Genomic DNA, 46,836 nt, shown 5'->3' with positions numbered 1-46,836 from the left:
CGGAGAAAGAGGGATTCGAACCCCCGGTCCTGTTACAGACAACGGTTTTCAAGACCGCCGCATTCGACCACTCTGCCATTTCTCCTTTGCTGTCGGTTATTCCCGATAGCGGATGCAAATATAGAAGCTTTTTTTGATTTGATAAAATTTTAGCAACGATTTTTTAATCGTTTTTTGAAGGTGATGGTGTAAGTGTTTGAAAATGAGTTTGTGTTGTGGTGTTTTTTTTTAGCCTAGTAAAGCGTTTGAGTGTTCTAAGAGACTACGAGAAGTGAAAAGACGGTAAATTAAGGAAGGTTGAAGGTTAATTTGGACTGATTTTTATCGATAAATGTTAAGGATTCATTGTGTTTTTCTCGTAAATAATTCTACTTTCGTTGTTCTAATATTATAGACATGTTTAATTCATTCGGAAACATTTTAAAACTTACCACTTTTGGTGAATCACATGGAACGGCTATCGGAGGAATCATCGATGGTTTTCCAGCAGGTATAAAAGTAGATTTTGAGGCTATCCAAAATGAATTGGACAGACGGAAGCCCGGACAATCAAAAATTGTCACCCAGCGTAAAGAACCCGATACGGTTGAGTTTATGTCTGGGATTTTTGAAGGCGTTACTACGGGGACCTCTATTGGTTTTATTATTAAAAATACCAATCAGAAGAGCAAAGACTACAATCATAATACCGATGTGTATCGCCCGTCACATGCCGATTATACTTATGATAAAAAGTACGGTATTCGCGATCACAGAGGAGGTGGTCGAACTTCAGCAAGAGAAACTGCCAATTGGGTGGTTGCAGGAGCCTTGGCGAAACAATTGATCAGTCATATTGAGATCAATGCGTTTACCTCGTCCGTAGGAGAGGTTTTTATGGTAAAACCCTATCAGGATCTCGATTTTACTAAAACAGAAACAAATATAGTACGTTGTCCCGATGAGGCTACAGCTGAGCAAATGATTGAGAAAATTCATGAAATTCGCAAAGCAGGAGATACTATTGGCGGAACCATTACTTGCGTTGCTCAAAATGTACCGATAGGGCTCGGTGAACCCATTTTTAATAAATTACACGCGCAGTTAGGACAAGCCATGCTTTCGATCAATGCCGTGAAAGGATTTGAGTTCGGTAGTGGTTTTTGCGGTGCAAAGATGCGTGGATCGGAGCATAATGATGCATTCTTAGCAGATGGAACGACCCAGTCTAATTTATCCGGAGGAATTCAAGGAGGAATTTCTAATGGTATGGATATTTATTTTAGAGTGGCTTTTAAGCCGGTAGCGACTATCATGCAACACCAAGAAACGATCAATGCAGCAGGAGAAGCGACAAGCATTCAGGGGAGAGGACGACACGACCCTTGTGTGGTACCGAGAGCAGTACCAATAGTCGAGGCGATGACCGCTCTCGTACTTGCCGATTTTTATCTATTAAATAAAATGAGAAGAACACAATAATCTAAGAGCCTTTTTAGGCTCTTTTTTTTGACTTTTTAATAGGCTACACTGAGGTTGGTCGATGATTTGAAGGCTTTGAGCTATAATTTTTTATTTTTTGTAGAGTTAATGCGTACTTCTGTATGCTGTACGAGTTACACCTTGTGACGTCGCACGGCATTAACCCTTTAATTCTATAACTATTATGAAAAGTAAACGATCTTCGTTTAAAGGCCTGTTACTAGTACTAATAATAGGTTGGTATCAACCTACTACGCAGGCTCAGTATCGGCATTCCTCACAAAATGCAAAAGCAATAAAGCCTGATTTAGCTTCGCATAGTTTGGTCTCGGAAGCCTTGTGGAATGCCCTGTTTCCGTATCGATTTGGAGCAAAAGATACTGGTGGTGGTACTTGGGTACTAAACCCCAAGGACGACTTTTATACCTATGCTTCCTTTGTAACGGCAATACAGCGAATGCAGCAACTAAAAGCTGAATTTAAACGGCGTTGTGGAACCAATGCTTATCACATTACTAGAATAGATAAAGTGACAGGTGAACGCACGGTTTTGAGAAATGATCCTGATTTTGACGCTCCGAGAAATCAAACTAAGGAAGTTATTACGACCATTATTGATTACGGTAATTTTTTGGAAAGGGGTAGCATAGCAATACGAACCAGAGAGTTGATGGCTTTTCTAGCGAATATAGCACACGAAACTACTGGAGGATGGGATACTGCGCCAGGTGGTCGTTTTTCTTGGGGATTGCACTTTAGAGAGGAACCTACTACTGCTTCTTACGCTTATCCCGATGCTAATTATCCACCCACGCCCGGAAAATCGTATAAAGGACGTGGTCCTATTCAGCTGTCGTATAATTACAACTACGGAATGGCGAGTGCGTTTTTATTCGGTGATAAGCAAGTGTTGCTCGACAATCCCGATCTCCTTCTTCAAGATGCTGCGTTGGCTTTTCAAACAGCAATTTGGTTTTGGATGACTCCTCAATATCCTAAACCCTCAGCCCATGAGGTGATGACCAATTTGTGGAAACCTAATACATTGGATTTAAAAAAGCAGCGTATTCCTGGTTTTGGAATGACGGTAAATATTATCAATGGAGGTGTTGAGTGCGGACAAGGAATAGAAAAATCGCAGGTGTTAGATCGAATAGGGTACTACCGACGATTTTCTGAAGTCTTTGGTGTAGGGACCGATATGGATGGCGTACACGATTTGTCGGATTGTGGTTGTAAGGATACCGAAAAATACGGAGGAGATTCGGCTGATTTGACTGCAGAGCCTTGTGCACAAAAGCCAGTAGTGTCCTTTACTAACTTCGGCGATGTTGAGGTGATTGAACAAAGAGAGTTAACTGCAATAGGAGTACAACTAGCGATAGATGTTAAAGGAACCAAACTTAGATCACTTCAAGTAGTTGTAGGAAGTCAAATTTTTAAAGAACCGCATTTTTCTTGGATACCTGATTCTTATGGTATTCATGAATTGAAAGCGAAGGCAAGTTTTGTAGACGGTCAAGAAGTAACGACCACTGCAAAGGTTTTGGTATGGAATGGTAAACAAATGAATTGTTCGGAGCTCCCTCAGTGGAAACCTGTGATTTATGAAAAATCTGGGAATTTCGTTCGCTATAAAGACCTGGTTTATAAAAATAAATGGTATGTGGCAGCGGTAGATAGGCCCGGTGAATCAACGGCTTGGGAATATATATACAACTGTGTGGGTGATGCCGGAACTTCTTGTGGAGCCACAAGTTGGGCAAAGGTTAAAGTATATACCCGCGGACAACGTGTACATTATAAGGCTAAATTATACGAAGCGCTGTGGTGGACACAAGGTAATATTCCGGGGAACGCTGAGGTGTGGAAAGTCGTTGGCGAGTGCCCTGAAACAGCGAAAGGAAAATTGCCTAAGCCTGTGGTACTACTCATGTATAATGAACAAACGAGTTCTTTGAATATTTGGCCCAAGGAAGCTAACGTTAAGCAAGTACAAGTATTTTCTAGTGTTGGGAACCTCGTGTATGCGCAAAGCAGTAAAGAACCTTCGGAAGCTTTGGAGAACAGACGAGAAGTTTCACTGCCTGCTGGGATTTACTATTACAAAATTCAGGGCTCTGTTTATACCTATCAAGGGATGTTTGTTAAACGGTGAAAAAGGGTAGCGATCGCTACCTTTTTTTTGTAATTATGGAATCGTATTTTTGAAAGTATGAATCAACAGCAAGTGTATATACAATTCTTGGAAGCCTTAGAAGAGCATTGGGAAGAGGAGCTAACTTATAAGCGAAATGAATACCTCAGTGTAGCCGGCGATGTCGCTACTGAAATATATTGGATTCGCAGTGGTAGCCTACGTGTATTTGTATGTGAAGAGGAAGAGCACACTATTCGTTTTGGCTATCAGAATTCGATCATAACAGCTTTGGATAGTTTTATTACTGGAGCGCCCAGTATGTTCTATATTCAAGCGTTAAAGAAAACGGAGCTCAGAGTCATGAGTAAATTGCGTTATGAAACATTGCTCGAAGAATCACCGCTAATAAAAGAGGCCTGGACAGCGTTATTAAAGAGTTTTGTAGTACAACAAATGGAGAGAGAACTCGATTTAATTACGTATGCTCCCCAAAAAAGAGTAGAGCGTTTACTACAGAGAAGTCCGCAGGTATTTCAGGAGATTCCATTGAAATACATCGCTTCTTATGCGCGAATGACTCCAGAAACCTTATCTAGAATTTTAAAAAATCTTGATTAGAATCAAGTTTTACACAGGAGGTGTTTCGGAACTTTGTAAAAAAACGAATATGATCTATCAGAAAGTAGCCTTATTAGCAGAACTCAACGGCTTGGTAGCGGCACATCAAGAGGAAATCACCAAGTGGAAAATGATACCGGAAGCAGTATTGCAATCTAAGGAGCACCCTGATCAATGGAGTGCTGTTGAATGTATTGAACACCTTAACATGTACGCGCGTTTTTACAATGCTGAAATAAAACGTCGACTGGACAAGGCTTCAAAGGAAATGTGTGACGAATTTAAGTCCGGATACTGGGGAAATCGATTTGCCCAAGACATGTTACCCAAGGCCGATATGAAAACGATGAAAACGATGAAAACGTTTAAGAGTAAAACCCCGGTGCTAGCTGATTTAGCGGTTGCTGAAGTACTTGAAGAATTTACTGCCTTACAAGCGGAGCTAATGGAGTTACTCAGCGAGTCGGCGGCCTATAATTTGACAAAAATAAAGACAGCGATTACGCTGCCTTTACTCAAATTTCGTTTAGGAGATACTTTCCGATTTGTTATATACCACAATGAACGTCATGTGGTTCAGGCTCGTAAAGCTATTGAAATGGCCGAGCACTTACTTTAAATCGTAGAAGATTCCAGCAGACCACGATGGATTTGCGGCGATGATTCGTCCAGAAAAGGCAGAATCAAAGGCTGCAGAAACCCCTATAGTATCGGTGATAAAATAAGCGGCTTCAAATCCGTAACTACTGTAGGCTACGTTATTGGCAAAAATACTACCGTTACCCGTAGCGGCATTTAGAGTTCCGTTTTTCAAAGGTCTTAGTAGGTTTAGTCGGGTACTCAACCAAAGTTTTTTAGGCAATACGTTAACGCCAAATTCAAATCCTGTTCTAAATTCATCAGAGAATCCTTTACTTCTTTGGTTGAATCCGATATACGATTTTAGATAGGCAGGAAGGTTGTATACCTGCGTGCTGTAGCCTACTGAAGTAACTAGGTATTGATTAAATTCACCATCCCCAGTTTGATAGCTACCGTCACTACCACCTTGTGAATTCCCCGTAGGAAGTCCGAGTAGTAATTTGGCATCCCAAGCCCAATTACCTTTTTTGAAAAACGCCCAGCGGATTCCCAAATCTACATCGCCAAATGACGAGAGCGCTTCACCGGCTTGTAGCGTGTTACCATTGGTTCCTGACACCTGGTTGTTTTGAGCAACTCGTGCAAAAAATGGAATGTAGGCAATTACATCTACTTTAGAGCTAATTCCGTATTCTGCATAGAGATTGGTGTTGAATTGAGTACGGGTAACATTGGGGTCCAAGGCTCCTGTATTGGTAAAGTGTTGGTCTGATTGTAAGTACCAAGCCGAAAGTTTAAAATAGCCTTTTCCTTTGCCTTTGGCCCATTGGGCTTGTCCTTGAACACCGCAGAGTAGTACTGCGAACACGATTAAATATTTTTTTATCATAATGTCTTGATTATTGAATTTCACCTTCACCTACTTTTACACTAAAAGGTTTACACCAGTATAATAAGTGGCTATAGTCATTGATACCCGTGTTTTCAATGAGGTAACGATGTGCTCCGTTAAAAACGGCTACTTTTTTTATTTCTTTTGCGTTGGCAATAGTGTTTGGATTGTTTGTCAGGTATAAATACAATCCGGGTAGGGCTGTGGAGGCCTTGTAGTCTGCGGCTACAATGAGTTCTAAATCGTTGGTCCCTGGAATTTCTTTGATAACGAAACTCCCTTTGAGTTCGTAACTACTGGTCGTTTTGATCGTTCCTGATTTCTGACGTATTTGAGGGGCTTTCACCGTTAGTGAAGTCGTATCCGTAAGGGTTTGACCGGAAGCATTCGTATAGCTTACAGTGAGTGTTGTTTGCCCAGCTTTTACAGCCATTACTTTACCCGTGTTATCGATGGTTGCTATCGCAGCATCAGAGGATTGCCAACGTACGGCTACGTTTTGATTTTGCCCGTTAGCATTGCTGTAGGTAGTCGTGTACTGATGTGTTTTCCCTGCCGTGAGCTCCGCAATAGGATTGTTGATACTCAAGCTTTCTCCAACAGGAATTACGCGAAAGTTGTCGGTAGTACTAATGGTTTCTCCATTACTGGTTATGCTAGCTGTAATGGTAACTGCTCCTTCGCTTTTCGCGCTAACCAAACCATCGGTATTTACCGTAGCTATAGCGGAGTTGGAGCTCGACCAGCGTATGGGTAAATTTTGTGTTTGTCCTAGTGTATTGGTGAACTGACTGCGATATTGATGTGTTCTGTTCACAATTAAATTTTCGATAGGGTTGTTGAGCTGTAAGACTGCTTTTAGGGCGATGACTGTTATGTTTTGGGTGTTACTTACCGTAACTCCATCGGCATTGGTGCTAGCTGTAATACTCGCATTTCCTAGGTTAAGCGCAGTAATTAGACCGCTGTTGGTAACGCGTAACACATTCGCGTCAGAACTGGTCCATTCAATTTTTGGGGTGCGAACTTCACCGACATTGTTGGTGTATTTGGTAGTGAATTGGTGAGATTTAGTAATAGCGAGTTCACTAATCGTATTATTAAAACTAAGCTTTTCCGCAACGCGATCGTCAATAATATCATTGGATACACAGCTTGTGAATACGAGTGTGACAATAAAAAATAGGAACAATGGTTTCATATAAAATCTTCTTTTCTGAAATTTTAGTCGAAGACTTCACGGAACATTACAAACAAAAAAAACTCGAAGTATCAACTTCGAGTTTTTATAGGTGATTTGAGTTTTGCTGTAAAAGCTTAGGCAAGCATAGTTACAGGGTTCTCAATAAATGTTTTTAACGTTTGTAAGAACTGAGCTCCTACAGCACCATCAACGGTTCTGTGGTCACAAGCAAGCGTTAACTTCATGGTGTTTCCAACAACGATTTGTCCGTTTTTAACCACTGGTTTCTCAACGATGGCTCCTACAGATAAAATCGCAGAGTTTGGTTGGTTAATGATTGAAGTAAAACTTTCAATACCGAACATTCCTAAGTTAGAAACCGTAAATGTACTTCCTTGCATTTCGTCTGGCTTAATTTTCTTTGATCTGGCTTTACCAGCTAAGTCTCTTACAGCGCCTCCGATTTGAGTTAAGCTCAATGCATCGGTGTGTTTTACTACAGGAACCACTAATCCTTCATCAACAGCAACGGCAACTCCAACGTGAATGTGTTGGTGGTATTTCGTTACATTATCCGACCAAGAAGTATTTACTTGTGGGTGCTTTTTAAGGGCCATAGCACAAGCTTTTACAACCATATCGTTAAATGATATCTTAGTATCTGGTACTGCATTTATCGTTTTACGAGATGCAATAGCATTGTCCATATCTACTTCGATGTTTAAGTAGAAATGAGGAGCGCTAAATTTAGAGTTTCCTAATGACTTAGCAATGGCTTTACGCATCTGAGAGTTTTTCACTTCTTCAGTACGTTCTTCACCAGCGATAGCGAAGTTTGTAACAGCTGCTGGCGCGGCAGTAGTTGTGTTACTAGCTGCAGGTGCTGCTGTTTTCGCAACAGGGGTGAAGTTCTCAACGTCTTTTTTGATAATACGTCCGTTTTCACCTGATCCTTTGATATCAGCTAAGTTAAATCCTTTGTCTTTAGCAATTTTCTTTGCTAGAGGAGAGGCTAAAATACGACCGTTTACAGTGTTTGCAACCGGAGTTTCTGTAGCCTTGGTTTCTGCAACTGTAGTTGTAGCTACAGGGGCAGGAGACGCTTCTTTCTTTTCTGCAGGAGCTTCCGCTACCGTTCCGGCAGCATTGGCTGCTAGCAATGGTGCTACCTCTGTTCCTGCAGGTCCAATGATGGCTAATAAGCTATCAACAGGAGCGCTGTCACCTTCTTGTGTACCAATATGTAAAAGAGTTCCTTCATGGAATGATTCGAATTCCATAGTAGCCTTGTCTGTTTCGATTTCGGCTAAAATATCTCCCTCTTCAACTTGGTCACCTACTTGTTTTAACCAAGAAGCAACAGTTCCTTCCGTCATAGTATCGCTTAAGCGTGGCATGTTTACCAAGTAAACACCTTCAGGAATAGTAGTACTTGTTGCAGCTGGTGCAGGTGTTGCTGCTGCTTCAACAGCAGTAGTTTCTTCTGTAGCGGTACTCGCAGTGGTGTCGTCATTTAGTAAAGATGAAAAATCTTCACCTTCTTCACCGATGATAGCTAAAAGGCTGTCAACAGGTGCTCCTTCACCTTCTTGTACGCCAATATGTAATAAAGTACCTTCATGGAATGATTCGAATTCCATAGTGGCCTTATCTGTCTCAATTTCAGCAAGGATATCTCCTTCTTCTACCTTATCTCCAACACTTTTTAACCATTGTGCTACCACACCTTCTTCCATGGTATCACTCAAGCGAGGCATATTAATTCTTGTAGGCATATGTTCTTTATTTTGCTGGATTATTATTTAATAAAAGGATAATCTTCTTGTTCGTACACGACATCGTGTAAAAGACTTACGTCTGGATACGGAGACTCTTCAGCGAATTTTTCGCACTCACGAACCATTTCCTTTACTTCTTTGTTGATCGCATCGATTTGATCTTCAGTAGCGTATTCTTTTTCTAAGATGATATCGCGTACTTGAGTGATTGGGTCAATTTTACGGTACTCTTCAACTTCGTCCTTAGTACGGTAGTGCTGAGCATCAGACATCGAGTGACCTCTGTATCGGTAGGTCTTCATTTCTAAGAATGTAGGACCTTCTCCACGACGTGCGCGTTGGATAGCCTCGTCTACAGCTTCCGCAACTTTAATTGGATTCATTCCATCAACAGGACCACAAGGCATTTCATACCCCAATCCTAATTTCCAGATGTCGGTGTGGTTTGCAGTTCTTTCTACTGAAGTACCCATGGCATAACCGTTGTTTTCTACGATGAAAACTACGGGCAATTTCCAGTTCATAGCCATGTTGAAAGTTTCGTGTAACGATCCTTGTCTTGCGGCACCATCACCAAAATAACAAAGTGTAACAGCATCGTTTCCTTTATACTTATCACCGAAAGCAAGTCCAGCTCCTAATGGAATTTGTCCACCAACAATACCGTGTCCTCCGTAAAAGCGGTGCTCCTTAGAGAAAATGTGCATTGATCCTCCCATTCCTTGAGAAGTACCAGTAGCTTTTCCGTAAAGTTCTGCCATAACTCGTTTAGGATCTTCTCCCATACCAATAGGCTGAACGTGGTTACGGTAGGCCGTGATCATTTTATCCTTGGTTAAATCCATTGCATGTAATGATCCTGCCAATACAGCTTCCTGACCATTATATAAGTGTAAAAAACCTCTTACTTTCTGTTGAATATAAACTGCAGCCAGCTTATCTTCAAACTTTCTCCAAAATAACATGTCCTTATACCATTGGATATAGGTCTCTTTGGTGATTTCTTTCATTATATATTAGTTGTTTATTATAGTTTGTGCGAATTTAACTACTTTAAAACGCAGCTACAAAAGTAGTTGTTTTTTGTAATTTAAAAAAAGGTTCGTGTTAAAAGTTATTGCCTAGAAGTATTAGGCCACCTATCGACTTCTAATTTACTTTTCTTTTGCGATGATTATCGAGGCTTTAGCTCCCGTAGCTAGGTTCCATTCGTTTTCTGAAATCAACATGCCACTGTCGTTAAATATTTTGAAAGCAGCAGTATTTGGACCTGAAGTTCCTTGGTTTAATGCGACAATTTCAATGGTGTTTACACCTTCATCTAAGGGAATTTCAAACGATTGGTAGCTCTGGGTCAAGGTAAGGCTGTACACTACAGGTACATTGTTGATAAAGATGCGTACTTTATCGCCGTCGGGATATTGAAAATCACGACAGATAATTTTAACACTTTTTGATTTGGTAGCAAAACTACCGAGATCTTGATCGATGACGGGATATACGTATTGACCATTGATTTTTTGGAAAGAACGGAGGTATTGTTCTTCTGCCATTTTTGCCTTGGTCAAAATTCCCTTGTTTTTATAAGCTTCGGCCGATTGCTTTTTTTTGAGCTTTTTCTGCTCTTCTTTATGAGCATTTTTAAATCCACTATCAGAGTCAAAATCCAAAGAAGTGGGTTTAGTGGTCGTCTTAGCAGAAACTTTGAAATCACCAAGCGCGGTACTACCTTTTTCATTTCCACCGAAAGAACCGTCTAACTGAGCATGTCCGTTCACGGAAAAAAATAACAATCCGCTGCATAGCAATTGGGCAAATAATTTGTTCATACGCATAGTCATAGTTGCAAATATACTGTTGATTTCCTGGGCTTAGTCTAAATAAAGCGTTAAAAATTACTATTTTATTGGAAAATCAAAATAGGTAGTACGGAAAGGTTCATTACGCAGTGTAAAGTGCCACCATTCATTTTTATAAGGTCGAAACCCGTATTTGAGCATTACTTTTCGGAGTAAATAGCGATTGGCCAGCTGCTTTTTGGTGAGTTTTGTGTAGTTGGTATGAGAAATTTTACCAAAAAAATCATAAGGACTTCCCATATCTACGTCGGTATTGGTTTTTAAATTCACCAAAGTTAAATCGACTGAACTACCGCGTGAATGTCCTGATTTCGAAGCAATATAGCCCAGTTTAAACAGGAGTCGTTTATTTACCTTAGGGTAAAATTGGCGTTTGGTTAGGGTGTCGTTAATAACGCGAGCCCAACGTACAAAATGATTGACTGCAGTTTGAGGTCGGTACGCATCGTATATTTTTAGAGAATAGCCTTTTGTAAGCAATTCTGCTTGGACTTTTTTAAGCGCTTTAGCCGTTGCAGTTGATGTGATTAGGGTATCTGCTAAGTATCCATCCACCCGTTTCCCCACAAAATTATTGCTCGTGAAATAACGGAGCTCTTTTTGAATGCTCGGAGCAATATCATGTACGTAAGAGAATCCTTTTGGAAGCTGTGCGAAGCTCGATGGAGCTAACAGAATGGTCAGGATGATAAATAAGTAATGTTTCATAGTGTCTTGCTTAGTCTAATTGTATAACGTATGATTTTTGTACCGCTTGCGCTCTAGTTTTGGCATTGGCGAATTTAAGATTGAGCTTCGTAATGCGAAAATGATCAAAGGAAGCTAAAACCTTGTAAGGTAGGGCTGTGCTTGTTAGTTGTGAAAGTTGCTCTTGGCTTACAAAAAAGTGCTGTCCTGAATACCTGCTTATTTCACTATAAGGAACCCGTGTATGTGGTGTGTTGAGGTAGAACTCAAAACCAAAATCTGCGTGCTGTTCTTTGACGGTGTGTATGTGTTGTAGGTTTTCGTTAGACCACTCCGCAGCTTTAACTCCTGCTTGATATGCCAGTAAAGTCGGATAAAACTGTGTCATCATAAACAAGTATACCAATAAGTATACCACTGTGGTTCTGTAAAATACTTTGGTAATGGTTTGCTGTTTAAAATGTTTGTTGATCAGTACTACGAGTGCTATACAAAGGATGCTTCCCAGCACAAAAATCCAATTGAATTCTGGAGCTAGTAAATAGTACACTAGAGGGATGGCCACTAAAATAAGACCACTTAATCCATTCAGTATATAGGTTGTTGTACGCGTGAGGGCTATTGATTTTTCTTGCAGCTTACCAATGAAGTCGGCAGTAATAATAGCCATAAAAGGAAAAATGATGTTGGTATAATGTGCGAGTTGGAATTTACTCAATGAAAACATCAAAATAGCGGTAAATGCCGCAAAGAAAGAATAGTATTCTCTATTGAATCCAGGATTTTTAAAAAAGGCCTTTATTTTTAAAACACTCGCGAGGTAGAATAGCAGTGCCCAAGGGAGAAATGCCCAGAGTAGGGTATGAAGGAAGAAAAACACACTTCCGTTGTGATTTACGATGGGACCGGTATTGAAAAAACGACCAAATTGACTGTCCCAAAAGAAAAAACGAACTCCAGATACTCCTTGTTTTCCAAAAACTATCTTTTCAGGATGGAGGTCAAACTGCTGGTATAGCGTATAAATTTCGGGAAGGGTAAACAAGGCAATTAAGACCAACGCCAGGAGCCATTTAAAGGAGAACAACGATTTCCAATTTTTTTGTAATAGTAGCTGCCCTCCGAGCGCAGCAACTATCGGTACTAGAGTGAATACGCCTTTAGTCATCATAGCACAGGCTGCAAAGATACTTCCGATAAGGAGGTGTTTGGTGTCGAAACGATCAACAACAAAGCTGAAATGATATACAGCAGAAATGATAAACCCCGTTAAAAAAGGTTCCGCGCGCACGTCAAAATTAGACAATACACTGTGTAAGGCAGTTGCGAGAATAATGGCGGCATATATTCCCGTTTGACGACTGTAGTATTTTTTAGCAAACAAATAAGTATAATACACTCCTGTAGCAAATACCAGTACTCCAGGGAGTTTATAGGCAAAGCTATTAACTCCGAAAATCTTAAATGAGAGTGCTGTTAGCCAAAAGGGGAGATGAGGTTTGTCGAGCCAATCTTCGCCTAATGAATACAAATTGATGAAGTCGTTGTTGAGGTACATCGTTTTGGAAATAGAAGCGTACAAAGCACCATCAGGAGCCATGACGTCCAGCATCATTCCTATTAAACTGATAACAATGAGTACGGAAAAGACGGCAGCAGTGAGCTGTTTGGTTTGCATATAATTTTTCGTTTACAGGGAACTAAAGTAAAACTTATTCATTGAGAAGCATAATCCTAAACGTAAAATTAATCTAAGTAATTGAGCTGATGTAGCAAAAAGAAAGCCAAAGCTTTTCAGCTTTGGCTTCAACTAATAAAACCAAGTATTAGTATCATCAGGTGTTAGCTAACCCATGAACTAATGTTGTAATGGAATGTGATTGAAACTCAACACGCGTTTCAATTTCCATGTAGTATTTTCAAGCAGCCACAGGTGTGTGAATTGCGCACGACTAGTGGCTGTATTATGCTTTTGTGTAGCGATGGAAAACTCGTGATGTCCTTGTTGAATTGCACCGTACAGAACTTCTTGCTTGTAGAGTGGGTATACTTGCAATGTGTTGGGAACCAGCGAACGCAGCGGTTTAGCTGCTGGACTACTGCAAATAGCCTTCTTTATCGACGCTAAAAATGTCGATTTATCAGAAAATCCCGATTGATCGTGATAGAATTCAAAATCCTCACTAATGATCTCCGACAACGTATCCAATTCACACCTATTAAAGCAACGCTCGAATAGTAGGCTGTCTTTTTGAGCTAAGGTTTTGTAGAGTGTTGACTGCTTTGAAACTTGGCTAAAGCCAAATAGTGAGCAAAGAAACAACCACAAGAGCATTAGGATTTTCATGAAGAAATTACCCTTAAAAAAGAAATCAAAAATAGCGTTCATAATCGGTGTTTATTGGGTTACCAAATACTAAAGTTCACGGTGGTGTTGTCCTTGTCGTAATGACGTACAAAACCGTGCTTACCGTTGGCAATAACAAGCTTTTGTTGCTTGGTACGACCGTGGAATCCGTCATTGCAATCCACATGTAAAGCGTACTTTATAATTTTTCCTTTGGCATCAAATTCTGAACCGTCAAAATCGATGTCGATGTTTCTGCGTTTTTTAAACCAGCGAACCAATTTCTGTAATTCGCTTTTGGTGGTTTCAGAAGTGATGATCAATTCGGCTTTTCCGTCATTAATAGTACTGTCGAACAAAAAGCTGATATCTTCTTTACTGTCCTGATCCCAGTCAGTATTTTCGGGAGCTGTTTCCGTTGAATCGATATCAGATTTTTTAGGTGTTTCACAATCGAGGCAGTCTAATCCTTCTGCCGTCATAATGAGTTCGTGGTTAACCAAATCTTCATCGTATAAATCATCCGTGTTTTTGATGTAGTACAAAAAGTTTTTTGCAGATTCTTCAAAATACACTTTGGTTCCTTCCGGAAGGTATAAGGTTAGTTTTACCTCCTCGTCTTTTAATAGGTTTTTGATTTCACTTAAAAAGAAGGCATCAAAAACTATTTGGTTGTTGGCAGTTTTAAATTTGTACTCTAATTGCTCCGCATTGGTATTTGCTGTACTGCGTTTACGACCTTCAGAGGTCTTTTTGACTTCCAGGTATGCCGTAGCAGTTTCGCTGCGCTTAACACTTATTTTTACGTGATTTGAATACTTTTTATTCACGTCGTCCACGGCGATAATATTAGCATTGTTACTGCTGCTTAAGTACGCTTTATACTGTAAGTTGTCATCGTTTACGACGCGTATTTTTAACGGTTCTTTCGGGTTAATTTGCAGCGTTTGCTTTTCTATTTTTGTTCCGTCATAGGCACGTGAGGTTCCGTACTCAATAGCTGTGAATCCGAGTCCTAATAAAGAAACCAACCAAAGTGCTAGCAAGATGATGACTGTAGTTCCATTTAACTTTTTTAGGTTTGGAGAAAGGATGCGTAGGCCCAATACCAAAAGTACTAAAAACGGTACACCAAAAAACAAAAACAAGAAGGTAGTCAACAGCCAACTCGGCAGTACAGAATCGTAAAATATGGGGAGTATCTCTGTAAGGTCATTGTCGATGTTTAGTATTTCGAAACTTCCTATAGAGAAAATTCCGAGGAGTAAACTCACCAAGGTAATTCCGGATACAAACACTAGGAGGGCACCCAAAAATTTACCGAATATTTTAAATACGGCGAGTAAAATTTTACCCATTGTATCTATGAAGTCTTGGAATCCTGTTTTGCTTTCGGACCGATATTTGTCATAATCAGCCTTACTGATTTTTTCAGAAATATGGCTGGCTCCATCCTTTATTTTGGTGGAAATGTTATTAAACTCATCTCTAATTTTTTTTTCTATATTATCGATGTTTACCGCTTCACCTTCCATTTGTAATTTCTCTGCGGTAGTTTGAGCCTCTGGTAGTAAAATCCAAAGGATGATATAGATTAGCGGTGAGAACCCACTAGCTAACAATAATAAAAATGCCAAACGAATCCATATGGTGTCAATGCCTAAATAATGACCTAAACCGGAACAAACTCCTCCTAAAAATTTGTCGTCTCCATCGCGAAATAATTTCTTACTCGACGATTTTGACTTGCGTTTATACGCAGTGTTTTCTGAATACCCATCTTCAGCTTCAGCATAATCTTCAGGTTGCCCCATGATGGTGATAATTTCATCGATATCTCCTTCATTCACTACTTGACGGGCATCGGTGATACGCTCTGAGAGTAACTCACTAATACGTGCCTCAATATCGGCGATAATTTCATCTTTTCCTTGTGGGTCGTCGCTTAATGACCTTCCTATGGCGTCGAGGTATCTCGATAATTTTTGGTAGGCGGCTTCATCAATATGGAAAAAGAATCCACCTAAGTTTATGTTGATCGTTTTATTCATTTTCAGTTGATTTTGTACTTGTTACTTGGTTTACTGCACTGACCAGGTTGTCCCAGGTCTTGTCTAATTCTTTTAAAAATAGCCCGCCATTTTCTGTTAAGACGTAGTATTTTCTTGGTGGTCCGGAGGTTGATTCTTCCCATCTATAGGATAATAACCCCGCGTTTTTCAACCGAGTTAGTAATGGATATATGGTTCCTTCAACCACAATCATCTCGGCTCCCTTGAGTGTGGTGAGAATCTCGGAAGTATAAGCATCTCGTTGTTTTAAAATCGAGAGTATGCAGTATTCGAGAACTCCTTTTCGCATTTGAGCTTTTGTGTTTTCTATCTTCATCTACTGTGGTTTACATGATTATTTAATAAATTTTATTGTGAACGGATATCGATAGGGTTCTCCGTTGTTGGCTTTCATTGCTGCTATGATAATCAAGGCGATTTTCATTACCGTGACGATACCTACGAAGGAGATGAGTCCAAACGAACCCAATAGGCCTCCTAAGCTCCAGTGATCTCCGAAATCAACATTTATTCCGTTAAAAACATCAAAAATGTTTCCGAAGAATATGGAGCAGAAGGAAGCACTTACTATAAATAAGTACAGGCCAAAACTAATATTAAAGTTTACCGCTTCTTTTCCGTGCTGATCCAAAAATGTGCTTTTTTCTTTGAGGGTTTGCCATAAAATAGCGGGTACTACAATACTTCCAAAAGGAAAGAAATAGCCCGCGAATGCTGATATATGTATCAGAAATGCATTGGTGTTTTCCTTGTTGTTTTGCATGATTTTTGGTTTATATAATACTTTACATTGCAAATATATATCTTTTAAAAGGTATTATGCAATACATAGTACTGAATTTTAACATTTTTTAACAAATAGGTTTCCTTGTGGCTATCTTGGTAAAAAGTTGTACATTGCTTGGAAACACAAAATTTTATGAAGTATACACCTAGGAAAATCAATGCTTTTCTATTGTTTAAGTTACCCGCTGCTTTTTTTACAGGGGTACGAGTTGCGAGTTTAGAAACTGATAAGGCTACCGTAAGCGTTCGTCATCGTTGGGTCAATCAAAACCCCTTCAAATCGATGTTTTGGGCAGTGCAGGGGATGGCGGCTGAGCTTGCAACTGGAGTATTGGTGATGCGTGAAATTGCCGAAAGTGAGCGAAAGGTGTCGATGCTAGTAACCAATATGGATGCTGAATTTACTAAAAAGGCTACCGGAAAAATTTTGTTTCACTGCGAAGATGGTGCGTTGATCAGGAAGGCCTTGACTAAGGCTATTGAAACTGGTGAAGGGCAGGTTGTAGTGGTGCGAGCCCGCGGAGTAAATAGCGAAGGAATTGTGGTCTCTAGTTTTAGCTTTGAATGGAGTTTGAAGGTAAAGGCGTAACAATTTTTACGAATGACTGTCTAATAAAGTAAAACTATAATTTATGAACGCACACGAAATAGATTATCGCATTTTTGGAGAAGAAATGCAATACGTAGAAATAGAATTGGATCCGCAAGAGGGAGTGGTAGCAGAGAGCGGAAGTTTTATGATGATGGATTCAGGAATCCAGATGAATACCATTTTTGGAGATGGGTCAAATCAGGAAAAAGGATTTTTAGGAAAATTGTTTTCTGCTGGGAAGCGTATTTTGACAGGAGAGAGTTTGTTTATGACTGTGTTTACCAATATCGAATACGGTAAAAAGCAGGTATCGTTTGCCTCACCGTACCCGGGAAAAATTATCCCCATTGATTTAACGGAGTTTGGCGGTAAGTTTATTTGTCAGAAAGACGCTTTTTTATGTGCAGCAAAAGGAGTGAGTATTGGGATTGAGTTTTCTAAAAAGCTCGGTAGAGGTCTGTTTGGAGGTGAAGGGTTTATCATGCAGAAAATGGAAGGTGATGGACTAGGATTTATTCACGCAGGAGGAACGATGGCTAAAAAAGTACTACAGCCCGACGAAGTACTCAAGGTCGATACGGGATGTATCGTTGGGTTTACTCAGGATGTCGATTACGATATCGAGTTTGTCGGAGGTATTAAAAATACGATTTTTGGTGGTGAAGGTCTATTTTTTGCTACCCTACGAGGTCCTGGTACGGTATATATACAATCGTTACCTTTTAGTAGATTAGCAGGAAGAGTGTTGGCTATGGCACCTCAGAATGGAGGAGAGAGAGGAGAAGGTAGTGTGCTTGGTGGATTAGGAAATCTACTCGATGGAGATAATAGTTTTTAGCTTATAGCTTGCTAACAAGCTACAGCTACGAAATAAAAAAACCACCAGTATTGGTGGTTTTTTTTGTAATATACGGTTTGTGTTTGTTTATTGGATACCCAACTCTTCAAACATGTTCATTAGCTTTTCTCCATCAGATGGTCTTGGAGCATTAGGGCTAACGATATTTCCTTCTGGATCTACCATGATAAAACGCGGCAATCCTTTAATCGCAAATTTCTTAATAAAGTCAGAGGCGAATGATTTATCGGCAAATAACTGAACTCCTCCCATTTCTTTTTGGGCGATGGTTTCTTGCCATTTTTTATGATCTCTCATGTTATCAACACTGATGCTTACGAACTCGATGTTCTTATCGTGGTATTGTAATTCTAATCGCTTTAACAAAGGAGTTTCACGTTTACAATATCCACACCAGGTAGCCCATACATCAATGTATAAGTATTTACCGTGGCCTAACAAATCACTTAACGAAGTTTTACCACCGTTGTAATTTTCGTAGTTTTCAAAAGTAGGACAAGGATTCCCTTTTGCTGTTAATTTTAACGAGTTAAACAAGTCAGTGATACGTTGTTTATGTGCTTTGTTGTTAGAGTAGGCCATAAACTTCTTATAATAATCCGCTAAATTATCGGTATAAGTAATTCCGTCTTCTGCCTTTTGGAACAACAAGTCGTTTTTCGCGATAGAATCTGTGATTTCTGTTTGAATTGTTTCTAAGAAAACAGTAGGTAAGTCGCTATCATCGGTTGCTTTTGCATTGGCTCTTTTCGTAATCTCTTCTTTTAAGATTGTACGGTAGTGTTCCGAATTCTTATAATCGTTTCCGTTGTCGAAATTGAGTTGCTCCATCACTTTAGGGAAGTTTTCTGATGGTGTATACTCGCTATCGCCACTTAAAGAAGGATAATACTCAGGGTAGTAGTATAAATCACGTAAATATTCGTACTCGATATTTTTTAATTCTTTTTTCAAAAACTCTTCTGGTAATCCACTGGTTGTTGCCAAGTTGGTTAACGCACTTTTATACGCTTCAAGTTTTTCTAAAAAAGCAGTCTCTTCTAATGATAACAATTCTCTTAAGTTAATAATCTGCTCAGAGAAAATTTTTGTTTTCGCTAAAAAGTATTTTGGGATAGCTGCATTGATTCCTTCAAACAATACTGCTTCAGGATTCTTGTAATCCAACAATACTTTTAAATCATCCGTTTGGGTAAGGTATAGGTTGAATTTTCTTTTATTAATGGCAAGCGTGTAGTATCCTGGTTCTGTAATTCTCAAGGTATCTACAAAGTTCTTTTGCTTTCGGTCAAACTTTATTTTCTTTTCAAAGTTAAATCCTGTAAGCTTTACGTCTCTTTTCTTAAAATTGTCTATAGCTCCCGACAATACCATGTAATCCTTAACAGGCTCTTTCTTATCGTCGCATGAAAGCATAATACCTCCTATGAGGGCTAAAAGTACTAATTTTTTCATTCTTGTATATTTAGGTAAATGTAGTGTTTAAAAGCCCGAAAGTACTCTATTTAGTTTTTTTTTCAAAGAAATAAACCAATTATTTGAATTTATTTTCGTATTTAAGTGGTTAGAAATAAATTAATTATTTGTAAGTAATCGGGTGGTATGTTGTACATTAACTCATGCATCTATTCTTATTAGTAGAAACTAATGGAAATAAAAAAAACTGAGATTGATCTCAGTTTTAGCGTTTTCTTTCTTTTTCAATAACAATTATCCCCTCAAATAAGTTTCACATAGTAGTAGATTGTTCCTCATAGTTTAAACGTTAATTGTTAAAGCTATGTTAATACAATAATTATACCAAAAACACGTTGGTGTTACTGTTTTTTAACTTTTTTTTGATTTTTTTTGTCGTATTTGTAATTGTAGGAGAAAATTATTGTGTTTATCTCCTTTGTTTGTAGGGAGTTGTGTGCGCTGTAAATTAAAAAACCTCTGCACAATGTACAGAGGAGCCGTCGACTTATATTACAAGGGGAAATAATTAAGTAACTGCTCTAAAAGTACAAAAAAAAGAGGGGAATTAAAAATGAAACGATATTTAAGTGTCTGTTTGTTAGTGTTTTGAAAAGAAAAAGGGAGCCGCTTCGGCTCCCTAGACTATTCACTTAAAAACCCTTCTTACAAATTTTAAAGCTTAATAGTGCTGCAAAAATCATTAAAAAGATTGGATTGACCAATACCGAATTTCACTAGTTGGAGCCTAGAGACTATTGCTGATACCCCCTCCTTAGTAACCATGAGGAGGGCGAAAGCGCTTTAGTTACTGATGTTTTTTGCTACTTGGTTGCAAAGGAAAATTGGGGGGATTAGTGTTGAATTAATGCCTCGAGTTAACAGCTTATAACAGAACCCAAAAAGGTTCTCCTAGGAGAACCTTTTTGGGTTTGATTTAATCAGTTACAATCAAATCTACTACTACTAAACTATACTACATTCTTTTAGACAACAAAAAAATGAAGAAGTCACAAAAAAAATAAAAAAAGCTCCCGAAGGAGCTGATAAACAAAGTATAGGGGTTAGAAAAAATGAAGGTTGGTTAGTTTTCAAATTGATATAGTCGGTAATTTTCTTAAAAATTCCTACCCTTAAATGAGTAGGAATTTTCCCCTTGAAATATTAAGCTGTCCGAAATATGCATTTCAAACACATTGCAATCTACCTTAATTGAAAGAGCTGTACAATAAGGGGAAACCCTAGAGTTGCACTCATGGTTTTTACCTATAGCGCTACCTGTTAACCATGATTCTAATCAGCTGTTATATGCAGTAAAGCAAGCAGAATTACTGATGAATGCTTATTAAACGAATTTGAACTTTTCAGGACTCCTCACCATTTTTTCATAAAAATAGCGATCAATAGTAAGAGGTTCTTTAAGGTTAGGAAATTGAATGACATATTGATTGCCATAACTTTTGATGAATTTGACGAGTGTGATACGTGCTACCATAATTTTTTGATTTTATTTCTTTAAGATAGCTAGAATAGGTTGTTTTCGGAACAAAAAATAGTTGGTGTGAACCTTTAAATCGACAAAGTCAACGAATCTGTGGGTTTTTGAAAAAAGAATTGCTCCAAAATTGGAGCAATTGGGTAACAAAAAAATTAAGTGGGGTGAATTTGCATTCGTTTATATAACAAGAGTTTTCTTGTTTACCCTACTTTTAGGAACGCGAAAACTGCTCTTGTAAAAGAGCAGTTCCCTTGATATAGCCTTCCCGATTAAATCGTACAGCTGCCTAAGCACCTGTAACCTACTACGTTTGAAAATTAGCTGATGGGTGTGGTTAAGTTGTTAAACTAGTTTGAATAAATGTTTAGCTTTTAGGAAGGTAAGATTACGAAGCTGTAAAGTAAGGGAAATTTGTTGTTGAAAATAGCGAGTGAAAAGTAACAGTAATACTGCATAGCTGCAGAAGTTATTCCGAAACGCGCTGGTAAGCAGCTTTGAGATCCATTATTTTTTTTGTCGGATTTGTTGCTCTAATGTATAAGGTTCCATTCAAAATCATGGAATGAGCTTCGTATAATTCAATATTATTCGAGTCTAAGGTTCTAAGGTAGTCTTTCTCTTCGGTGAAAAACAAGGTGTCGTATTTGTCTTTTACTAAAATTAGATTCTTAAGGTTATCGATATTGTTGAGTAAAACTGTTTTCATGATACTTTTTTTTCGCTGTGGTAAAAATACGTTGAGAAAGAAGAGTACTTGGCTTAATATCGATAAGTGGTCGGTACTTATAGGTAAATGGTATAAAAATTTCTTTTATTGGAATGGGGATGTTTTGGGTTTACGAAGAGCAAATGTCAGCTAATAGGAAGAAAGTAGGAAGGGGGGCAAAAAAAAAGCGAACCAAAGTTCGCTAGTAGTTACTCACAACACTCTCCCCAGAAGGCATATTGTACTGCGGTGTAGCATTGAAAAGTGATAAAACATCCCGAATTGTCACTTCCTCCAATTGATTGTAATTGCTCTTTTGATAATGGTTGTCCTAAACCTTTTAGTTTATTAGTCATAATGTGTGATTTTAAGTGAGCTAAAACTAGCGAAAGGATTTTAAGAAATTTAAAAGTAATTGGTATTTATAGTAAGGTAAAACCATACTTTTTTATAGAAAATAGCTCATGACAATCCATACTACGATTCCAAATAGTACGAAGAACAGTAGTTTTATTAGATATCCTGCTACAATGTTCTTTTTTTCATGTTTAGGCAGTAGGTATTGTTGAAAGTCGTGTTTTTTACCGTGGATTAACATAAAAAAGATGGCGCCGAGCCATTCGTGAAACCCTATATTTCCAGTGGAGTCATAGGCACGTATACGTTTTGAAGTTTTTGTGGTTTTCATGGTCTTTTTTATATGGGACGTTAAAGAGGTGTTTTTGTTACAAAAAGTTGAAGAATACCAACGTTTTATAGACTTGCAGTTGCAAGCTGTGAATGTAAATTAGAAAGAGAGGGTAAGATGTTGTTTAGATCCTACCTAATAAAAGTGTAGATCACCAGTGTATGTTGGAGTTAGACGAATTGTATTAGCGTAGTTGTGAAGTATAGTTGACTGTTATTGCAAAAAAAAAGGCAATCCCAATTGGACTGCCTATAGGTTGGTTTAGTTACCTCTTTCAGGTACACAAACACAAAATTCGTTTAATTCGAATCCGCGTTGACAAATTCGAATAAATACACCACAAGGGTGCTCCCCTCCGTTGATAGTTTGTTGATCAGCTTTGTTCAAGGTAGTCCCTAAGTTTGAAATGTTCTCTATCATGATATAAATTTTAAGTCGCCTAAAGTTAGTGACTTATGCTTTTTTGAATTCGATAAAAACAATAAAAAAAGTAAGGAAAAACCTTAAAATTGAATCGCTTAATACGTGTTTTTTTGTAGAAAAACTTCTCGGGTGGCATCAAAAATGAGAATGAATCCGTCATCAAAAGAAATTTTTTCAATTTTTTCAGGTTGTGAGCCGTAGGTTAATCCATAGGTATTGGTTGCTTTTTTACGCCACTTACCATTTTTTATCTCTTTTTGAATACAGCCATTCGGGGTTTTTTCGTGAAGGGTAAAACGTATCCGACCGTCTTTTGTGAAAACAAGTTCATCTTTTTTAAGGCAGTCATCATATTGTACTCCATTTTTAGATTCTCGGTACCAGGTACCTAGCAGGGGTTCGTAGGGTTCATCAGGTCCGCAACAATTAACGGTGATACAACTGAAGTACAAGAAGCATAAGGAAAGTAGGCCTAGTGTAGTTTTGTTCATAGTATTTTTTAATTTTTCGATAGACAGTTGCAAAATAAATAAAATCACCGCAGCATGAAAATTTCTAAAGCGAACCTGTCAAAATATGATCTAAGTGAAATGTAATTTGCTGTGTTATTATTGAAATAGTAGGGAACCGAACCCAGCTGCTAATTTTGTTTTGAATAATCCTGGTTACTACTCATCATTTTGTTGAGTACCCATACATGAGGGAGCGTTATACTGGCGAGGGCAGCGAAGAGAATAACGAGCAGCAGGGTGCTGTCTTTTAAATAGAAAAATAGCAAGGTTAGTCCTACTAATGCAGCCAGCCAATACCAAAGGCTCGCTCTAAAAAAGCGAAAAAGGTTTGGAGTACTGGTAGATCCGTAGAGGTACGTAACCTGTTTAAGTAAGGAAGGAATACTGTGCCAGAAAACAAAGTATACAGTAAAGGACCATACCAAACTGGAGGTTTTAAAAAGGATTGAGAATACCAAGAGGAAAAATACCTGCTTCGCTCCTTCGTACATTGTCATTTTCTTTCGATACATAAAAAAGCAAAAGTATAGCAGTATCACCATACTTGAAATGAAAAGACCAAGGTAATAATACAAAGGGTTGATCGTCGTTTTGGTGATTTCGTAAATAATGGTATTTGTTTCTTCTAGGTTACAAGAAAAGAGTAAAAAAAAGATGAGTAAGCCATAATTCAAAAAAAGACCGTGTTTAGAAAAAAAAATCAAGTTGGTTCTTTTGGGGGAGAAGTGCTCTTCTCCGAAGTGATAGGCACTGATTAGGATAAAAATAACCAATGCTGGGACAGGAAAAAAGAAAAAGAAAAGAAGAGCTGCGAGTACCAATAAAAGGTAGTTACGGAGTTTAGAGTAAAAGGGTATGGGAGTGTTTGAGTTACGTTTATTAACCGCATCAATCAATGATAAATCATTTGCTCCATGGATGACTCCGAAGGTTAGAATTAAAAAATAAGCAATAAAATTTTCTAGAAGACTATCGATGAAAAATGAAAACCATAAGGTGAAAAGGGTAATTACGATGTTAAAACCTGGTTTTTCAAGTATGAGTGGTTTAGATTGTTTCATTTTTAATTTAAATAACTGATATAAAGGTAGTTATTTTTGTTTAATATTTTGTAAATTTACTTAAACAAAAAATATATTTATCATGGAATTTTTAACAACAACAACTAAAATCCCCCCAATTCCTACTGATGATTATGTAGGATTCACCTTTTTCGTAGGATGTATGGCTATGATGGCCGCTTCTGTATTTTTCTTTTTAATTATGAGCAGTTACGATAGAAAATGGAAAACGTCTATTTTGGTATCTGGATTAATTACTTTTATTGCGGCGGTTCACTACTGGTATATGAGAGATTATTGGTATAGCCATGGGAGTTCACCTACTTTTTTTAGATATGTAGATTGGATTTTAACGGTGCCTTTAATGTGTGTAGAGTTTTATCTTATTCTCAAAGTGGCAGGAGCCAAAAAATCACTCATGTGGAAATTGATCATACTATCGGTAATCATGCTAATTACAGGATATTTCGGAGAGGCCGTGTTTAGAGAACAGGCGTGGCTATGGGGCTTAATTTCAGGAGTGGCTTATTTCGCAATCGTATACGAAATCTGGTTTGGAGAAGCCAAAAAACTCGCGTTGAGAGCAGGAGGCGCTGTTTTGTCAGCTCATAAAATGCTTTGCTGGTTTGTTTTGGTAGGTTGGGCTATTTATCCGCTAGGGTATATGGCCGGAACACCGGGGTGGTACGAAGGCATTTTTGGAGGTCTACCAATGGATGTCATTTATAATATAGGAGATGCCATTAATAAGATCGGCTTCGGATTGGTCGTCTTTAATTTGGCTGTTTCCGCTTCGGAATAAAGAAGGTATAGGTATAACATATCCTTCGTGTAAAGATCTCGCTTCGGCGAGATTTTTGTTTAGGTTTTGTTTGTTTGTTTGTGATAGACGTTTTTGTGGTGATAAAGATTTTGATAAGTAGTTGGGGAAAAGGGAGTCGTATTATGGACCGTCATTTCTCACTCAGGCCTAATCGTTATCTTTGATGTCAAAAATACATTGGGGGATGGGAAATAGAGCGAATTATATTGTCAAACAAAACTCAGAGTTTAATCTGTATTATACCCATTGGAGGTCGGTGAATATCTGTGCAGATCTCCTATTAGGAGCTCCAGCTTTTTTAAAGTACACTTCTACGTGTAAAGAAGTAGAGGAGCTTCTTAGTTGGACCTATCTTGAGGGCTGCGTTTTTGTAGATTTAGATACCAAACAGTTGCTTTTTTGGGAAGGTGAACATTTACAGTGTACGACGGTACGCAGGAAGTTTCTGCAAAAGTTACAAGGAAAATGGCGCGGTTGGGGTATTCAATACTGTGACCATGAGATGGAAATATTGGGTGCTTTGACGGGATTGACCTATGGGTTCGAACAGCCAATAATTTATGAGTCAGCTGATGAAGTGTCAATGACAGATGTGACGGGTGAAAATTCATATTTTGACACTTTAGTCATACTAAAATCAAAAGGAGAGGTATTCGTGAAATACGTCGATGGGGTTTCTGACGTAGATATATTGTTACAAGGGCCTAGCGTAGTGCCTCAATTAAACGTGTTTTTAGAGCGAAGGTTGCCTGTTGAAGGAGCTGCAGAATTTGTTAACTTACTAGTGATTGATTGCGATAGAAAAAAGATTTGGATAAATCAGTACCTTCCGGGTATAGAGCAGGTTGCTCAGATGCAATGGTCGGGATGGGGTATTGAGAGCGGTAATTTTGGATATTTGCGATTGTTGGAGGAATTGGGGATCTCTGTAGCCACGCTGCAAATGACTGAAAAAGAAGTACAAGAAGCGCTAAACAGTAGTGGTACTAGTTCGGAAGCCTATAATCCTCATGGATTATTGGAGTCTTTGTCGGGTATTGGAGAGGAGATTATGGTAAATTCTAATTTTTTTGACACCAATAGGCCTGAGCTAACTTGGTGGCAGCGCGTACTGCGTTTTTGGAGTTAATCAAATAGAAATATTTGGGTTGCCCGCTGATAAAGAAGTCATTTAAGATAGGGTACTCCTGTACATCGTTGTTTTCTTTTTTACCAGATTCCTTATCTTTGAAGATAAAATTTGTAAGATGGAAGAAAAAATAATAATTCCTTTGAGTAAAACCAAAATGATTTTATCGTTAGTAGGAGCCTGTGCATTTGTTGTGGCAGGAGTATGGTTGTTTTTAAACACCGCCCAATTTAGTGAATTCCCCTATGCTTTTTTTAGAGAGCCATTGGTAATAAGGGCTGTCGGATTGATCTCTATAGTGTTTTTTGGGGCCATTGCCGTGATGGTTATTCGCAAGTTGTCAGATGATAAAGCAGGACTGATTTTGGATGCCGCAGGAATTGTTGATAATTCGAATGCGACGAGTATTGGATTTATAGCTTGGGAAGATGTGACAGCGATTAGAAGACACCAGGTAATGTCAACTAAGTTTTTGCTGATTGATGTGGTTGATTCAGAGAAGTATATCAATAAAGCAAAAGATGGATTTATGACTAAAATGCTTAGATTGAATACGAAACAGTACGGAACTCCTATTTCAATTTCCTCAAATTCATTGCAGTGTAGTTTTGATGAATTAGAAGCGAAAGTACACAGTGCATTTGATAAAGGAACTAGCTAGCTGGGGTGTAAAAACTTGCTTAAAAGTTAAAAAATAACACATTTTAATAGGGAAAGCCATGGACAATGTTGATGAAATTCTCGAATACCTTAAAGAGCACCGTTCAGAGAAGTATAAAAAATTTGTGACCAAACTAGGGATTCCTGAAGCGAATAGTTTAGGAGTCTCGATGAAGGTTCTTCGAGAGCTTGCGAAACAAGTAGAAGGCACACAAGACTTGGTGGAAGCACTGTGGAATACAGGGTGCCATGAAGCACAGTTACTGGCAGTTTTACTGGTAGACCCGTATAAGGTAGCACCAAAATGGGCTATTTCGCGAATTGATGATGTCCATTCCTGGGATCTTTGTGATCACCTGTGTAAAAATGTACTTTTTTGTCTACCGGAATTCGAAGATTTGATACTGACTTGGCAACGAGCCGAACAGTTATATCGCAAAAGAGCGGCTTTTGTATTGATTGTATGTGCTGTGATTCACGATAAAAAACTTGAAGAAAACGTGTTAGATACCTATCTCGAATTGATAAGAAAACACCAGTCTGATTCACGTATTCACGTAAAGAAGGCAGTTTCTTGGGCTTTGCGAACTATAGGGAAAAGCAGCATACGTTCTTTTCAAAAAGCGAAGTTGATAGCGACGAGTTTAATGGAAGATTCTAATGTACACAGACAGTGGGTAGGTAGGGATGCTTTCAACGAATTTAATAAGCTCATTCCGTATACGTCAAAAAATAGAATGGTTCCCAAAAATGGAAAAATAGGAAAGTTGCTCGCTGAAGGAAAGTTGCAGTAATACTATACGGTGTTTTACGAACGATTTAAGTTTTATAATTGATGAAAATAACGATAAGACAAGAAACAAGAGAAGACCACAAAGAGGTCTTTTCCTTGATTGAAAAAGCTTTTGAAAAAGAGCCATACAGCGATCACAGAGAACAGTTTTTGGTTGAACGCCTTCGTAAATCCAACGCTTTTATTCCTCAATTGTCACTTGTGGCAGAAGCCAAGGGAGTAGTGGTAGGGTATATTTTGGTGACTGCGTTAAAAATAAAGGGAGAAAGGGAAGAGTTCGATTCTCTGGCACTTGCCCCTGTTGCAGTGCTACCAGAATTACACGGGAAGGGAATTGGAGCACAACTCATTGAAGAAGCCCATCGGAAGGCTATAGAATTGGGGTATACATCCGTGATTTTACTCGGGCATGCAGCCTATTATCCGAGGTTTGGATACCGCCAGGCACATACTTTTGGAATTACCTTGCCTTTTGAAGTGCCCAAAGAGAATTGTATGGCTATTGAACTCGTTGCTGATGCACTTAAAGGTGTACAAGGAGTAGTTGCCTACCCTCAAGAATTTTATGAATAAAAAATGAGGAAGTTTTCCCTATGGAAAGCCTTCCTCATTCATGTTACTCTCTGATTATAATCCAAAAATAAACGAAACGCTGACCTTGAAATTTGTAAGTTAGGTGAGTGTGGCTTTTGTATCGATAATTTGACTTTTACCATAGTTGTTTGGAATTTTTTGTAAGCGTATTCCATTGCTGTTGGTAAATTTTTTCAAGTGAAAATTTATAATATATTTGCAGCTGTCTATGAAAAAGAGCCCTGCACAAAAAATGCTTTCAGGCTCATAAAGATTTTAGTACTCCCTAGGTTTAATTGGTAAGCCTTTGATGGGTATGTGTTAAAGGCTACTGGTTTATTGAAACCTAGCCTCTGAATATTTAATTGAATTTGGATTTGAAATTACTATACATTTAAACTATAAATTATTATGAAAACTAAATTAAAAATTGCGGCCCTTGCCTTTGTTGGTGGTGTCTTCAGTATGAATGGGCAAATCGATGCGAACAAAAACTTTAGCATTGAGTACAACAAAAAATTGTACAGTAAGTCAACTGATGCCTTTAAATTTGAGATGATCCCTTTTACTACAGCAGGAAACACAGAGTTTAGGAATTTTTACCCATCAGGTACCTATCAATTTTACGTTTCTAACGGAGCTAATGGTAGTGCAAATACATTGGGATTATTTATCAATCAGTTCGGAAATGTTGGAATTGGTGATCAGTACCCCGGAGGAAAATTTTCTATTCGAGATGCTAACCAAGTACTAAATTTTTTGACTAACAAAAAATTAGTTGGAACTTGGCCAGCTACAAGTGAAGCCAGAACAATGACCATTCAGTCTTCCGGTAGTTCAGCTGGAAACTTGGCATTTGCAACAGGGAATACTGAAGTTATGCGATTAACAGAAGAAGCGAATATAGGTATTGGAACTACAACTCCGGCAGCGAAGTTAGATGTTAATGGAAGTGTGGTGATTAAAGATGGTCACAATATATCATGGGGAAATAAGTATGGAGCTGGTATTCCTACCATCGCATCGAATATTGCTTCCGGTATGCACTTTTACCCTGCAGGAGCTACTTCGGGTGCTACCTTTCGCATATTTAAAGACGGAGGAGCTAAGTTTACCAACAATCTAGAGGTAGTAGGAGATTTAAAAATTCCACACGATAAAACCTTGGGTGCAGGAAGTGGAACTGCGGTAAAAATGTGGGGAATTAGAGGACAGGCAGGAAGTAATCAACGCCTTGAATTATACGATAGAGTGTCAATAGGATATCCTGATGGATGGAATAGTTTTCCAGAACCTCCTCAGCATGGATTGTATGTACATGGAGCAGTAAATATTGGGAGTAAATCAACAGGAAAACACAAATTGGCTGTTGAAGGGTCTATCGGAGCTCGCGAAATTAAAGTACAGGCGTTTCCTGGTTGGGCAGATTTCGTTTTTGAGAAGGAATATCAATTGCCGAGTTTAACAGAAGTTGCCGATCATATTAAAAGAAAAGGGCATTTAAAGGATATACCAAGCGCCAAAGAAGTCGCTGAGAATGGCTTTTATTTAGGAGCTATGGATGCGAAGTTGTTGCAAAAGATTGAAGAGTTGACGCTCTATACCATCCAACAAGAAAAGGAAATTCAGACCTTAAAGAAGCAGCAGGAAAAGATTGATGCTCAGGAACAAAAAATCCAGAAATTAGAAGCCTTGGTTCAAAAACTGTTAGCGACTAAAAAATAAAAAGAATCAGAATTACATATCTAAAAAAACACCTTTTCAAGAGGTGTTTTTTTTATGGGAAATTTATAGTACTTTCAGTACTAGTAAGTACTAGACTCGAAGGAGATTCCTTATACTATTGGGCGTGCGGTAATGCTAGCTTGTAGCCTTATTTGTCTAAGCATATAAATAAAGTTTATTACTAGGAGTATCACCTGGTAAAAAAAAATGAAATGAAAATACCAGACCTCTTTAGTTTAGTTGTAACTAGTTGTGTTAAGAGCATCTTACTTGGCATATTGATATCTCTTTTTTCTAGTTGTACGCATCCGCTGGAAAAGAAACGTACTTTGTCTATGCGTTCCAATAAGCATAGGAGTGTTTTGCCATTGAAAAGTACTAGTATAAACGATAGCCTTATGCCGCATTTGCTAGCATACTATGCCAAAAAGAAATGGATTGTTAAAAGCAACAAGCATATTCAACTTACCTTGCCGTTTGATGTTCATGGGCTTGATTGTGGAGCACCTGATTGTTATACTACTGAATTGTTGTGTTCACTACCAGTGCTTGCTGCTAAAATCACACCCAAAAGTTTTCTTGTTCAGGTAGCAGAATATGGTTGTGTGGAACAAAAAACACTTGGACCTGTGCAATTTGACCTCTGTGAGCAAAGTCAAAATTTCCTAAATTTTTACGCAAAACAATTAGGGAGTAATTTGTATTTTACTAAAAATGGGGCAGTGTATTACTACGTGCATCATAAGAAAACTCCTATTAGGTATCGACAATTCGACAGCTTACTGCAAAGTCGATATTTTGAAGAGGCGACAGCGATTCCTTATAAAATAGCTTTGTTAAAAGAACGCTATTGAACCTGAGAATAGATGTGAATTAAGTAATTGGTATTGGTAAGTTACGTTCCCGTTACAAATCTTTTTGACTTGTAACGGGTATGAATTAACAAGACACGCGTATGCATCCGGCTGCTTCGAAGTCTCGAATAGTTGGAGTACCTTCCGTTGTTAACGGACTTCCGCAGTCCATACAACGAATGCGACCTCTGAGGTAGATTTTGTAAATATATCCACCTCCTTTAATGTTTTGCTGTTCTTTTCGGTTTAGCGTCGTACCTAATTGTGTGATAGTTTGTATCATAGTGGCGATTTTTATTCCTATAGTATAGGGGTTAATGAAATTGAAATACTTATGAATGCTGTGGGTAATTTATTACTTGTCAGTATTCATTGTTTTTGAGGGTTGCATCATTAGAATGATAAAAGTTCCGTTACAACCTAGTGAGGCCTAAAAGTTGTAACGGAGAAGTTTTAACAAGCCACTCGATTACAACCTGAAAATTCAAGGTCGTAAATGGTGATTGGTTCTTCTGAAACAATGGGGTCATAACAATAAAAGCAGCGTGTTTCACCTCGGTTTTTAACGGTGTAATAGTAGCCACCACCTTTAATGTGTTGCTGTTCTTTTTTGTTTAAAATAGTTCCTAATTGATTGATAGTTTGTAACATAGTTAAATTTTTTTAAGTATTTACAAGGTAGTTATTCTTAAATACAATGGAGGTAGTTTATTGATACTCAAAGTAAGGGAACTCTCTATTTTTGAGTGAGTTCACCGCTTTGTGGTTTAAGAAAATGCCTAAGGTATAGGAAAAATAGTTTCAAAAGTAGCACAGGCAAGAGGTTTGAAATGCAGCTAGTTACGAAAATAGAACTAACTGTACTATGGATGAAAGGATTAAATAAGTGATGAGTTCGTCGGAATCCAGTACAGTTAGTTTTTAGATATCCTTTAACAACATGAAATTACAAATTAGGAATTGAGAATAGTACAGGAAAAACCCCTTATATTACAACTAAGCACTTTAAAAGGTAATGGAGGAACTTGAATTTCAGGAGAGTTAGCAGGGTATTTGATAATTTGGTATTTTTGATACAAAAATGATGTTGTGTTTGTGGCATGACCACAATTGCTATAAAAGTGATGAGTTGATGGAATTGATAGATGTTTAGAAAGTTTATTGAGAGCATGGAGGTAGTATAGGAGCAAACTTGGTATCGTGTAAACGAATCGCATTGATCTTTACCAAAGAAATGTGAAATGACATCCGTTTATGTTCTTAATTTTAGAGTTTTTATTTTCTGTCCTGAAAAAAACTGGAATTAGACTATTGGCGAATGGAGCTTACAGGTTTTAGAAAGGCTAAAGTTAATGCCGCTAACAAACGCACATCGTTAAATTAATATTGCCTATGAAGCATTCAATTGAACCTACCTTGTACATCTACGAATCTAGAAAATGGTTATGGTTTCTCATAGTCTTTGAGTTGGCGGTTATCGCTGTTTTTACTTGGGTGTTTATGAGTGGTCGGGATCATTCTTTTGGGTGGATATTACTAGTAGTAGCGCCTATATTGGGGTACTCGATATATAAGAAAATAAAAAAATTGCAAAAACCTCCTCAAAAAAAACTCGTCATCGCCATTGATGGCATCGGAATATATCCGAATACTTTTGTGTCATGGGATCGAGTTAGGTATGCTGGAACCAAGGTCAGGCACCAAGGAAGGTACGCAAAAATAGTAGTTGAGGTACAAACTGTTAATGGACAGCGTTATGTTTTGCCTACCATGGGCTTGACAAAAAACAGTTGGCAACTTCAAAAGCTCATTGAAAATTATCAGGACTATTATAAAAAGTATGTACGACCGATATACCATACAGTGGGGAAAACTATGGAAAAGTGATGAAGGTGTTTTTTGAGTAGAATGATAAGAGAAGCTTGTTTTTATGAAGTTTGCTAAAGGTGCAAGGTTAAAAAAGATGTGAAATAAATTGAATATGATGAACAAAAGAAAGAAAAAGAATTTGAGAAAGGGGTTGTTGCGTTTGGTTTGTGCATTGACCTTGATGCTATTGTGCTCACAGTGCGGCAGCTTTAAGAAAACCCCTCATGCATTTGAGCGGGTATATACAAAGGATATCTATCGAATTAATGGAGTGTATCGGTTGGCTCCTATGCAGGTGAACCCCGGATCTTCGCAACTGGCGAATCACAAATTTTATCGTGAGTATGGACGAAATGTGCGTGATACACTGCAATTGGATACGACAAAACAGCATAGTTTTAGGGTTAAAGTTTTGAATAAAAAGTTTTTGCGAATTGCTATACTCGAAGATACGGTTGTATTACGCACACAGAAATTAGCCTATCGTCTCAAAAATAATGATGGGTTTGTTTATATAAATAACGAGAATACCAAGGTATCAGGGATTCCCTATGTGTTTGGAGGGATTGATATTCGTAAAGTAAGAATAACCTTAGATGCTTCGGCTAACTTGGTGCTACAAGAGTACTATCGCGACGCAGGTGGCCTGTTGTTAGTATTGGGTGGAGCCAAAACCAGCGAAGGAATCTTTGTGTACGAAAGAGTAGGGAACGAGAATAAAAAACGAGTGATTGCTGAGAACAAGGATTCATTAGACCTCCTTCAAAAATTGCCTTCGAGAAAATTTAAATAGGAGTACTGTTTTGTAAGATTTTGAATCCTTTATATATAGCAGCGAATAGGAGCCTGATCTTAGTTCAGATAGGCTCCTTAGCATATAATTTCCGTTGTTTTTTTAACGACTATTAGGCGTTCAAGGCATCGGTTACCAATTGCGCTTCATTAGAAGGCTTCGCAAAGACAGCGTTGATTCCTGATATGATTGCGGAGTGTTCTCCACCTGCCATTGGAACTACGATACTGGTACCATTAAAGGCAACAAGACTTTGTCCTGGCGCTGCTTTTTGCTCAAAAGCGATGCGTGTGGCAGCTCCACTCATAGTTCCGTAAGGGCCGTAAGTGGTTCCGCTTTTACTCGTAAAGCTTATTTGTAACACACAGTGCCAACCGTACCATAATCCTGTATATCCTGAAACGGCGACAATAGGATCGTTTTGAGGAAGTTCAAACTGCTGCTCTTGCCCTCCATTACCTCCGTGTTGAGGTAAGGTAAATACACCTGTATTGTTGTTTTGAGTGCCAGTATTGTAGGGGCCGAAACCTGTATTTTGAGTTTGAATGGCATTCAGCACGTCTCCTGAACGCAGTGTTATTTTACTGATTGCCGGATTTCCAGCTGCATTGATTATAGGAGCATCGTTAAAAATAGCACTTGTTGAAGGTTGTAATAGCTGACTTAGTATCATGAATTGCGCCTGTTCAAATTGGAAGTTGCCCGAGTTAAAACGCCACATAAAAACATCCTGATAAGTGTATTGTTTGCCGTTAGCAATAAAGCCTTCAGTAACTTCGGAAGCTACTTGTTGTGCACTGCTATTTGGCGCGGCATTTCCAGGTTCAAATTGTGCGCCATAGCCAATTTTTTCAGGAGCAATGCCTTTCGATAAGAAGCTCGATAAAGGCATGCCGTCGTAAAATTGAGGCGTTACAAAATCGAAGGCTTCATTTACTGTTGGATAGTCAATAGTCGGAGTAGGCCACGCTGGGGTAAAAGATAAATAGTACTTGGTGGTTTGTTGGTCAAATACAGCGCGGATGGTACTGAAAAGTATTTTGAACTGCGCTTGGGTCATTTGTGTAGATACATCGCCTTCCCAATCTATATCCAAGCCGTTCATGCCGTTGGCCTGAAGGTAATTGACGAGATTATTGGCAAAATTGGTAGCTTCTGTGGTAGGGTTACCTCCAGGTTTAAAAATAGAAGCCAAAGTACTATTTCCGGAATACACCATAGTGGCCAGAAATTTTACGCTTGGATTTACCTGTCGCGCATCGCGCAGAATAAAGTTCAAATAGTCCTGATTGTGAAGTCCACCAGGGTGAGATGCATCCCCAATTTTGATGGTACTTCCTTGTGCAGCATTTGTTACTTCGAAAAAGGCAAGTCCTAGCATATTGACGTCGTTGTAGACCTTGTTATTGATTAACGATTGATAGCAACTGTCAGGGCTGTGGTAGTTTGTGTGTGGTGGCTCGTCTTCGTTAAGAAATATCCACGCATTTTGGCCGTAAGGTAATGAGTTGGTTGACATAGTATATAGTTTTAAAATTAGTTACAGTTTGTTTGTGTTATCGTTTGTGCTGAGAAGATGGATGCTTCATCGCTCTTTTAATTTCTTAACTGTTTTAGTGAGAAATTCGAGTGTTTGTTACTGCGATTATTCAGGAGTATAAAGTTCTGGAATTAAGTAGTGTTTACAGGAATTAATGGTATGAGCTGTAGATAATTGGGTACTAGCTAGTGCAGAGTATTCACAAGAGTAGGAGCTAGTTGTATAGAGTTTAGGTAAGAAACTCAATTGTGGTATCGTATACCTGTTAAAATGATGTGATGCTGTTAGTAGAATGTTTATTTTTGAGGCGCTATTCATTTGAAAAAATATACTGACTATGGAAAACAAAATGACTATTCGAAGCCTTGAATTTGGAGTGGAGAGCTGTTTTGAAGTGCAATCAAACAAAATAGGGATTTATTTATTGCTCGCTTTTATAAGCTTGACGTTTTTGGGCATATCCTACCTAGCTTTATCTGCGATCGATGAAAAATAGTTTTCTTCAGTGTTAATCATTATGATCTTGCTATTTTTTTTGGTTGGGTTACCGACTCGATATTTACTTTGGAATGTTTATGGGAAAGAATTGCTTGTTATTTCTAAACGTTCTGTGAGTTGGTGTCACGATTATGGTTGGGTAAGAACCAAATGGAAAACCGCAGTGTTCAGCGAGCTTATCTTGGAAGTCCTTGAAGTCCGAAAAGTGGATGAGGTTGAACAATACAGCATCGCGTTTTTGGATGTGGACAAAGAAACGGGGTTACCTGTCTTGATATACGAAACGAGTGTTGATATATCAAAAAAGGATTATTCGAAATTTAAGACCGTGCTACAGGCAGCGTTAAATCCGGATGTTGCAACGCCCTATGAGTTTACGTTTTCTCTCAATTAGCTATCAAGGAAGTATAGCAGCTTAAAAAAGTAACTTATGAAAAAGCAAATGATGAAAAAACTAGTCATTTTAGATTTGGATGAAACACTTATGTATGCAACCTCAACTCCTAAAACAGCCGCTTGGGATTTTGAATTGCCACCTTATAAAGTATACAAACGTCCATTTTTAGAAGAGTTTTTGACGGAACTCAAAGAGCATTATCGCATAGCAATATGGTCGTCAGCTTCTGATCAATATGTCGAGGAGATGGTTGCACATATAGTTCCTAAAAATTTTCCGCTGTGTTTTGTTTGGGGGCGGTCAAAATGTACTTTGGTTAGGTCTTTTGAGGAGATCAACGATATCGATTACACGGATCATTCACTGTATTTAAAGAATGTAAAAAAGGTGTACCGAAAAGGATATGCATCCAAAGAGTCAATTTTGATAGTTGACGATACTCAGAGTAAGCTCCGCCGTAATTATGGAAATGCAATATATCCTACTGCCTACCGAGGGAATCCTGCCGATGACGAGCTGAAAAAACTACTTCGCTACCTGATTAAAATTAAGAATGTATCAAATTTTAGATCGTTAGAAAAAAGAAATTGGAAGTCTCAGTTGTAATGGAGAGTGTAAATTTCTCGACAGCTAAACTCCTTTCGTTGGAGTATATCCATAAGTAATTATACTTCGTTGAAAACAATTATTATGTTATTTTCTTTGTGTTTTAGAGCATGAAACAGGACTGCTATTTTTGGTAGTGTTAAATGCTATTATTTGTAGTATTTTAAAAGGGAGTAGCTCTACCTAGTTGTTTTTGTTAATGTCTTGTTTATGAGTGTTTTGTTTTTTGTTTCGTTGGGCTTCTGTTCGTGGAAATAGGGTTGCTATAGTTAGTGGTTCTTTTTGCTATAATTTGTAGCAATGTTAGAGAGTGATTTTGCAAATGTTTTTTATGAGTAATGTGTTGCTTGTGAGGTGTTTGTTTTTTGAGGTGTAAAGTATATATCTCTTTTAGTAGGATTGCTATGGATGGTAGTTTGTTTTGCTATTATTTGTAGTTTTTTGTAAAAAGGTATTCCGTAATTCCGTGTATGAACGATACTAGAAGGTTCCGGTTCTTTGTCAGTCGGATAGAAGGTTATAACAGTCCCTCACAATAAAGTAAATGAAAACTTTGAGAATGGTATAGTTCGAATGGATTTTTTTAGTTTTACACGATGCATTAACTAGGATAGAACTATGAAAAATATTATTGTTACAGGGTGCAGCCGTGGTATAGGCTTGGCCATCGCAGCGAGGCTTGTAAAAAAATCGAATGTTAAAGTTATTGGGACGTCAACTTCCGGAAAGTGCGAATTGAATGCTCAAAATTTTAACTGTCGGTCACTAGATGTATCCAGTCCAAAATCTATAAGTGATTTTGTTAGTGAATTACAAGGGATAAAAATTGATTTCTTAATAAATAATGCTGGGATTCTTTTGGAAGACTGGGGGGATGCAGCGGTTAATTTTCAACAATTACGTCAAACTTTCGATGTTAATTTGTTCGGGACAATTGAACTCACCGAAAAGTTACTTCCACAAATGAACTCAGAGGCGCATATAGTGAACATTACTTCAGACTGGGGCTCTTTTAGTGAGCAAAATTTTGATGCTTTTCAGCCGCATTACAAAATGTCCAAGGCGGCTTTAAACATGTATACCAAATTACTTGCCAAGCGTTTTGAGCATAGGCTTATTGTTTCGGCTTTTGATCCGGGTTGGACGCAAACAGATATGGGAGGTCATGAGGCATCCCGAACACCAGCAGAGGTGGCAATAGATATGGAACAATTGATAGAGCGAGTTCCAGAAAGTGGCCATTTTTGGCATCGTGGAAATATTCGAGAGTGGTAAGTGCTAACCGCTTGTAAAAGGTCGAATTACAGCGGTTTTTGTACTGCTAAGAAGGCGAATTATAGGAAGTACAGCTGGTTGTATTCAGTGTTTTCCTTTTTTATTTGATGGTGTAAAGAGCAAAAAAAAAAAAGCGAACGTACGTTCGCTTTTACTTGGAGTTTATAATTTATTTTCTCTTGTACACATAGGTAAATTCCTTACCGTGTTCTTTATCTGTAAACCTAAAACTATTATTGTTGTTACTAAAAGTCAACTTACGCAAGCTTGGTTTTGTATCTCCTTGTATGGTAATCCCATACGTAGTATCACCGTGTTTACTCCACACTCCCGTTGCGGTACCGTCATCTACACATTTGTTTTCATAAAATTCAAAGGAAGCAATGGAAATCGATTTGTCTTCTTTAACGATAAAAGTGGTCTTTTTTTCACAATCGCTAACTTCTTTTCCTTGTAATGAAAATTTGTACCAGGTTCCTATAAAAGGATCTTTAAGGTCTTGGTCGTTATCTGTACAGGCAGTCAGGAAGCACAAGGTAAGTGCTAAGAGCATTAATTTTTTCATAATAACAAATTTTTAAAACGCGAAAGTAGTAAAATACAAACGAAAATATCAAAACTAGATGACTTCTTTTACAGCTTAACAGGAGGAAGGGGGGGATGTTGCAAATTCTTGGTTTCCAGAAAGAGTATCGGTTGTTGTTGAACTATTTTGAGTGTTGTTGTGTCGCGCTAGTACTCAAAAGGTGTCGTCCGATAACGTGTGTTAGTATTGCGGCAATACTACCATAGAGGAGAAAACCGAGATGTATGCCTAGAATAGGGAGCCCGCAAGCTACTTTATGCTCCTGATTCGGATAGAAAAATGGAGGAATGATGAAATTATAGAGTAGTATAACGATTAGTAAAATTATAAAATCGGGGAAGTAGCGAGAACCTTGTTGGGAGCGTTGAGAAAGCAATTTCTTTTTTAAAAAGTAACAGGCTAATTGAATCAAAGAGATAAGAAAAAGGACACCGAATACCATGAGCAATTTGTATTTGATTCCAAAAATAGTGAATTTGGAATAAATTTTCGAGCTATTTCAAGAGTAAGGAACAGGGTACTCTGACATTTAGTATTTTTAGAGGAACAAAGCAGTTTAAATTGGATACTGTGGCAGCATCGTTATGGAGTGATGAGGTTGTCGAGATAACTCCTAAACGGATTCTGTGAAAATATTTCAATAGTGATGCATGACTATTGTATTTTTTGGCGATTTCAGTGGCTAAAACACAACCATAAGAATATAAAAAATCCCCCAATTCTACTAAAAAGAAAAAGGGGATTGACAACGTAATTAGGTTATACCCCAAATGGAGCTACTCGAACACAGCATCTAAACTGAGGTTCTAAGCCCATATATTGTTCGTAAGTGACAAAAGCACCATACGGAAAGCCTGTCATTAATTTACAAGTTCTACCATTACACGATTGGTTTCCTCCATTAATAGCTTTTTTTTCTGAATTGTCTAAGGTAGTTCCTAAGTTTGAAATATTCTTTAGCATAATATAAATTTTTAAGTGAGGTAAACTTATTAATTAAAGGTATGAAAGAGCGCGGTAAATTGTTACAATAAGTAAGGTTTTTCCTTATTTAACATTTAAAGTATTAAAAGGTGCTTTGAGTGAGAACGCTAAAAAAGCCCGGGAGTATACCAAAGCTTTTTTAACGAACTATTTTGCTTTAAAAATGTGCTTTAGCAAGAAATAGGATGCTAGAAACAAAAATAGGTAGCTGATATAGATGAGTATTTTTACTGTTTCTAGTGTTTTCATTTTAATATAAAGTGTTCCTAAATAACTAGTAAAAGCCAATAAATAAAAGCTAATGGTGTATATAATATACTTGTGTTTCTGCATAATACGAGTATTACTTGCAAATTTCAAGATCCTCCGTACCATCCGGACGCAATACGATATCACATTTGCCACAACCTGTTTCTTCGACAATCATGTTACTCCATTCTGCAACCAAACACATCATATAAGCTCCGGTTGAGCAAGGTAGCCAGTCACATAAAACAGCAACCAAAGGATCGTCATCTTGATCTTTTAAATACTTAAAGCAGTCGTCAAAGGTGTTAAAGCAATAAAAAGGGTCCTTGTTAGCTCTGGCATACGCTGTAGTTGGATCCAGATGTTGATTTCTAAATTGCGTGTACTGTTGTTCGGTAAATCCATTGAACAAGGAATGAGATGACTTTTTACCCGTTTTGATATTTATGATTTCAAGGAATTTGAGCTCATTTTGTAAATCAAAACCGTAACGTAAATACATAGCAGTACGAAGACGCTTGTCGTTTAGTTTATAGTCTGAATACAGTAGGTAATTCTCAATTTTAAACTGGTCAACAACCGCGTTGTTTTCTTGTTTAAGCACGTGGAAGTTGTTACCTTGGTAGTTGAAAACTCCTTTCTGAGCAAACCTAACACTGCTGTTATCGCTAACTTGTCTATTGGGGCTGGCGGCGTAATAATCAATATTTTGTGAGATTAACTTTTCGGCGTATCGAATACCTTTTGAAGCGTCGATTTGTTGTTCTTCGTTGGATTCACAGCTGCTGAAGAGTAAACTAAGGATTCCGAGAATCAAAAGTGTAGTAAGATTAAAATTTTTCATATGTATTTTATTTTTATTTAGACAAATTTAAAATAAAATACTTGCAAATAGGTAAGCCAGTGACTTACTTTAAGTAGGTCATTGACTTACTTTTTCAAAATTGTGGCTCCATTGAGTAAGGAGGATACCTATTGTTTTCAATACAAAAAAGCGAACGATAGTTCGCTTTTTTGATGTACTAGTTAAGCATCCTCTTGTAGTAGGTTTAGATTCAAATATCAACCAGTTTTTTATAGGGACTCCATGCCTTTTGGTTTAACAGGCTCCCATGGCTCCACAAAGTTGACTGATTACCCATTCTACCTTTGCGCCAGGGGTCATCATAATTCCTTTTACTTTTCCTATAGGTAAATGTACAATGGCAGCAATAGCTCCCATGCATACGGTTCTCCCTCCTGGAACATCTAAGCAGGCTGCGATAGCAGCACCTGCAGATATGTTTAATGCCGACTTACAAGCGATGCAACCAGGACTTTCACATTCAGCAAAAACGCGTTCCGGATCAATGCCAGGATGAGCAATAGCCGATAAAAAGTGCTTTTTTACTTCCGGATTGGCTTCGAAAAAATGAGCGTTCACATAGTCGGGGTTGTCTACTTTTAGCCCTAATTCAGCAAAAACTTTTGCTGGGTACTTTAAAGCCTCTTTACACAGTTCGCTGTTTCCCATTATTGTTTTGAATACAGCAATAACATCGCTGAATCGTTCTAGTTTGTTCTCCATTATAATATGTTTTTAGTTTGATATTGTTGAAGTTGCTATCCTTCTTTGTCATTAAAATCAAGGGGATATCCTCGTGTATTTTTGATTAGCTAACAGGTCAAAAGTGAAAATTATACGCGATTTTTTTTTCGTAAATGTATTAAAGGAGCATTTTTTGGTAACGAGGAGTATAGTATGCAGTAGGAGAAATGTATTTCTTGAGGTAAGGAGCAAACGTGCTTATAAATAATGGCAATAGAGTAGCGAGTCGTTGAAATGAATAAAACTACAATAATTGATATGGCAAATCTGTAAGGAATGCGGGTAGCAAGGTATCTTAAGCAAGATGAATAAAAAAAAGCGAACCGAAGTTCGCTTTATGTGGACTACATTCCACAGGCCCATCTTTTACCGTAGAATCCTATTAGACATGAACCAGGACAGTGCTCCTGACATTCAGCAAGAGAGTTCCAAATACCTCTTTTAATAGCTTGTTGTTCATTTTTGTTTAGTGTTTCACCTAGGTTTGAAATGTTCTTTAACATAATAATTAGATTTTTAAAATTTCTCAAAGCTAGCTTAAACTTACTGGGTATTTGTCTTAAAATCAATACAAAAAGTAGGGTTTTCCCTTGTTTGGCTTCGATGTGTTGAATATAATTTAATAGGGGGCATGCTGCGTTTTATGTACTAATAATCCGCTGTGTTTTGCTAAATAAACCTCTTAAAAGTTAAAGTACTGCTAAGGTTTGTGAGCCTAGTTACGGAGTTGCGTTAAATTGCTATTAAAGTCATGAGCGTGTTGGGTTTAAGCAAGGGGACTTGGTTACTTTCGTCTTTTTTAAAGTAAATATTATGATTCAAAAAATACTCTATTTAGTTAATTTTAGTCTCCTAATTTTTGTAACTAAATTTTCTTTTGCTCAGGTAACTCTGCAAGGGGTGGTGATGGATACAAACGAGAAACCAATTCCTTATGCGAACATTGTAGTTACTACTAAAAAACTAGGAACCTTCTCTGATGAAACAGGTAGGTTTGAATTGAAAACAACTCATTTAGAAGGTACTACTGTTGTTGCGTTTTCTTGTTTAGGATTTAAAACAGAAGAGCGCTCTGTAAAACAGCTATTAGACGGAGGTTCAAAGATTATGTTAAAAGAGAAAGAAAAACGGTTGGATGAGGTAGTGCTGCAAGTCAGAAAATTGAAGACGTACAAAAAGGGAAAAACGAGGTTCAAAAATACAGATCTCATTCGATATGGGAGTAGTTTTCGAGAAGCTGCTTGGAACCAACCAGGACACGAGTTGGGAATGAAGTTTTCATTGGGGAGTAGCAAAACAAGTCATTTAAAGGAAGTAGCATTTTACATCAAAAGGAATGCTTTTAAGCATGCCGTTGTTAGGCTTAACATATATAGTTTAAAGCAAGGGAAGCCTATGAAAAAACTGAGCAATGTTATTGTAAAATTAAAGGATTATTTTACAGGCTGGAAAACTGTAGCTCTTTCAGAATTAGGATTACGGGTAAAAGAGGATGTAGTATTGAGCATCGAGTTTCTGAATGGGAGTCCGAAGTGCTATACAAACCCTGGGGGTTGCGGATTGTTCCTCTCGTATTATCCAACGTGGTTTAGTCCGCCTATGTATTCGAAGGCAGGGGTGAATTCAAGTTGGGAAGTAGCTAAAGGTCGGTCCTTGACCATGACATTAAGCTACAAGCAATAAATAGTAGTGTTTTATTAGAGGACTTATGAACGTATAAAATGCGATGTGGATGAGAATTGTAGTATCTTGTCAGGCGACCTTGAAAATGGACCACCTTTAAAAATTGCTAAGAAATGAATAACAAGTTACAACCGCTACATACGAGTATATTATTAATATTGGGAGTTAATTTTTTAACTTCAATGGTTTGTGGGGTAGGGCTGCAAAGTAAGATAACGACAATACTTGTCTTGGGACTTATAAGCACGGGTATCGTATTGTTTTACACTTATGTAAAACCCTTTAAAAGATGTTCTTACTACTACTCAATATACATGTTTTGGGTGGTGATGCTCGGTGTGGGCTGGCTGTTACGTGGAATTGTTGGAGCAATATTGTTTTCTGTAGTAAGCTACCCTATATTTCCCGATACTACGTGCTATGAAAATCAGCAATGGAAAGTTGTGGAACCTTTTTCAGGGGTAATGGGAGCTTGTTGTAATTATCAGTTAAAAGAAAAAATAGGACTTTTCCTTGAAAAAAATAGTACCAAATTTCGAGTAGAGGCCCCAATTATAATAAAGGATGTATTTTTACAAACCGCAACATCCGAGTATTTGGTAGAATATGAGCTGCCCGATGGTAGCAGAGCGGTAAAAAAACTCACCGTTCAACAAGCTGAATACAACCAATAAGTAGCTTTAAATTACTGTTATCTATGAGAAAGAAGATGCCGTTTTTGGGCATTGCTATTGTGCTCGTTATTGTTTTTATAGTGTTTTACCCATTACAGTTTAATTTATACGAATTGCTGAAGGTAAAACGCTATGTAGACTATGTAATAGTGCCGAGTTATGCGGTACTTGTTTTGTACGATATAGTCAGAAATATTCGTAAAGGAGAAAAGGACTGGTTGAAGTATTTGGTCGACTTTAGTACCACCACTGCGGTGCTAGCTGTGGTATACTATTTTTTGATTCGCGGTTTTATAGCCTTTTTGCTATTGTTCATCAATAGTGTGTTGGATGTTACGGATCCCGTAACTGTCCAGGGAAAGGTGGTAGAAATTGTCGATATCGTAGGTACAGGAAATAGTTTAGGAACCTATGAATTGGTGGTAGTACAGGACGGTAAAGAGTACGTATTTGAGTCCAATCACTTTACTCTAGCTAATTATAAGGTGGGGACTGTTTTTAACGAAGAGTTTCAACGAGGTATTCTCGGTATTTTGTACAAGAAATAAAGTGGGAAGCAACGCAATTTTTTTTGAATGCCCTTTTGCTACCATAGCAATAGCAAGAAATTTCGATTAAACTGTTCTTTGGGGTTGATTTACAGGTTTTTTTGGGTGAATATTACGAAGTCAGCCACTGCCACCACGGAAAATACAAAAGGATACCTGCAGCAAAAGAGCCGATAATGTTGTAGCCGATGTATTGCCATTTTTCTCTTTGAAATAATGATATCAAGGTAAAAATAAAGGCGAGCAACGTTATGGCTATACCAATGAGAAGGACGTCGTGCAAGGCGTGTTGAAGGCTAAATAAAGCTCGGTTTTTTCCTGAAGACTTCGTGAATTTTAAGACTAAATCTACTTGCATTACAAGGCCCAATACGAAGACAATACTGTTTAAAACTAGGGCTATTAGGGTACTTTTCTTGAATTTTGATTGATGTTTTGTAGGAAGTAGCTTTTTCATGAAGTGAAAGTACTAAAATTTATTTTTCGAAGAAACTGAGGTTTAAGCACAGCATATTCTTTTATTAACGTGGTTAAACAGCTAGAAATTCCATTTTTGTATTTGCAAGAATTTGTGGGCACTAAACACCCTCCACAACTGATGTTATAAGGGCATATTCCCGCAGGCTAAAATAGATCAATACCATAGAAAGGTTATTGATAAGGTTCTTAAGAGTGAATGCTATTGCTCTCTCTTAAATTCTCTGTAAAATAGCCTCATAGGAAACAAGTTAATATAGAGGGGGAGGCTTACTGCTTTAGAGGAAAACTATTTTTTAGGAGCCGGTATAGGTGAAGAGGTATCTGACGAATATTCGAAGTGCGCTATAGCGTTGTATCTCTACATCAAAGGAGTTAAATATGCCACCAGTGAGCGCTCATGACACAGCCAATAAAATAGCACTAAAAGCAAATACAAGGGGAGATTAAATAAAGTAGTCCCGGAGTTTGCCATTGATTAAAACAAAAACATTGTTGGAATTCCGGTAATATTTGTGAAAGTGGCGTACTAATTAGTATTACAGCTAAAAGCAGTCCCGTAAGTTTGACAAAAAGTGGGTGTTTTTTCGTAGAGATAACATCCGAAAAGGGGAGTAGATTTTCATTTTTCATAGTGTAAAGTTACTAAAATAATTAGAACCTTATTTTGTTAACTTAGCGGAGTGAGGCTCCATTATTTTTTATGGAGCTGAAACAGCGTGTATTCAATAAAATGTAAAAAATAACTAAAACACAAGTTGAAAATGGAAAAGCTATTTGTTTACGGAACCTTAGGACCCGGTCGTCCTAATGAGCATATTTTAAAAAATATAGGAGGCACATGGAAAGATGCCTTTGTTTTTGGAGAATTATTTGAAGAAGGTTGGGGGGCAGAAAAAGGATTTCCAGGAATACGCTTTGAAAACAAAGTTGCTAAAGTTCGGGGCTTTGTATTCTATTCAGAGAACTTAAAGGATCACTGGAAGGAGTTGGATGCGTTTGAGGGGGCGACCTACCAACGGATAAAAACCGAGGTAACTCTCATCGATACAGAAGAAGTAATCGAAGTGGATGTGTATGCCTTAAAATAGAGAGGAAGTGTGTTGATATCTAAAGGTTGGGCTGTGTTTTTGTTGAGAATGGCGCAGACCCAAGAACTTCGCGTTCGTTTGAATGAGTAAAAACTGGTATAGCAAAAATTGTAAAGATGATAAAGGGACTCCTAAAGATGACCGTACTTTTTAACTGTTTAACAGTACCTATTTATATATTGTTTTTAATAGATATCGGAAAAAAGCAAGTATATAGAAACGAGTATACACTTACGGAGGCACGTATAAAAACTGTTGAATACGACACTGATGAAGGGCATACAACGATTGCAGTCGACTATTGCATTCTGAAAGACACTGCTACTATTGGGCGTGTTGATTTTTCGTTGGGATCAAAGGAGTATCTTCATTTTTCTGACCAAAAGGAAAAAGGAATCGTTTGGGAAATTTTCGGGACTAAAACACCGGCGGATGTAGGAGATGTTATTTGGGTGTGGCATAATGACCATGCTGTCGATTTTTATGCCTTGGGTAAAAAAGATACTTTTAATCGTATTGCAGCACAACTGAACCGCGACTTTATCATATTTTCACTGTTACTCATTTTGGGAGTAATTTCGATATACAAGTTTCACAGTATCATGAGGTATTTGACCTAAGAACATGGAATTGATGTGTTTTGTATGGCGATTTTGAAGGGTACGAATAAATAAAAAAAAACTCCAAATTCCCAATGTTGATAGGGTTTTGGAGTTTGTTGTAGCGAAGACGGGATTTGAACCCGTGACCTCAGGGTTATGAATCCTGCGCTCTAACCAACTGAGCTACCTCGCCTGATTGCGGGTGCAAATATAGCAACATTTTTTAGTTATGCAATAAAACCAGCCCGTCAATTGCGAAAGAATTGGTAAGTTTTACGTTTTTAGTAAGTTAGGGATTTAACAGTTGTTGCTAAGGATACGACTGTTTTTTGAACAGGCGATTTAATGTTGAAAACTAGTGTAGGATTTGGTAAAAACCGTCTTTTTTTTGTGTGGTACAAACCAGAAACAACTGGGAGTTCTAAACTGAATTTCTCCTAAAATGAAGGAGGAAGTATACTGTTAAATCATAGTTTTTCTAAAAAGAAAAAACTCCAAATTCCCAGTGTTTATAGGGTTTTGGAGTTTATTGTAGCGAAGACGGGATTTGAACCCGTGACCTCAGGGTTATGAATCCTGCGCTCTAACCAACTGAGCTACCTCGCCTGATTGCGGGTGCA

General features: G+C 37.9%; 52 protein-coding genes and 3 tRNA genes. 24 read left to right on the top strand and 31 right to left on the bottom strand.

Annotation, left to right across the window (positions count from 1 at the left end):
• A tRNA-Ser gene (locus ACXAG7_RS18835) sits at positions 1-85 on the bottom strand.
• 311 nt (positions 86-396) lie between these two features.
• On the opposite strand from ACXAG7_RS18835, the gene aroC reads away from it, so the two are divergent.
• The 4 genes from aroC to ACXAG7_RS18815 all read left to right on the top strand — a co-directional run bounded on the left by aroC (position 397) and on the right by ACXAG7_RS18815 (position 4,838).
• The gene (gene aroC / locus ACXAG7_RS18830; RefSeq protein WP_408044592.1) at positions 397-1,461 is read left to right on the top strand and encodes a chorismate synthase; all 1,065 of its coding nucleotides are present in this window, start codon (positions 397-399) and stop codon (positions 1,459-1,461) included.
• A 184-nt stretch (positions 1,462-1,645) separates the two neighbouring features.
• On the top strand, positions 1,646-3,619 hold the full coding sequence (locus ACXAG7_RS18825; RefSeq protein ID WP_476667784.1) for a chitinase: 1,974 nt from the start codon (positions 1,646-1,648) through the stop codon (positions 3,617-3,619).
• Between the two features lie 57 nt (positions 3,620-3,676).
• Positions 3,677-4,219, top strand: coding sequence for a Crp/Fnr family transcriptional regulator (locus tag ACXAG7_RS18820; RefSeq protein ID WP_408044590.1), 543 nt, complete (start codon positions 3,677-3,679; stop codon positions 4,217-4,219).
• 49 nt (positions 4,220-4,268) lie between these two features.
• Entirely contained in the window at positions 4,269-4,838 is a 570-nt protein-coding gene (locus ACXAG7_RS18815; RefSeq protein WP_476667783.1) for a DinB family protein, read from the top strand.
• Here the strand turns inward: ACXAG7_RS18815 and ACXAG7_RS18810 are convergent.
• The 11 genes from ACXAG7_RS18810 to ACXAG7_RS18760 form a co-directional block, all read right to left on the bottom strand.
• Positions 4,830-5,690: a hypothetical protein gene (locus ACXAG7_RS18810; RefSeq protein ID WP_476667782.1), complete on the bottom strand. Its 861-nt coding sequence runs from the start codon at positions 5,688-5,690 to the stop codon at positions 4,830-4,832. The genes ACXAG7_RS18815 and ACXAG7_RS18810 overlap by 9 nt on opposite strands.
• A 10-nt stretch (positions 5,691-5,700) precedes the next feature.
• On the bottom strand, positions 5,701-6,894 hold the full coding sequence (locus ACXAG7_RS18805; protein WP_476667781.1) for an Ig-like domain-containing protein: 1,194 nt from the start codon (positions 6,892-6,894) through the stop codon (positions 5,701-5,703).
• Between the two features lie 116 nt (positions 6,895-7,010).
• Entirely contained in the window at positions 7,011-8,651 is a 1,641-nt protein-coding gene (locus tag ACXAG7_RS18800) for a 2-oxo acid dehydrogenase subunit E2 (protein WP_476667780.1), read from the bottom strand.
• 23 nt (positions 8,652-8,674) lie between these two features.
• Positions 8,675-9,664, bottom strand: a complete 990-nt coding sequence (gene pdhA, locus ACXAG7_RS18795) for a pyruvate dehydrogenase (acetyl-transferring) E1 component subunit alpha (RefSeq protein ID WP_408044585.1) — start codon at positions 9,662-9,664, stop codon at positions 8,675-8,677.
• A 144-nt stretch (positions 9,665-9,808) separates the two neighbouring features.
• Positions 9,809-10,483 (bottom strand): hypothetical protein, encoded by a 675-nt coding sequence (locus ACXAG7_RS18790; protein WP_408044584.1) that lies wholly within the window; start codon positions 10,481-10,483, stop codon positions 9,809-9,811.
• A gap of 69 nt (positions 10,484-10,552) precedes the next feature.
• Positions 10,553-11,221, bottom strand: a complete 669-nt coding sequence (locus tag ACXAG7_RS18785; RefSeq protein ID WP_408044583.1) for a M15 family metallopeptidase — start codon at positions 11,219-11,221, stop codon at positions 10,553-10,555.
• A 10-nt stretch (positions 11,222-11,231) separates the two neighbouring features.
• Complete coding sequence (locus ACXAG7_RS18780) at positions 11,232-12,878, bottom strand: ArnT family glycosyltransferase (RefSeq protein ID WP_476667779.1); 1,647 nt, start codon at positions 12,876-12,878, stop codon at positions 11,232-11,234.
• Between the two features lie 180 nt (positions 12,879-13,058).
• Positions 13,059-13,589, bottom strand: a complete 531-nt coding sequence (locus ACXAG7_RS18775; protein ID WP_476667778.1) for a nuclear transport factor 2 family protein — start codon at positions 13,587-13,589, stop codon at positions 13,059-13,061.
• Between the two features lie 17 nt (positions 13,590-13,606).
• The gene (locus ACXAG7_RS18770) at positions 13,607-15,598 is read right to left on the bottom strand and encodes a PspC domain-containing protein (protein ID WP_476667777.1); all 1,992 of its coding nucleotides are present in this window, start codon (positions 15,596-15,598) and stop codon (positions 13,607-13,609) included.
• Entirely contained in the window at positions 15,591-15,935 is a 345-nt protein-coding gene (locus tag ACXAG7_RS18765) for a PadR family transcriptional regulator (RefSeq protein ID WP_408044579.1), read from the bottom strand. The genes ACXAG7_RS18770 and ACXAG7_RS18765 overlap by 8 nt, the downstream gene beginning before the upstream one ends.
• A gap of 18 nt (positions 15,936-15,953) precedes the next feature.
• Positions 15,954-16,382, bottom strand: a complete 429-nt coding sequence (locus tag ACXAG7_RS18760; RefSeq protein ID WP_408044578.1) for a DUF4870 domain-containing protein — start codon at positions 16,380-16,382, stop codon at positions 15,954-15,956.
• A gap of 156 nt (positions 16,383-16,538) precedes the next feature.
• Between ACXAG7_RS18760 and ACXAG7_RS18755 the strand changes: the two genes are divergently transcribed.
• Together ACXAG7_RS18755 and ACXAG7_RS18750 are read left to right on the top strand one after the other, a co-directional pair.
• Positions 16,539-16,994: a DUF4442 domain-containing protein gene (locus ACXAG7_RS18755; RefSeq protein ID WP_476667776.1), complete on the top strand. Its 456-nt coding sequence runs from the start codon at positions 16,539-16,541 to the stop codon at positions 16,992-16,994.
• Positions 16,995-17,037: 43 nt separating this feature from the next.
• Positions 17,038-17,835: a TIGR00266 family protein gene (locus ACXAG7_RS18750; RefSeq protein WP_476667775.1), complete on the top strand. Its 798-nt coding sequence runs from the start codon at positions 17,038-17,040 to the stop codon at positions 17,833-17,835.
• 87 nt (positions 17,836-17,922) lie between these two features.
• On the opposite strand, the gene ACXAG7_RS18745 is transcribed toward ACXAG7_RS18750, so the two are convergent.
• From ACXAG7_RS18745 to ACXAG7_RS18735, 3 genes are all read right to left on the bottom strand, one after another.
• On the bottom strand, positions 17,923-19,311 hold the full coding sequence (locus ACXAG7_RS18745) for a TlpA family protein disulfide reductase (protein ID WP_408044575.1): 1,389 nt from the start codon (positions 19,309-19,311) through the stop codon (positions 17,923-17,925).
• Positions 19,312-20,656: 1,345 nt separating this feature from the next.
• The gene (locus tag ACXAG7_RS18740; protein ID WP_476667774.1) at positions 20,657-20,806 is read right to left on the bottom strand and encodes a hypothetical protein; all 150 of its coding nucleotides are present in this window, start codon (positions 20,804-20,806) and stop codon (positions 20,657-20,659) included.
• A gap of 469 nt (positions 20,807-21,275) precedes the next feature.
• The gene (locus ACXAG7_RS18735; RefSeq protein WP_476667773.1) at positions 21,276-21,515 is read right to left on the bottom strand and encodes a hypothetical protein; all 240 of its coding nucleotides are present in this window, start codon (positions 21,513-21,515) and stop codon (positions 21,276-21,278) included.
• Here ACXAG7_RS18735 and ACXAG7_RS18730 point away from each other — a divergent pair.
• On the top strand, positions 21,514-21,669 hold the full coding sequence (locus ACXAG7_RS18730; RefSeq protein WP_476667772.1) for a hypothetical protein: 156 nt from the start codon (positions 21,514-21,516) through the stop codon (positions 21,667-21,669). The two genes, ACXAG7_RS18735 and ACXAG7_RS18730, sit on opposite strands and share 2 nt — an antisense overlap.
• 55 nt (positions 21,670-21,724) lie before the next feature.
• Here the strand turns inward: ACXAG7_RS18730 and ACXAG7_RS18725 are convergent, their stop codons facing one another.
• The 5 genes from ACXAG7_RS18725 to ACXAG7_RS18705 form a co-directional block, all read right to left on the bottom strand.
• Positions 21,725-21,871: a hypothetical protein gene (locus ACXAG7_RS18725; protein WP_476667771.1), complete on the bottom strand. Its 147-nt coding sequence runs from the start codon at positions 21,869-21,871 to the stop codon at positions 21,725-21,727.
• A gap of 92 nt (positions 21,872-21,963) precedes the next feature.
• Entirely contained in the window at positions 21,964-22,203 is a 240-nt protein-coding gene (locus ACXAG7_RS18720; RefSeq protein WP_476667770.1) for a hypothetical protein, read from the bottom strand.
• A gap of 261 nt (positions 22,204-22,464) precedes the next feature.
• Positions 22,465-22,623, bottom strand: coding sequence for a hypothetical protein (locus ACXAG7_RS18715; RefSeq protein WP_408044570.1), 159 nt, complete (start codon positions 22,621-22,623; stop codon positions 22,465-22,467).
• Between the two features lie 98 nt (positions 22,624-22,721).
• Positions 22,722-23,117 carry a lipocalin-like domain-containing protein gene (locus ACXAG7_RS18710; protein ID WP_408044569.1) on the bottom strand — a complete coding sequence of 132 codons (396 nt, stop codon included), beginning with the start codon at positions 23,115-23,117 and terminating at the stop codon, positions 22,722-22,724.
• A gap of 149 nt (positions 23,118-23,266) precedes the next feature.
• The gene (locus tag ACXAG7_RS18705; RefSeq protein ID WP_476667769.1) at positions 23,267-24,199 is read right to left on the bottom strand and encodes a Brp/Blh family beta-carotene 15,15'-dioxygenase; all 933 of its coding nucleotides are present in this window, start codon (positions 24,197-24,199) and stop codon (positions 23,267-23,269) included.
• Between the two features lie 82 nt (positions 24,200-24,281).
• Here ACXAG7_RS18705 and ACXAG7_RS18700 point away from each other — a divergent pair, with 82 nt between their 5' ends.
• The 7 genes from ACXAG7_RS18700 (at position 24,282) to ACXAG7_RS18670 (ending at position 30,756) form a co-directional block, all read left to right on the top strand.
• Positions 24,282-25,001, top strand: coding sequence for a bacteriorhodopsin-like (locus ACXAG7_RS18700; protein ID WP_408044567.1), 720 nt, complete (start codon positions 24,282-24,284; stop codon positions 24,999-25,001).
• Between the two features lie 184 nt (positions 25,002-25,185).
• Positions 25,186-26,151: a hypothetical protein gene (locus tag ACXAG7_RS18695; protein ID WP_476667768.1), complete on the top strand. Its 966-nt coding sequence runs from the start codon at positions 25,186-25,188 to the stop codon at positions 26,149-26,151.
• 118 nt (positions 26,152-26,269) lie between these two features.
• Positions 26,270-26,812: an STM3941 family protein gene (locus ACXAG7_RS18690; protein WP_476667767.1), complete on the top strand. Its 543-nt coding sequence runs from the start codon at positions 26,270-26,272 to the stop codon at positions 26,810-26,812.
• A gap of 58 nt (positions 26,813-26,870) precedes the next feature.
• Positions 26,871-27,605: a DNA alkylation repair protein gene (locus ACXAG7_RS18685; protein WP_476667766.1), complete on the top strand. Its 735-nt coding sequence runs from the start codon at positions 26,871-26,873 to the stop codon at positions 27,603-27,605.
• A 41-nt stretch (positions 27,606-27,646) separates the two neighbouring features.
• Entirely contained in the window at positions 27,647-28,177 is a 531-nt protein-coding gene (locus ACXAG7_RS18680; RefSeq protein ID WP_476667765.1) for a GNAT family N-acetyltransferase, read from the top strand.
• 411 nt (positions 28,178-28,588) lie between these two features.
• Positions 28,589-29,902 (top strand): hypothetical protein, encoded by a 1,314-nt coding sequence (locus ACXAG7_RS18675; protein WP_476667764.1) that lies wholly within the window; start codon positions 28,589-28,591, stop codon positions 29,900-29,902.
• A 212-nt stretch (positions 29,903-30,114) separates the two neighbouring features.
• Entirely contained in the window at positions 30,115-30,756 is a 642-nt protein-coding gene (locus tag ACXAG7_RS18670) for a hypothetical protein (protein ID WP_476667763.1), read from the top strand.
• An 85-nt stretch (positions 30,757-30,841) separates the two neighbouring features.
• Here the strand turns inward: ACXAG7_RS18670 and ACXAG7_RS18665 are convergent, their stop codons facing one another.
• Both ACXAG7_RS18665 and ACXAG7_RS18660 read right to left on the bottom strand, forming a co-directional pair.
• Positions 30,842-31,039 (bottom strand): hypothetical protein, encoded by a 198-nt coding sequence (locus ACXAG7_RS18665; RefSeq protein WP_476667762.1) that lies wholly within the window; start codon positions 31,037-31,039, stop codon positions 30,842-30,844.
• 170 nt (positions 31,040-31,209) lie between these two features.
• The gene (locus ACXAG7_RS18660; protein ID WP_408044559.1) at positions 31,210-31,407 is read right to left on the bottom strand and encodes a hypothetical protein; all 198 of its coding nucleotides are present in this window, start codon (positions 31,405-31,407) and stop codon (positions 31,210-31,212) included.
• A 741-nt stretch (positions 31,408-32,148) separates the two neighbouring features.
• Here ACXAG7_RS18660 and ACXAG7_RS18655 point away from each other — a divergent pair.
• Entirely contained in the window at positions 32,149-32,643 is a 495-nt protein-coding gene (locus ACXAG7_RS18655; protein WP_476667761.1) for a hypothetical protein, read from the top strand.
• A 94-nt stretch (positions 32,644-32,737) separates the two neighbouring features.
• Positions 32,738-33,418: a hypothetical protein gene (locus ACXAG7_RS18650; protein WP_476667760.1), complete on the top strand. Its 681-nt coding sequence runs from the start codon at positions 32,738-32,740 to the stop codon at positions 33,416-33,418.
• Positions 33,419-33,530: 112 nt separating this feature from the next.
• Here the strand turns inward: ACXAG7_RS18650 and ACXAG7_RS18645 are convergent, their stop codons facing one another.
• Positions 33,531-34,937, bottom strand: a complete 1,407-nt coding sequence (locus ACXAG7_RS18645; protein ID WP_476667759.1) for a glycosyl hydrolase family 18 protein — start codon at positions 34,935-34,937, stop codon at positions 33,531-33,533.
• Between the two features lie 538 nt (positions 34,938-35,475).
• Between ACXAG7_RS18645 and ACXAG7_RS18640 the strand changes: the two genes are divergently transcribed.
• From ACXAG7_RS18640 to ACXAG7_RS18630, 3 genes are all read left to right on the top strand, one after another.
• Positions 35,476-35,850, top strand: coding sequence for a hypothetical protein (locus ACXAG7_RS18640; protein WP_476667758.1), 375 nt, complete (start codon positions 35,476-35,478; stop codon positions 35,848-35,850).
• A gap of 36 nt (positions 35,851-35,886) precedes the next feature.
• Complete coding sequence (locus ACXAG7_RS18635) at positions 35,887-36,459, top strand: NIF family HAD-type phosphatase (RefSeq protein ID WP_408044554.1); 573 nt, start codon at positions 35,887-35,889, stop codon at positions 36,457-36,459.
• 618 nt (positions 36,460-37,077) lie between these two features.
• Positions 37,078-37,734 (top strand): SDR family NAD(P)-dependent oxidoreductase, encoded by a 657-nt coding sequence (locus ACXAG7_RS18630; protein WP_476667757.1) that lies wholly within the window; start codon positions 37,078-37,080, stop codon positions 37,732-37,734.
• Positions 37,735-37,903: 169 nt separating this feature from the next.
• Here ACXAG7_RS18630 and ACXAG7_RS18625 read toward each other — a convergent pair whose 3' ends face one another.
• The 5 genes from ACXAG7_RS18625 to ACXAG7_RS18605 all read right to left on the bottom strand — a co-directional run bounded on the left by ACXAG7_RS18625 (position 37,904) and on the right by ACXAG7_RS18605 (position 41,644).
• Positions 37,904-38,299 carry a hypothetical protein gene (locus ACXAG7_RS18625; RefSeq protein WP_408044552.1) on the bottom strand — a complete coding sequence of 132 codons (396 nt, stop codon included), beginning with the start codon at positions 38,297-38,299 and terminating at the stop codon, positions 37,904-37,906.
• A gap of 780 nt (positions 38,300-39,079) precedes the next feature.
• Positions 39,080-39,283, bottom strand: a complete 204-nt coding sequence (locus ACXAG7_RS18620; protein ID WP_408044551.1) for a hypothetical protein — start codon at positions 39,281-39,283, stop codon at positions 39,080-39,082.
• Between the two features lie 364 nt (positions 39,284-39,647).
• Positions 39,648-40,397, bottom strand: a complete 750-nt coding sequence (locus ACXAG7_RS18615; RefSeq protein WP_476667756.1) for a hypothetical protein — start codon at positions 40,395-40,397, stop codon at positions 39,648-39,650.
• 255 nt (positions 40,398-40,652) lie between these two features.
• Positions 40,653-41,120 carry a hypothetical protein gene (locus tag ACXAG7_RS18610; RefSeq protein ID WP_476667755.1) on the bottom strand — a complete coding sequence of 156 codons (468 nt, stop codon included), beginning with the start codon at positions 41,118-41,120 and terminating at the stop codon, positions 40,653-40,655.
• Between the two features lie 365 nt (positions 41,121-41,485).
• Complete coding sequence (locus ACXAG7_RS18605; protein ID WP_476667754.1) at positions 41,486-41,644, bottom strand: hypothetical protein; 159 nt, start codon at positions 41,642-41,644, stop codon at positions 41,486-41,488.
• A 310-nt stretch (positions 41,645-41,954) separates the two neighbouring features.
• Between ACXAG7_RS18605 and ACXAG7_RS18600 the strand changes: the two genes are divergently transcribed.
• From ACXAG7_RS18600 to ACXAG7_RS18590, 3 genes are all read left to right on the top strand, one after another.
• Entirely contained in the window at positions 41,955-42,824 is an 870-nt protein-coding gene (locus ACXAG7_RS18600; protein ID WP_476667753.1) for a carboxypeptidase-like regulatory domain-containing protein, read from the top strand.
• Between the two features lie 113 nt (positions 42,825-42,937).
• Positions 42,938-43,498 (top strand): hypothetical protein, encoded by a 561-nt coding sequence (locus ACXAG7_RS18595; protein WP_476667752.1) that lies wholly within the window; start codon positions 42,938-42,940, stop codon positions 43,496-43,498.
• Between the two features lie 23 nt (positions 43,499-43,521).
• Positions 43,522-44,046, top strand: a complete 525-nt coding sequence (locus tag ACXAG7_RS18590; RefSeq protein ID WP_476667751.1) for a hypothetical protein — start codon at positions 43,522-43,524, stop codon at positions 44,044-44,046.
• Between the two features lie 112 nt (positions 44,047-44,158).
• On the opposite strand, the gene ACXAG7_RS18585 is transcribed toward ACXAG7_RS18590, so the two are convergent.
• Positions 44,159-44,503 carry a hypothetical protein gene (locus ACXAG7_RS18585; protein WP_476667750.1) on the bottom strand — a complete coding sequence of 115 codons (345 nt, stop codon included), beginning with the start codon at positions 44,501-44,503 and terminating at the stop codon, positions 44,159-44,161.
• A gap of 784 nt (positions 44,504-45,287) precedes the next feature.
• On the opposite strand from ACXAG7_RS18585, the gene ACXAG7_RS18580 reads away from it, so the two are divergent.
• Both ACXAG7_RS18580 and ACXAG7_RS18575 read left to right on the top strand, forming a co-directional pair.
• Complete coding sequence (locus tag ACXAG7_RS18580; RefSeq protein ID WP_476667749.1) at positions 45,288-45,614, top strand: gamma-glutamylcyclotransferase family protein; 327 nt, start codon at positions 45,288-45,290, stop codon at positions 45,612-45,614.
• Between the two features lie 116 nt (positions 45,615-45,730).
• Positions 45,731-46,234: a hypothetical protein gene (locus ACXAG7_RS18575; RefSeq protein WP_476667748.1), complete on the top strand. Its 504-nt coding sequence runs from the start codon at positions 45,731-45,733 to the stop codon at positions 46,232-46,234.
• A 101-nt stretch (positions 46,235-46,335) separates the two neighbouring features.
• Here the strand turns inward: ACXAG7_RS18575 and ACXAG7_RS18570 are convergent.
• A tRNA-Met gene (locus tag ACXAG7_RS18570) sits at positions 46,336-46,409 on the bottom strand.
• A 339-nt stretch (positions 46,410-46,748) separates the two neighbouring features.
• Positions 46,749-46,822: transfer RNA gene (locus ACXAG7_RS18565), tRNA-Met, on the bottom strand.
• Positions 46,823-46,836: the final 14 nt, after the last annotated feature.

This window comes from Tenacibaculum sp. AWR4_210 (assembly GCF_056160945.1).
This window is presented reverse-complemented; position numbering and strand designations above follow the sequence as displayed.

Excerpts from the sequence above, each read along its gene's own strand:
- ACXAG7_RS18625 (WP_408044552.1), bottom strand. The coding sequence starts at position 38,299 with ATGAAAAAATTAATGCTCTTAGCACTTACCTTGTGCTTCCTGACTGCC.
- ACXAG7_RS18715 (WP_408044570.1), bottom strand. The coding sequence starts at position 22,623 with ATGATAGAGAACATTTCAAACTTAGGGACTACCTTGAACAAAGCTGAT.
- ACXAG7_RS18685 (WP_476667766.1), top strand. The coding sequence starts at position 26,871 with ATGGACAATGTTGATGAAATTCTCGAATACCTTAAAGAGCACCGTTCA.
- ACXAG7_RS18665 (WP_476667762.1), bottom strand. The coding sequence starts at position 31,039 with ATGATACAAACTATCACACAATTAGGTACGACGCTAAACCGAAAAGAA.
- ACXAG7_RS18630 (WP_476667757.1), top strand. The coding sequence starts at position 37,078 with ATGAAAAATATTATTGTTACAGGGTGCAGCCGTGGTATAGGCTTGGCC.
- ACXAG7_RS18760 (WP_408044578.1), bottom strand. The coding sequence starts at position 16,382 with ATGCAAAACAACAAGGAAAACACCAATGCATTTCTGATACATATATCA.
- pdhA (WP_408044585.1), bottom strand. The coding sequence starts at position 9,664 with ATGAAAGAAATCACCAAAGAGACCTATATCCAATGGTATAAGGACATG.
- ACXAG7_RS18765 (WP_408044579.1), bottom strand. The coding sequence starts at position 15,935 with ATGAAGATAGAAAACACAAAAGCTCAAATGCGAAAAGGAGTTCTCGAA.
- ACXAG7_RS18660 (WP_408044559.1), bottom strand. The coding sequence starts at position 31,407 with ATGTTACAAACTATCAATCAATTAGGAACTATTTTAAACAAAAAAGAA.
- ACXAG7_RS18825 (WP_476667784.1), top strand. The coding sequence starts at position 1,646 with ATGAAAAGTAAACGATCTTCGTTTAAAGGCCTGTTACTAGTACTAATA.
- ACXAG7_RS18710 (WP_408044569.1), bottom strand. The coding sequence starts at position 23,117 with ATGAACAAAACTACACTAGGCCTACTTTCCTTATGCTTCTTGTACTTC.
- ACXAG7_RS18605 (WP_476667754.1), bottom strand. The coding sequence starts at position 41,644 with ATGTTAAAGAACATTTCAAACCTAGGTGAAACACTAAACAAAAATGAA.
- ACXAG7_RS18705 (WP_476667769.1), bottom strand. The coding sequence starts at position 24,199 with ATGAAACAATCTAAACCACTCATACTTGAAAAACCAGGTTTTAACATC.
- ACXAG7_RS18790 (WP_408044584.1), bottom strand. The coding sequence starts at position 10,483 with ATGAACAAATTATTTGCCCAATTGCTATGCAGCGGATTGTTATTTTTT.
- ACXAG7_RS18815 (WP_476667783.1), top strand. The coding sequence starts at position 4,269 with ATGATCTATCAGAAAGTAGCCTTATTAGCAGAACTCAACGGCTTGGTA.
- ACXAG7_RS18700 (WP_408044567.1), top strand. The coding sequence starts at position 24,282 with ATGGAATTTTTAACAACAACAACTAAAATCCCCCCAATTCCTACTGAT.
- ACXAG7_RS18620 (WP_408044551.1), bottom strand. The coding sequence starts at position 39,283 with ATGCTAAAGAATATTTCAAACTTAGGAACTACCTTAGACAATTCAGAA.
- ACXAG7_RS18690 (WP_476667767.1), top strand. The coding sequence starts at position 26,270 with ATGGAAGAAAAAATAATAATTCCTTTGAGTAAAACCAAAATGATTTTA.
- ACXAG7_RS18655 (WP_476667761.1), top strand. The coding sequence starts at position 32,149 with ATGAAGCATTCAATTGAACCTACCTTGTACATCTACGAATCTAGAAAA.
- ACXAG7_RS18645 (WP_476667759.1), bottom strand. The coding sequence starts at position 34,937 with ATGTCAACCAACTCATTACCTTACGGCCAAAATGCGTGGATATTTCTT.
- ACXAG7_RS18610 (WP_476667755.1), bottom strand. The coding sequence starts at position 41,120 with ATGGAGAACAAACTAGAACGATTCAGCGATGTTATTGCTGTATTCAAA.
- ACXAG7_RS18780 (WP_476667779.1), bottom strand. The coding sequence starts at position 12,878 with ATGCAAACCAAACAGCTCACTGCTGCCGTCTTTTCCGTACTCATTGTT.
- ACXAG7_RS18590 (WP_476667751.1), top strand. The coding sequence starts at position 43,522 with ATGAGAAAGAAGATGCCGTTTTTGGGCATTGCTATTGTGCTCGTTATT.
- ACXAG7_RS18635 (WP_408044554.1), top strand. The coding sequence starts at position 35,887 with ATGAAAAAGCAAATGATGAAAAAACTAGTCATTTTAGATTTGGATGAA.
- ACXAG7_RS18820 (WP_408044590.1), top strand. The coding sequence starts at position 3,677 with ATGAATCAACAGCAAGTGTATATACAATTCTTGGAAGCCTTAGAAGAG.
- ACXAG7_RS18725 (WP_476667771.1), bottom strand. The coding sequence starts at position 21,871 with ATGACTAATAAACTAAAAGGTTTAGGACAACCATTATCAAAAGAGCAA.
- ACXAG7_RS18785 (WP_408044583.1), bottom strand. The coding sequence starts at position 11,221 with ATGAAACATTACTTATTTATCATCCTGACCATTCTGTTAGCTCCATCG.
- ACXAG7_RS18675 (WP_476667764.1), top strand. The coding sequence starts at position 28,589 with ATGAAAACTAAATTAAAAATTGCGGCCCTTGCCTTTGTTGGTGGTGTC.
- ACXAG7_RS18745 (WP_408044575.1), bottom strand. The coding sequence starts at position 19,311 with ATGAAAAAATTAGTACTTTTAGCCCTCATAGGAGGTATTATGCTTTCA.
- ACXAG7_RS18575 (WP_476667748.1), top strand. The coding sequence starts at position 45,731 with ATGATAAAGGGACTCCTAAAGATGACCGTACTTTTTAACTGTTTAACA.
- ACXAG7_RS18580 (WP_476667749.1), top strand. The coding sequence starts at position 45,288 with ATGGAAAAGCTATTTGTTTACGGAACCTTAGGACCCGGTCGTCCTAAT.
- ACXAG7_RS18720 (WP_476667770.1), bottom strand. The coding sequence starts at position 22,203 with ATGAAAACCACAAAAACTTCAAAACGTATACGTGCCTATGACTCCACT.
- ACXAG7_RS18585 (WP_476667750.1), bottom strand. The coding sequence starts at position 44,503 with ATGAAAAAGCTACTTCCTACAAAACATCAATCAAAATTCAAGAAAAGT.
- aroC (WP_408044592.1), top strand. The coding sequence starts at position 397 with ATGTTTAATTCATTCGGAAACATTTTAAAACTTACCACTTTTGGTGAA.
- ACXAG7_RS18740 (WP_476667774.1), bottom strand. The coding sequence starts at position 20,806 with ATGGTAGCACGTATCACACTCGTCAAATTCATCAAAAGTTATGGCAAT.
- ACXAG7_RS18800 (WP_476667780.1), bottom strand. The coding sequence starts at position 8,651 with ATGCCTACAAGAATTAATATGCCTCGCTTGAGTGATACCATGGAAGAA.
- ACXAG7_RS18695 (WP_476667768.1), top strand. The coding sequence starts at position 25,186 with ATGTCAAAAATACATTGGGGGATGGGAAATAGAGCGAATTATATTGTC.
- ACXAG7_RS18595 (WP_476667752.1), top strand. The coding sequence starts at position 42,938 with ATGAATAACAAGTTACAACCGCTACATACGAGTATATTATTAATATTG.
- ACXAG7_RS18615 (WP_476667756.1), bottom strand. The coding sequence starts at position 40,397 with ATGAAAAATTTTAATCTTACTACACTTTTGATTCTCGGAATCCTTAGT.
- ACXAG7_RS18755 (WP_476667776.1), top strand. The coding sequence starts at position 16,539 with ATGAAGTATACACCTAGGAAAATCAATGCTTTTCTATTGTTTAAGTTA.
- ACXAG7_RS18680 (WP_476667765.1), top strand. The coding sequence starts at position 27,647 with ATGAAAATAACGATAAGACAAGAAACAAGAGAAGACCACAAAGAGGTC.
- ACXAG7_RS18810 (WP_476667782.1), bottom strand. The coding sequence starts at position 5,690 with ATGATAAAAAAATATTTAATCGTGTTCGCAGTACTACTCTGCGGTGTT.
- ACXAG7_RS18670 (WP_476667763.1), top strand. The coding sequence starts at position 30,115 with ATGAAAATACCAGACCTCTTTAGTTTAGTTGTAACTAGTTGTGTTAAG.
- ACXAG7_RS18640 (WP_476667758.1), top strand. The coding sequence starts at position 35,476 with ATGATCTTGCTATTTTTTTTGGTTGGGTTACCGACTCGATATTTACTT.
- ACXAG7_RS18750 (WP_476667775.1), top strand. The coding sequence starts at position 17,038 with ATGAACGCACACGAAATAGATTATCGCATTTTTGGAGAAGAAATGCAA.
- ACXAG7_RS18770 (WP_476667777.1), bottom strand. The coding sequence starts at position 15,598 with ATGAATAAAACGATCAACATAAACTTAGGTGGATTCTTTTTCCATATT.
- ACXAG7_RS18805 (WP_476667781.1), bottom strand. The coding sequence starts at position 6,894 with ATGAAACCATTGTTCCTATTTTTTATTGTCACACTCGTATTCACAAGC.
- ACXAG7_RS18600 (WP_476667753.1), top strand. The coding sequence starts at position 41,955 with ATGATTCAAAAAATACTCTATTTAGTTAATTTTAGTCTCCTAATTTTT.
- ACXAG7_RS18735 (WP_476667773.1), bottom strand. The coding sequence starts at position 21,515 with ATGAAAACAGTTTTACTCAACAATATCGATAACCTTAAGAATCTAATT.
- ACXAG7_RS18775 (WP_476667778.1), bottom strand. The coding sequence starts at position 13,589 with ATGAACGCTATTTTTGATTTCTTTTTTAAGGGTAATTTCTTCATGAAA.
- ACXAG7_RS18650 (WP_476667760.1), top strand. The coding sequence starts at position 32,738 with ATGATGAACAAAAGAAAGAAAAAGAATTTGAGAAAGGGGTTGTTGCGT.
- ACXAG7_RS18730 (WP_476667772.1), top strand. The coding sequence starts at position 21,514 with ATGATACTTTTTTTTCGCTGTGGTAAAAATACGTTGAGAAAGAAGAGT.